Genomic DNA, 56,683 nt, shown 5'->3' with positions numbered 1-56,683 from the left:
CACCCAGGTAGCGGTGTCCGCTTCCACCGGCAATGTGGTACACATTCTGGATGTGGAAACCGGAGAGGAACTCGGCCGCTTCCCTTCCGGGGATTCTCCCCACGAGAATATCTATTCCGAGGACGGTGAGCGTATCTACCACGCCAGTATCGGCACTGTTTACACGCCGCTGGATAATCAACTGATCGGTGATCTCACCGATGGCCTGCTGGGGCAGAACCTGCTGGATGCCACCAAGGGCGAGCGGGTGTTCCAGGTGGTGGACGCCAACAGCCTGGAAATCATCAAGCAGCTGGATCTGGAAGCGGATCTGGCAGAGGCTGGTTACGACAACCTCAGTACGGCGGTGCGGCCCATGGCGCACACTGCCGACGAGCGCTATTTCTACTTTCAGCTGTCGTTCCTGCACGGGTTTATCGAGTACGACATGCAGGAAGAAAAAGTGCTGCGCCTGGCCGAGTTGCCGGATTTGACCAACGGGTTGCCACGGGAATTCTACGTCAATGATTCCGCTCATCACGGTATTGCCATGAGTGCGGACGATTCCACCTTGTGTGTGGCTGGCACCATGAGCGACTACGTGGCGCTGGTGGATCGCGAGGATTTCTCCCACCAGCTGAAAACCGGTATCGGCGAAAAGCCCTACTGGGTGACCACCAGTGCCGACGGCAACCATTGTTATGTGTCCTGGAGCGGTACCGATCAGATGTCCGTGTTCAACTACCAGACCGGCCAGGAAGTGGCCCGTGTGGACGTGGGCGATCACCCCCAGCGCATCCGCGAGGGCAGTGTGCCGGAGGCGTGGGTAGAGGCACAGGGCAGCCTGTTCCTGCCCTGAGTCACGATGCAAAAGGCGCTGCCCGTAGGAGCGTCGCTGGGGGCGCGATACCAAGCCTCGGGCAAAAGCATTTTCACCACAGAGGGCACAGAGCACACAGAGAAAACCTGTTTTCCCTCAGTGATCTCTGTGTCCTCTGTGGTGATACATATTTTCTGAGCTTGGGTTTATGCACTTCGTGCACCCTTGGGCCGCCCTCGCGGGCGTTACCTGCACTTCGTTCCGGTTCGCGCCGCCAGCGACGCTCCTGCGGCGGGTTATGGAAAGGGGGATGCCCCTGAATGTCCGTAATGAGCGGCGATTACCGGAATGTTTTACAGCCTTCACCGTCGCAAACCCCACTTTTTCATTGTCAATCCTGTCCTCTGCCACCACTATTCGCCCTGTAACAAGTCAGGGCTCCCGTGCCCGCTGAAATTGCTGATATCAGGAGCGAATGACGCATGCGAATCCTGCATACCATGCTGCGCGTGGGTAATCTGGATCGATCCGTGGCCTTTTATACCGAAGTGCTCGGCATGAAGGAGCTGCGCCGCAAGGATTACCCGGAAGGCCGCTTTACCAATGCTTTTGTCGGCTACCAGCCGGAATCGGAAGGAGCGGTACTGGAGCTGACCTGGAACTGGGATCAGACCCGCTATGACCTGGGGGATGGCTACGGCCATGTGGCCCTGGCGGTGGACGACGTGTACGCTGCTTGTGAGCGTATTCGCGACCGGGGCGGGCGCATTAGCCGCGAACCTGGCCCCATGAAACACGGCAGTACCATCCTGGCATTTGCAGAAGATCCGGATGGCTACAAGATCGAATTGCTGGAAAGGGACTGAGGGGTTCTCGATTGGTAAATAAGGTCACCGTCGGTTGGCGGGAATGGGTAGCGTTACCCGAACTGGACATTGAAGCGATCAAGGCCAAGGTGGATACCGGGGCCCGTACTTCTGCGTTGCATGCCTTCCAGGTAGAAAGTTTTCAGCGCGATAACCAGGAATGGGTCCGTTTTTCCATCCACCCGATCCAGGGCCAGGACCAGGTCAGCCATTGCGAGGCCGTGGTGCTGGACCGCCGGGTCGTCACTGATTCCGGTGGCCACAAGGAAGAGCGCCCGGTGATCCTCACCCATATCGAGTTAGGGGGGCGCCGTTGGCCCATCGAAATCACCCTGACTGATCGTGAAAACATGAAATTCCGTATGCTGTTGGGACGAACCGCCATGGGCGAGATTGCTGTCGATCCCACGGCATCTTTTCTTCTAGGTGGAAATAAAGACCAACCATGAAAATTGCCATTCTTTCGAGAAACAAGCGACTGTACTCCACCCGCCGACTGGTGGAGGCGGGCGAGGCGGCCGGCCACGAAATGCATGTGATTGATACCTTGCGTTGCTATATGAGCATGGTGTCTCACAAGCCGGAAATTCACTTCAAGGGTGAAGTGCTGGAAGGCTTTGATGCGGTGATTCCGCGGATTGGTGCCTCCATCACTCATTACGGTACGGCAGTCCTGCGCCAGTTCGAGATGATGGGTGTGTTTCCCGTCAATGAATCGGTCGCCATCTCCCGCTCGCGAGACAAGTTGCGTTCGTCGCAGCTGTTGTCGCGCAAGGGGGTTGGCTTGCCGATTACCGGTTTTGCCCACTCCCCGGATGATATTCCCGACCTGATCAACATGGTTCGCGGTGCCCCCCTGGTGATCAAGATGCTGGAAGGTACCCAGGGCATCGGCGTGGTGCTGGCGGAAACCCGCAAGGCGGCGGAATCGGTGATCGAGGCCTTTATGGGCCTGAACGTATCGGTGATGGTGCAGGAATACATCAAGGAAGCTGGCGGTGCTGATATTCGCTGTTTCGTGGTGGGTGGCAAGGTGATCGCCGCCATGAAGCGCCAGGCTCTGCCCGGCGAGTTTCGTTCCAACCTGCACCGCGGCGGCAGCGCCAGCCTGATCCGTATTACCCCGGAAGAGCGCGCCACCGCTGTACGTGCCGCCCGAATCATGGGGCTGAATGTGGCGGGTGTAGACATCCTGCGTTCCAACCATGGTCCGCTAGTCATGGAGGTGAATTCCTCCCCGGGGCTGGAGGGTATCGAAACCTCCACCAACAAGGACGTGGCGAGCATGGTCATCAATTTCATCGAAAAGGATGCGCGTCCCTACCGGACTCAGACAAAAGGCTCCAAGGGCTGATCCTCGCTCCCGTAGGAGCGCCGCTTGAGGCGCGAAGGTTTTGCATCGTAGAGTTCGCCTCTCAAGCGAGGCTCCTACAGTGGATGTAATGTAGTGGCTGTTTCGGGTGAAAAATGAAAAATACCAAAGAACCGAAAGTATTGCCGTTTGAACTGGATGGCGTCAGCGTCAAGCCTGGGACCCGGGCCAAGGTGGAGCTGCCGTTGGCGCAGCTCTATACCCAGACGCCCCTGAATGTCCCCATTCATGTGATCCACGGGCGCAAGCCCGGGCCGGTGCTGATGGTCAGTGCGGCAATCCACGGTGACGAACTCAACGGGGTGGAAATCATCCGCCGCCTGTTGCGCCATTCCGCCCTGAAAAGCCTCAGCGGTACGCTGCTGGCGGTGCCGGTGGTCAACGTATTCGGGTTCATTCACAAGACCCGCTACCTGCCGGACCGCCGTGACCTGAATCGCTGCTTCCCTGGCTCCGAAACCGGCAGCCTGGGCGCGCGTATGGCCTGGCAGTTCAAAAGCCAGGTGCTGGATCGGGCTACCCATGCCGTGGACCTGCATACCGGTGCCGTGCACCGTGCCAACCTGCCGCAGATCCGCGCTGACCTGTCCAACGAGGGCACTGCCGCCATGGCCAACGCCTTTGGCGTACCGGTGGTGATCAACTCGGTACTGGGCGAGGGTACGCTGCGGGAAGTGGCTGAAGCCCAGGGCATCCCGGTGATTACCTATGAGGCGGGCGAGGCCCTGCGTTTCGACGAGTCCTGCATCCGCGCTGGGGTTAAAGGCGTTCTCAACATTCTTCAGCACCTGGGCATGACTGGCGCTCGTCGCGCCAAGGTGCCCAGCGAACCCTATATCGCCCGCTCTTCGAGCTGGGTGCGTGCCGAGCGCGATGGCGTTTTTCTGCCACTGGTGGCACTGGGGGCCTGGATCAAGAAAGACGACCTGATCGGCCGTATCTCCAGCCCCTTCGGTGGCGATGACGTCAACATCCACTCTCCGGCCGCCGGCATCCTGGTGGGGCGCAACAACATGCCGCTGGTGAACGAAGGCGAAGCCCTCTACCACATTGCCCGCTTCGAGGAAGTCAGTGAAGTGGCGCAGTCGCTGGAAGTGTTCACCAACGATATCGAAGAGGGGCCGACCCTTTCCGGTGAGCCGCCGATTGTATAACCCGGTATTGTTTGGCTGAATCCGGGGCCATTCTGCTCATAGGCTGTTGGCTAGGAGTTGTGATTTGGCGGAAAGAGGGTAATACAAAAGGTTGAGTTGACAGTGGCCATGCTTGCTATGCCGATAAATGAGTGAAAAAAGTGGGCCGCTGAATCTCGCTAGTGTTATTTTAACCATTTGATTTTATTGGTTTTGTTCTTGCTTTTCCGCTTTTCCCGCTGTTGTCACTCTCTCCGGGCCGACCTGTTGCCTATCCTTTGCTATACTGCGCCGCGATATGGATACCCCGTTGATTGAGCATTTGGAGTAAATAGATGGTCGCTTTGGTCAAGCCGCATGGTGCGGACGCATTGAATCCCTTGTACGTCGCCGATGAAGCTGCGCGCGTTGCCTTGCAGCATGAAGCGGAATCACTGCCTTCAGTAGTGATCAGCTCGGCAGCTGCCGCCAATGCGGTGATGATGGGGGCCGGTTATTTCACCCCGTTGTCTGGCTATATGAACAAGGCCGACATGCTGTCAGTGGCGGAAAACCTGACCACCGCCGATGGCCTGTTCTGGCCCGTGCCGATCGTCAATATGTTGCAGGATGTCAGCGCCATTGAAGGCGCCAAGCGCATCGCCCTGCGCGATCCCAATGTGGACGGCCAGCCGGTGATTGCGGTGATGGATGTAGCCGCCATCGAAGAAGCGTCTGACGCCGAACTGGAAGCCGTGGCCGAGCAGGTTTTTGCCACCAACGACAAGCAGCACCCGGGTGTGGCCAATTTCCTGGCCGCAGGCAACTTTATCGTTTCCGGCGATATCCAGGTGTTGAACTACTCCTACTTTGCTGACGACTTCCCCGATACCTTCCGCACCGCGGTGTCCATCCGCAACGAGTTCGTGGAGCGTGGCTGGAATAATGTGGTCGCTTTCCAGACCCGTAACCCGATGCACCGCGCCCACGAAGAACTGTGCCGTATGGCCCAGGAAGCGCTGAACGCTGACGGTATCCTGATTCATATGCTGCTGGGCAAATTGAAAGCGGGTGATATTCCGGCCGACGTGCGTGATGCCTCCATTCGCAAAATGGTGGAAGTGTATTTCCCGCCCAACACCGTGATGATTACCGGTTACGGTTTTGACATGTTGTACGCCGGTCCCCGTGAAGCCGTTCTGCATGCGGTATTTCGCCAGAACTGCGGTTGCAGCCATTTGATTGTTGGCCGTGACCATGCCGGTGTCGGTGATTATTACGGCGCCTTCGACGCACAAACCATCTTCCAGGAGAAAGTGCCAGCGGGTGCTCTGGAAATTAAAATCTTCGAGGCCGATCACACCGCCTATTCGAAGAAACTCGGACGCGTGGTGATGATGCGCGACGTGCCTGATCACACCAAGGACGACTTTGTTCTGCTGTCAGGCACCAAGGTGCGTGAGATGCTGGGTCAGGGCATTGCCCCCCCGCAGGAGTTCTCCCGCCCGGAAGTAGCACAGATTCTGATGGATTATTACCAGACGCTGGACGCTGGCAAGTAATCTTTCCTGAGCGTTTCTGCGCTCAATTTGCATCGGGAAAAGCCTCTTTTTAGAGGCTTTTTTCGTCTCGGGCCTGTGCCTGTCCTCGATGTCTCTGGTCAAGGTGCGTCTGCAGGTGGGGTTGTCCCGGTTCGAGGAAGTGTTGCCTGATTCATAACTCCCTGACCCCCTCAAAACGGGCTGGTGGTGTCGAGCAGCGGCAGCAAATTACCGATGTGCCTCCGGTTTTACCGGCTGAATTGAGGTAAAATCCCGCCCATTCATTTTCCGGGTGGCCCGTTTCGGGCAGTTAAAGCCCCGTTGGCAGAATAAAGGTACAGGTTATGGCCGTTATTGTGGTCTGTGTGCTGCTCTATGTGGGCTGCATTGTGTTTATCCGGGTGCGCAATCGCAAGCCGCTCGGGCTCAAGCGGCAGCTGTCGGATTTTTCCACTTTCATGGTGCCGTTCAATATCCCGGCCTACCTGTTGTCGAAGGTGCCTACCACGCCGCGCATCGGTGTGAACCATTTTCCCGAGCTGCAGCTGATCGAGGACAACTGGGAAACCATTCGCGACGAGGCGCTGGCGCTTTATGAAGGAGGCAAGATCGCCGCCAAGGATGATTTGCCAGCCAGTAGTTTCTACAAGGATGGTCGTTGGACCAGTTTTTACCTGAAGGTGTACGACAACAAGTTGCCCTCTGCCTACGATCTGGCGCCGAAAACCATGGCCCTGCTGGATCAGCTGCCGTCTATGAACATTGCCCTGTTTGCGGTACTGATGCCGGGCAAGAAGCTCAATCGTCACCATGATCCGTTCGCCTACACCCTGCGTTATTCCATGGGGCTGAGCACGCCCAATGATGAAGGCTGTGGCCTGACGGTCAATGAGGATGACTACATCTGGCGTGATGGCGACAGCATCATTTTTGATGAAACCTACATCCACTCCGCCTGGAACCGCACCGAGACGCCGCGGATTATCCTGATGACTGACGTGGACCGACCGATGAAATGGAAGTGGGTGCAGAAGGTGTACTGGTACTTCGGCTGGTTCTTCAACCGCTTGTTTTTCATCGATAATCTGGATAGCAGCCACACCGGTGTGGGTAACAAGTTGGGCAAAGGGGTGATTGCCTACAAGGGCTTCCTGAAATCGGTAAAGCGGAAGAACAAGACCTTCTACGTGACAGCCAAGTGGGCCGTGGTGCTGGCGGTGCTGGGGAGTATCGGTTACCAGCTGTTGTAGCCTGGCGTTAAGGAGTTATTCAGAGGCTCCTTAAGAAAAACTGCCGAGCGGTCGTGGTTTTGCGTCCGGCTGGCTTGGGGCGTCTCTCTCCATCATGCCACCATGCCGGTGAACACATCGCTAGGGAATAACAATAATGATAAGGAACATCATTGCCGGGGCGGTTATGGCCTGGGCGTGTGCCGGGGTGGCCAGTGCAGACGTGACGGTGGCTCCGGCGGGGGCGTTTTCTGCCAGCGGTAAACTGGCCATGAAGAAAGGCGCTATCCCGGTCAGTTGCCATACCACTTTCAACGGCCAGGTCAGTGAGCAGGGCGCCATTCGGGTTACCGAGGTCATCTTCGGTGGCATGAATCCGTTGTGCAAAAGTATCAAGGCGCTGGCGCTGCCCTGGCAGGGGCAGGTGGATCATCCGGGGCGCCTCACGGTGGACGATATGCAGGTCAAGGTCAGGGTGCCACTGTTGGGGGGGGTCTGTGGTCCGGAGCCAGTATCACTGGTGTGGGGAAACACGGATGGCTCGGCCACGTTTGACGCGGTCACGCTGGGCCCGGACTGTGCCATGGACGGCACCATGGTTACCTCGCCCCAGGTGGATATCCGCGCAGCAGGCCGTTCTGCGGAAACGGTTCGCCACCCCGGTGCCAGCCAGGACGCCAGTTAACCCGGCAATTAAATACCAAAGACTGATTTACCACCGAGGGCACAGAGATCACTGAGGGAAAACCGGTTTTTCTCTGTGTGCTCTGTGCCCTCTGTGGTGAAAATGCTTTTGATTCAGGCTTGGTACGCGGCGCTACTGCGGCCTCTTTCATTGCCGGGTTCATGATCGCCATCGTATAGGCTTTGTTATTCCGGCCCGATCGGCGTTTCCCCTCGGGCCAACGCCCAGCTATCATGAGTTTTTTCAGTGACAGCAACTGTTTGCAAGGCAAGGATATAACAATGCAGAACGTGGTGGCGATTCCCGCTAACCCGGCGCTGGTAAACAGCACCGAAGATTTCCTTCATGCCGTCGAGCACGATCGTAAAGACAGTGCCGAGAAGTTCATTCACATGGTGGATCATCTTACCGACCGGATTCTCAGCCTGTTCCTGGTGGAGCCGGCCAACATGACCGAGCTGTCCGGGGGCCAGAAGAAGGTGATCGACTTTGCCGTGTCCACCGCCGGCAAGGCATCCAGCATGCTCACCCGCCAAATTTTCAAGAAGGTGTCTAACGCGGAATTCGCCCCGGTGGTGAAGAACGTGAAGGCCATGTACTGGCAGGCTGGCGACGACAACGATAATCACGCCAGTATCGCTTTCCCGGTGGAAGACAGCTTTGCCGCTGATTTCCGCAAGGCCACCGAGCTGTGTGCGGCAGGCAAGGGCACCGAAGACGTGGCCCTGGTTACCCGGGTGATGAGCGCCATGTCGGACAAAATTATCGATGAAGTCTTTGTCGCCAACACCAAGGAAGTCAAAATCGGCTTTGTGACCCAGAAAGCCCTGAATGTGGGGATTGATGGTAGCCGCAAGGCCGTGCATGCGGTGAACAACAAGGTGCTCAAGGATCTGAGCAATGACGAGCTGAAAGGGTATATGGCCCACTATCAGGGCCTGCTGCGGCAGCGATAAATCAATCAGCTGCGAGCTTTTAGCTAGAAGCTAAAGAAAAGGCGCCTATTGGCGCCTTTTCTTGTTCAGGACTGCTGGGTCTGTGGTCGGCGATTGCCTGAGGGGCGGCGTCGCCGTTGGCTGTTACCTGGACGATTGCTGTCGTTCCCCGGTCTTGCCTGACGTTGCTGGCCGCCGTTGTTGTTGCGGGCCTGGGCATTTCCGCCGCCAGCGTTTCCTCCACCCGGTTTGGGTTTCTTCGGACGTTTTCGCTTCGGCGGCTGCAGAGCACCGGCTGCTGGAAGTGATTCGCCAGGCTCAAAGCCGGCGACAATCTTGCGCTCCAGCTGCTGCTGGGTAAGCCGCTCAATATCTTTCAGCTGCTGGGCTTCATCGGCACTGACCAGGGAAATGGCCTGGCCGGTGGCGCCGGCACGCCCGGTGCGACCGATACGGTGTACGTAATCTTCGGGCACATTGGGCAGATCCACGTTGACGACCTGGGGCAGTTGTTCGATGTCCAGGCCGCGGGCGGCGATGTCGGTGGCGACCAGCGCGCGTATCTTGCCGTTCTTGAAGTCTGCCAGTGCGCGGGTGCGGGCATTCTGGCTCTTGTTACCGTGGATCGCGGCGGCTTCGATGCCGTTGCTTTCCAGCTGCTTGGCCAGCTTGTTGGCGCCGTGCTTGGTACGGCTGAAGACCAGCACCTGGAACCAGTTGTTGTCCTGGATCAGGTGGGTGAGCAGGGCAGCCTTACGCTGTTTGTCCACCGGCGCGATCCATTGGGTGACCAGCTCGGTGGTGGTATTGCGCGGGCTCACATCGATTTCCACGGGATCGTTCACCAGGCCCTTGGCCAGGGCGCGGATCTCCGGGGAGAAGGTGGCCGAAAACATCAGGTTCTGCCGTTTCGGTGGCAGCTTGGAGAGGATCTTGCGGATGTCATGGATGAAGCCCATGTCGAGCATGCGGTCCGCTTCATCCAGCACCAGTATTTCCAGGTGATCGAATTTCACCGCGTTCTGCTGATAGAGATCCAGCAAGCGCCCGGGGGTGGCTACCAGGATATCGGCGCCGCCGCGCAGGCGCTGCATCTGTGGGTTCACCTTCACACCACCGAATACCACGGTGGAGGTGAGCGGCAGATTCTTGCCGTAGGTGGCCACACTTTCGGCGACCTGGGCGGCCAGCTCCCGGGTGGGGGTCAGTACCAGGGCACGTACCTGGTTATTGCTGGCGGCCTTGCCGGCGCGCAGGCGCTCCAGCAGGGGCAGGGTAAACCCGGCAGTTTTGCCGGTGCCGGTCTGGGCAGCGGCCATCACATCACGGCCGCTGAGTACGGCGGGGATGGCCTGGGCCTGGATCGGTGACGGGGTGTGATAACCCTGATCGGCAACAGCGGCCAACAGGTCATCCCCCAGTCCAAGGGAAGTAAAAGGCATGAAATTGGGTCTAACTTAAGAAGGGGCGGCAAGCCTACCCGATCCGGGGCAGGAACACGAGCCCGGCGGTCTGGTTGCCGATAGCGTTGCTGAGTGGCGAAATAAAGGTGATCAGCCGAGTGGCGGTGTGTTGCTGAGCACCTCATCAACCCCGGAGCGGAGCGCCTGGCGCTGCTGCTCTTGTCCCTCTGGCAGGAATGCCAGCACCCGGCCGCCAAGGTGGTGGTAGGCATCCACCAGGGAGCGACGGAACAGGGGGAGACCATGGAAGACCGGCGGCAGGGAATAGGTGCGCCCGTTGCGGATGGCTGCCAGCGGCCTGAGGCCCATCAACAGGGACAGGCCGGCCCGCCGGCATTCGTTCTGGGGGGCCATGGTAATGGCCGCGGGGAAGAGCTCGCGTAACCGTCGTGTGTGATCGGGATGCCAGAGCAGAAAGCGTGCCTGGCGGCAGAGCCAATCGCCTTTTTGTTGTTGATCCGCCCAGTTGCGCAGGGCGCCCAGAGTGCGTTCAGCGCTCTCGGGTTTGATATCAAGCACCCAGCGTTGCTCGGTAAAAGTGCGGGCAAAGTCATCGAAGGTCAGTAGTGGCTGGCCGTCGTTGAGGCGGTGGCTCATACAACGATCCGAATCCATCTCTTCGATGATGGCATCACTGCTGGCGGTGCGAATCAAAGCGGGATCGTGATGCAGGACGATAAGCCCGTCACGAGTAGTGCGCAGGTCGGTTTCCAGGGTGTGAAAGCCGGCTTCGGCGGCGGCCTCGAACGCGTGCAGGCTGTTTTCCACATGGCGCTGGTGCAGGCCGCGATGGCTGATCCAGATTACGTCCATGGGGGTATTGTCTCCCGGAAACTGGCCAGGTTAAAGCGCCATAAGTCGGGAACGTGGTCGGAGGTGACGCTCAGGCGGCGTGGGCGCTGGCCATGTCGGCGTCAAAAGATTCCCACTGGCCGGGATGATCCGCATGGGCATCTTCGAAAATACCCTCTACGGCCTCGGGTACCCATTCCAGATCCAGCTGCTCTTCGTATTCCATGAATCACCCCGTTGCTTGTTTTTTAAACAAGGTCAAGATTAGCTTGCCGGGCCGGAATGCTCTGTTGTTGCGCTGTAAGCTTTTGCTTACAGGGTGTGACAAAAAGGATTGCAATGATTGGCGTAGCCAGGGTCACAATGGCAATACTGACTGAGAGGGAGGAGGCTTGATGCAAGAGCTGGACTGGAATCAAGTCGTTACCCACCTGTACCAACTGGGCATCGCCTTTTTGTTGGCACTGCCGGTGGCCTGGAACCGGGAGCAGCGAGCCCGTGGTGCGGGTCTGCGCACTTTTCCGCTGGTCTCTGTGGCGGCCTGTGGCTATATGCTGGTGGGTATGCAGGTATACACGGGCTCGGATGCGGAAGCCCGGGTCATGTACGGCATCATCACCGGTATGGGCTTTATCGGTGGCGGTGCGATTTTAAAGGATGGTGCCAATGTGAGTGGTACTGCCACGGCGGCTAGTCTGTGGAATACCGGCGCCATCGGCATCTCGGTGGCTTACAGCCGGTATGAGATTGCCCTGGTGCTGTCGTTGATCAATTTCCTGATCCTGCAGTTTTCCCGTTCTTTAAAGCGGTTGCCGGTGGATGACTGACCTCCGGCTTATGGGTACATGAAGGCTTATACAGTGGCGAGAATGGCCTGCCGCACGCAATGCAGCACCCCGGTGGGCCAGTCGTCGGCCAGTTGCTCTTTCAATTGCCGGTAGCTGAAGGTGTCTTCGGCCAGATTGGACTGGCTGAGCAGGGCGTCCTGGATAATGCCGATTTCCGTTTCGCTGATGCCCAGAGCCTGTTCCAGGCTGAGTTGATTCGCGGTGACCAGTTTCGCTAGTTCCCGGTACACGGTTTGTTCATTCAGGTTCTGCTGGCGGGCAATGGCGGCCGGGCTCATGTTGGCCAGGGCCAGGGCAAGGATCTCGTTGCCATCAGGGCCGGCGGGCTCGGCGACACCGGTGGCATCATCGTTACCGTTGAGAATGGCCAGAAACTCATCCCCGTAGCGTTCCAGCTTGCGGTCGCCGACACCGCTGACGGCGGCCATTTCCATGCGATTGCGCGGGCGGATGGCGAGCATGTCCATCAGGGTGGCGTCGTGGAAGACCACGTAGGGGGGCACGCCTTCTTCGTCCGCCAACCGTTTACGGCAGGCGCGCAGGGTTTCCCATAGCTCCCGGTCGGCGTCGGCGATGCTGGAGTGGGTGCGTCGTGTGGTGGCTTTTTTGGCCTTGGCCAGTTCCTTGCGCAGGTGCAGGGGCTGCTCGCCGCGCAGGTAGGGACGGCACAGGTCGGTGAGCTGCAAGGCGCCGAAGCCGTTCATGTCCACGGTCAGCAAGCCGCGGGCCACCAGTTGCCGGTAGATGCTTTTCCACTGGTTGGCGCTGAATTCATTGCCGATGTTCCAGGTGGACACATGGTCGTGACCGGCACTGGCCACTTTGTCGGAACGGTTGCCGGTGAGCACATCGATCAGGTGATTGGCGCCGAAGCGCTGGCCGGTGCGGTAGACACAACTCAGGGCTTTCTGCGCCGCTTCGGTGGCATCGAAGGTCTGTGGCGGGTTCAGGCAGGTGTCGCAGTTGCCGCAGGGCTTTTCCAGCGTTTCAGCGAAATAGTGCAACAGCGCCTGACGACGGCACTGGGTGATTTCGCACAGCCCGAGCATGGATTCCAGTCGCTGGTTTTCGTTGCGCTTGTGCTGCTCGTTGCCGCTGCTTTGGGCCAGCATCTGCTTGAGTTTGATGGCGTCTTCCAGACCATAGGCCATCCAGGCAGTAGCGGGCTCGCCATCGCGCCCGGCGCGGCCGGTTTCCTGATAGTAGGACTCGATGCTTTTCGGTAGGTCCAGGTGAGCCACGAAGCGCACATCCGGTTTGTCGATGCCCATGCCGAAGGCAATGGTGGCCACCATCACCAGGCCATCTTCACGCAGGAAACGCTGCTGATGGGTTTCCCGGGTTTGTGCGGGCAGGCCGGCGTGGTAGGGCAGGGCTTTGACGCCCTGCTGGCACAGCCATTCTGCAACCCGCTCCACCTTGTTGCGCGACAGGCAGTAAACGATGCCGGCGTCGCCGTCGTGCTCGGCACGAATCAGGCGCAGTAATTGGTTGCGGGCACCGTCCTTGCGTTCGATACGGTACTGGATATTGGGGCGGTCGAAGCTGGAGACAAAATGGCGAGCCCGGGTCAGGTCCAGCCGCTCGGCGATTTCCGTGCGGGTGCGTTGATCCGCCGTGGCGGTCAGGGCAATGCGCGGCACATTGGGGAATTCCCGGTGCAGCAGGGACAGTTGCAGGTAATCGTTGCGGAAGTCATGGCCCCATTGGGAGACGCAGTGAGCTTCGTCGATGGCAAACAGGGCAATCTGTGCCTGGTGCAGCAGCGACAGGGTACGCGGCTGTATCAGCCGTTCCGGGGCGATGTACAGCATGTCCAGCTCGCCCTTGAGCAGGGCGTCTTCCAGGGCCCGCTGCTGCTCCATGTTCAGGGTGGAATTGAGAAAGCCGGCTTTGACGCCCAGTGCCTTGAGCGCATCCACTTGGTCCTGCATCAGCGCGATCAACGGGCTGATCACCACCCCGATGCCGGGGCGCACCAGTGCCGGAATCTGGTAGCACAGGGATTTGCCGCCGCCAGTGGGCATCAACACCAGAGCATCGTCGCCCTGGATTAGGCTATCGATAATGGTCTGCTGCTCACCGCGGAACTGGTGATAGCCAAAGACGTGCTGGAGAACGGAGTGGGCATCGGATTGCATCGGGCGAGTATACCTGGCGGCGCCGGGCACTGACATCCGCCTGCCGGCAAACTGTGCTAGGTTCTGGTGAAATTTCAATGGGAATTCTCGTACGTGATAACCGATATCTTTCGTCAGTTTCTGGTGCTGGGGCTGATCAGCTTTGGCGGGCCTGCCGCCCATGTGGGCTACTTTCATCGTCGCTTCGTGGAGGAATTGCAGTGGCTGGATGAGGCGGAGTTTGCTCGCCTGCTGGCACTGACCCAGTTTCTGCCCGGGCCGGCGTCCAGTCAGTTGGGCTTTGCCATCGGCCGGGTGCGCGGCGGCGTAACTGGGGCTTTCGCGGCGTTCGTTGCCTTTACCCTGCCGTCTTTTTTGTTGATGGCCCTGTTGGGCATCTACGCCACCTCTCTGCCGGACTGGCTGCAGGGTGGGGCGATCACCGGGCTGAAGTGGCTGGCGGTTATCGTGGTGGCCGATGCGGTGTGGAATATGGGGCAGCGTTTCTGTGCCGGGGGGCTGACCCGCACCATCGCCGCGCTGGTGGCCATGCAGCTGGTGCTGTGGCCGGCGCTGGCCGGGCAGATGCTGGCCTTGTTGGTGGCCGCCGCCATTGGCTGGCGGTGGTTGCGTCCGGATCAGGCGACACCGTTCACGGGTAAACTGGTGTGGCGCCGCTGGCCGCTGATGGCGTTTGCGCTGCTCGCCATTGTTGCCCTGTTGCCGTCCGGACGGGTGTTGGGTCTGTGGAACGATTTCTTCGCCGCTGGCTCCCTGGTATTTGGTGGCGGCCATGTGGTGTTACCCCTGCTACAGGAACTGGTAGGGCCGCAGATGTCGCCGGATCAGTTCCTTACCGGCTATGCCGCTGCCCAGGCGGTGCCCGGCCCCATGTTCTCGCTGGCCTCCTACCTGGGGGCGGTGCTGCTGCCGGCCAGTCCCTGGTGGGGCGCGCTGCTTGCCACCCTGGCGATTTTCCTGCCCGGTTTCCTGCTGGTGTTGGGCCTGATGGAGGGCTGGCAATGGCTCTCTTCCCGACCGGCCCTGGCCGGCGCGGTAGCGGGGATCAATGCGGCGGTGGTGGGGCTGTTGCTGGCGGCGCTGTATCAGCCGGTGTTTGTCTCTGCCGTGCATGATCTGTGGGATTTGTTGATCGTGGTGGCGGGGTTTGCGGTGCTGCGCAGCAAGGCGGTGCCGCTGTGGGGAATGGTGTTGGGCATGGCGGCGTTGGGGGTGGTGACGGGGTTTCTGTAGGAGCGGCGCTTGAGCCGCGAACCGCGCCTAAGCGCGGGATCGTTCAAAGGGGGCAGGTATCGTATTGCAACAGGCTTTCTTTTTGCGTTCTGGTGAAAGCTGACACGCTATTTCCTCGCCAAGGCTCGGATTCGCGGCTCAAGCGCCGCTCCTACAACGGCTTCGTAGACGGTGAGGGAGGGTTTTTACGCTATGGCGAACGCCTAACCGCACGACCGGCGGCTCTTGCCTGAAGATCGGAATCATGGTTCACTTTTTAATAAGAAGTGAATATGGATTCCGACTATGGCTTACCGGGAAACCGACAACGTCAAGGCCCGCAAGGCGGCCCAGCGTGACCATCTGCTGCACAGCGCTGAGCAACTGGTGCGTGAGGGGGGCTTTGCCAATCTCACCATGCAGACCCTGGCTGTGGCAGCCGGGGTGGGGGTGGGCACCCTGTACCGCTATTTCGACAACAAGGCGGTGCTGGCGGCGGAAGTCTTTCGCGTGGCCACCGAGCGGGAGGTCGCGGCAGTGGCACAGGCCATGGAGCACGCCGGCAGTTTTCCCGAACGGCTCAGCCATGTGTTGCAGGTGTTCGTGCAGCGGGCCCAGGCGGCCCCCCGGCTGGCCTGGTCGCTAATCGCCGAGCCGGTGGATCCGGCCGTGGATGCCGAGCGTCTCACCTATCGCCAGCGCTACGCGGCACTTTATCAGCAGTTGCTGAGTGACGGTGTTAGCCAAGGGGAGTTACCGATTCAGGATACTGCGATCAGCGCGGCGGCCCTGGTGGGTGCCATTGCCGAAGCCCTGGTGGGTCCATTATCCGACCCTCTGCCAAAAGCCAATCTGGCGGAATCCCTGACCCAATTCTGTCTGCGTGCCGTGGGTGCTTCACCGGCGCAGGCCGACGTTATTGAGCAGCCACAGACTGCGTAATTTTTTCGGGAGAGCTCACATGAATGCCAAGCACGACACCCTGAAAGCGGACCCGCTGGCCCAGACCCATGAGGTCTTCAACCAGGCCCGGACGTTGGAGGATTACAACGCCTATGACAATGACACCGCCCTGCGCGAGGCAGTGTGCCGCCATGGGGCCGGCTGGGCGGAGGACGCGCTGTCCGCCCATGGCGCCAAAACCGGCAGTGCCGAGGTCATTGAGTGGGGCTTTCTGGCCAATGAGCACAAGCCGCAGTTTTTCTCCCACGACCGCCAGGGTTATCGGGTGGACTACGTGAAATACCACGAGGCCTACCACCGTCTGATGATGCTGGGGCTGGAGTCCGGCATTCACTCGGCCCCCTGGGCGAACCCCAAGCCGGGCGCCCATGTGGCCCGGGCGGCGCAGAGCTATCTGCAGGGCCAGGTGGAAGCCGGGCATGGCTGCCCGCTGACCATGACCTTTGCCTCGGTGCCTTCCATCAAGCTGACTCCCTCGCTGGCAAATGAGTGGCTGCCGAAGATCCTCAACAATGCCTACGATCCACGTAATGTGCCCCACACGGAAAAGCAGGCACTGACCATCGGTATGGGCATGACCGAAAAGCAGGGTGGCTCCGATGTGCGCGCCAACACCACCCGCGCGTATCCGATTGCTGCCGAAGGCTCCGGTGAAGCCTATGAACTGGTGGGCCACAAGTGGTTCACCTCTGCGCCCATGTGCGATGCCTTTCTGGTGCTGGCCCAGACAGACAATGGTCTGAGCTGTTTCCTGGTGCCGCGCTGGCGCCCGGACGGCAGCAAGAACCCGATCCAGGTCCAGCGCCTGAAAAACAAGATGGGCAACGTCTCCAATGCCTCCTCCGAGATTGAACTGCGCGGCGCTCTGGGCTGGATGGTCGGTGACGAGGGCCGCGGGGTGCCGGCCATTATCGAGATGGTGGCCATGACCCGCTTCGACTGCATGGTGGGCTCCACCTCCGGCCAGCGCCAGGCGGTGGCGCAGGCGGTGAACCATGCCATGGGCCGTGCCGCTTTCGGCAAGACCCTGATCGATCAGCCGTTGATGCGTAACGTGCTGGCGGACCTGCAATTGGAGGTGGAGGGCTCCCTGGCCATTACCATGCGTATGGGCGAGGCGCTGGATAACACGACCCTGGATCCGACCAACGAGCACGAGAAACTGCTGCTGCGACTGGGCTTGCCGGCGGGCAAGTACTGGATTTGCAAGCGCACCCCCTTCCATGCCTACGAGGCCATGGAATGCCTGGGTGGCAATGGCGTCACCGAAGATTTCATCATGGCCCGCCTGTACCGCGAGGCGCCCATCAATGCCATCTGGGAAGGCTCCGGTAATGTGCAGGCCCTGGACATGCTGCGGGCCCTGGCCAAGACCCCGGCGGTGCTGGAGGTGTGGTTCGCCGAGCTGGCGAAAACCGCCGGCAGTGATCCCCGCCTGGACAAGGCGGTGACTTCGCTCAAGCGGGAATTTGCTGATATGGATGAAGCCGAATACCGGGCCCGGGACATCGTCGACCGGTTGTCCCTGACCCTGCAGGCCAGCCAGCTGGTTGCCGCCGGTAACGGGTCGGTCGCCGAGGCCTTTATTGCCTCCCGCCTGGGTGAGCACGGTGACCGTAACTACGGGACCCTGCCGCGGGGACTGGATCTGGATACGATTTTACGGCGGGCGAACCCGTGGGAAGGCAATTGATAGTTGAGAATGGATAATTGATAACGGCGCGAATGGGCCGTTGACGATTCTCAAAGCAAATAGGCCGCGTCCATACGAAGGACGCGGCCTCTTGCGTTTCAGGGCATGACTCGCTGTCTCGCAACAGTTATCAATTATCCATTCTCAATTACAGTTTGAGTTTACCTGCGATCTCGAACCACATGGCCCGGAAGGCCTGGGCGGAGGGGGTGTAGGGGGCGAATTCGCCGACCGGGGCGCGGTGATCGCCCATCTGCTCCACATGGGTGGAGTAGGGAATCCAGGTCTTCAGGCCGCCTTTCATGCTCTTGGGGCGTTTGACCAGCATTTCCACATGCAGGTCCCGGTGGCGGTCCACCATGTTGAAAAAGGGCACCACGGTCAGGTTCTTGTAATTCTTGCTCTCCAGCCACTCCAGCACTTGCTCGTAGGCACGTAATGACAGGTGAGTAGGGATCACCGGCACAAACAGGTAGTCCACCGCCGCAAAGATGCTTTCCGCTACCGGGCTCAGGGTGGGCGGGCAATCCAGAATCACCAGCTCGTAGCTTTCCCCCAGCGGGGCAATAAGCTGTTTCAGGCGGTTCTTGGCGCCGCCGTTTTCCAGCAGTTTGATGTCCGCATTTCGCATGGAGATGTCGGCAGGGATGGCATCCAGATTGGCCCAGCGGGTTTCCCGCTTGAGTCGACCGATGGGCTGTTTGCCCTTGATCAGGTTGCCGGCCTTGTAGCCGTCGCCGTCATCCACCCCCAGATAGAAACTGGCGGCTCCCTGGGGATCCAGATCCCAGAGCAGGGTACGGTGCTTCCAGCGTGCGGCATGCCAGGCCACATTCACGGCCGAGGCGGTTTTACCCACGCCACCTTTCAGGTTGTAAAAGGCTATGGTTTGCATGACGTCCCATTCCTGTAAGCTTGCAAAAAGCGCTACGATATTGGTTATTGGCTCTGGCGCCGCCGGGTAACCGGCACAAAGGCTGAACTCAGGCTAGCATGAACAGGATCGATGTCCCACGGCCGGACTGCCTTCAGCGGCCCCCGGGTTGTGATGAGGGCCAACAGACTGTTTAATAGCCAGCCAAAAACGTGCCCGCGAGGGCCAAAACTTGATCCTGAGTCCGTAAATTTATCGCGGCGCCTGACGCAAGCCTTTGCCGCCACAGAAAATTTTCTTCAGTCGACCGCATTCCCGATGCGACGCTTCTTCAGAAAATCTCCTGTGACAACAAATTCTTGCGCCATGCATCCACGCTGAAGTTACGGACTCAGGCTGACGCTACAGGTATCCAGGGTGACAGCGACGAAACGCTACCAGGTCTTTATCAGTGCCACCTTTCCCGATATGCAGGGCGCGCGCCAGGCATTGATGTTGCCGATGATTGAGCACGGCATGATACCCACCGGCCTGGACAGTTCCGCTGCAGATGGCAATACCCTGCTGCCGGTGATCCAGAAGCTGATCGAAACCAGCGATTATTTTGTCCTGATCGTGGGGGGGCGCTACGGCACCCTGTCTCCCATGGGGCTCAGCGAGCTGCACCGCGAATACATTTTTGCTGCCACCAAGCGCAAACCCATTGTTGCCTTTATTCATGATAATCCGGCCATGTTGCCTTCCGATCAGCAGGAGCCGACCCGTGATGGTCAGGTACGCCGCGATGATTTTGTCCGCCTGCTGGAAGAAAAGGTGGCGTGTTTCCGCTGGACCACGGAAAACGGCCTGGCGGAACTGGCAAACAAGGTGATTCCCAACCTGATGCGTGAGCATCGTGCCGCGGGCTGGGTGCGGGCGGACCAGGCCGGTCTTAGCGGTGGAGGGGCCGAAGTGGAAGCGCTCAAGGCCCGCATCGAGCTGCTGGAGAAAGAGCGGGAAGAGAGCATGAGCCAGGCTCGACCGCCGTTGAAAACCCTGTCCCGGGGTGGCGATCTGGTGGCGCTGGATTACTCCTGTAACGTCTACGAAGGCGGCGACTGTAAACTGGCCATGGTCACCACCCGGATCAGCTGGGATCAGGCCTTTTCCTGCATGGCCCCATTGATGCTGAATCCGGCGTCGGAGCCGGTGATGCAAAAGACCCTGGAAGATTTCATCGGCCGCAAAGCCCTGGGGGATGTACAACAGGATTTCCCCCGCGCCCACGCGGTACGCAACGTGGTGCTGGCGGCTCATTCCTTCAATCAGATCAAGATTCACCTGCGTGCCCTGGGGCTGATCACAAGGTCCCCGGAGAAGGATAACCGCGGCCTGCCGTTGTGGCAGTTGACCGCCCATGGGGACAACACCATGAGTCAGGTGATGGCGGTGAAGCGGAGCGTGAAACTTTGATTCTGTCTACGAAGCCTCTGTAGGAGCGCCGCTTGAGGCGCGAACAGGCCTTTCCGATTGGTAAGACCTGTCGAGAATGCAGCAATGACTGATCGCCCCGGATCGAGCTCGGGGCAGGCTCTGCGAGCGGTTTCCTCGCTTCGCGAGGTTCGCGCCTCAAGCGGCGCTCCTACAGGTAGGTTTAGGAAAGTTTTTCCGTCAGGAAGGCCACAACGTCATCCATGGCCACCTCGGTATTCTCCGCATCCCCACGCCCTTTATATTCAAGCACCCCATTGTCCATGCCGCGTTCGGCGATGACGATGCGGTGGGGGATGCCGAGCAGTTCGCTGTCGGCCAGCTTCACGCCCAGGCGTTCCTTTTCCCGGTCGTCGAACAGTACTTCAATGCCGGCTTCGGTCAGTTCTGCGTACAGTTTTTCGGCCAGCTCCCGTTCGCGGGGGCTTTTCTTGATGTTCACCGGGACCAGGGCCACCTGGAAGGGAGCGATGGATTCCGGCCAGATAATGCCGCGGTCGTCATAGTTCTGTTCGATGGCGGCGGCCACTACCCGGGTGACGCCGATACCGTAGCAGCCCATGGGCATGACCACGGATTTGCCGTTCTCATCCAGGACTTTGGCACCCAGTGCTTCAGAGTACTTTGTGCCCAGCTGGAAGATGTGGCCCACTTCGATGCCGCGCTTGATGGTCAGGGTGCCCTTGCCGTCTGGGCTGGGGTCACCTTCCACCACATTGCGCAGATCAGCCACCTCTGGCAGCGCCATGTCGCGCTCCCAATTGATGTTGAAGTAGTGCTTGCCGTCTTCGTTGGCGCCGGCGCCAAAGTCACTCATCACTGCCACACTGCGGTCGATGACAACGGGGATCGGCAGACCCACCGGGCCCAGCGAGCCAGGCCCCGCGCCGATGGCCTGGCGGATTTCCTCTTCGCTGGCGAACTCCATGGGCGTGGCCACGGATTCCAGTTTTTCTGCCTTGATATCGTTCAGCTCGTGATCACCGCGTACCAGCAGGGCGATCAGCTGACCCTCCTCAGCGCCTTTCACCACCAGGGTCTTGACCGTTTTCTCGATGGCCAGATCGAACTGCGCGACCAGCTCTTCGATGGTTTTGGCGTTGGGGGTATCCACCTTTTCCATGGCCGCAACCGGTGCCGGGCGCTCGATAGTGGGGGCCAGGGCTTCGGCCAGCTCCACGTTGGCGGCGTAATCGGAGCTGTCCGAGAAGGCGATGTCGTCTTCACCGGAATCGGCCAGCACATGGAATTCATGGCTGGCGGCGCCGCCGATGGCGCCGGTATCCGCTTCCACCGGGCGGTAGTCCAGACCCAGGCGATCAAAGATGGCGCAGTAGGCCTGGTGCATGATCTGGTAGGTGGCAGCCAGTGATGCCATGTCGGTGTGGAAGGAGTAGGCATCCTTCATGATGAATTCCCGCGAGCGCATGATGCCGAAGCGCGGGCGGATCTCGTCACGGAACTTGGTCTGGATCTGGTAGAAGTTGGCCGGCAACTGCTTGTAGCTATGCAGCTCGTTACGAACCAGATCGGTAATCACTTCCTCATGGGTGGGGCCCAGGCAGAAAGCATTGTTGTGGCGATCAGTGATGCGCAGCAGCTCCGGGCCATAAGCTGGGGCCCGGCCGGACTCTTCCCACAGCTCCATGGGCTGTACCACCGGCATCAACACTTCCTGGGCGCCGGCCCGGTCCATCTCCTCACGGACAATGTTCTCCACCTTGCGCAGCACGCGCAGGCCGGTGGGCAGCCAGTTATACAGGCCGGAGGCCAGCTTGCGGACCATGCCGGCCCGCAGCATGAGCTGATGGCTGATGACAACGGCATCCGCTGGGGTTTCTTTCACGGTGGCAAGCAGGTACTGGGAAGTGCGCATAGGAGACAGTCTTTGACCGGTTATTGCTGAAGCCGGTCATTTTAGGGGCAAAGGCGCTTCGTCACCAGCCATCATGATTGCAGCTGGGATTGTTGCGTCGGCTTTCGTATCCTGCGTGCTATCCAGAATCAGATGGCGAGCCATATGTTGAATGCACAAGAAGTACAGGACGTGATCTATCAGGGGCTGCCGGCGGCATCCGAGGAAGGGTTGCGGGTCGAAGCGGTGGGTGAGCGGCGTGCCCGGGTGCGTAGTCCGTTCCGGCCGTCCACCCTTCGTCCGGGGGGCACCTTGTCCGGGCCCACCATGATGGGGTTGGCAGATGCAGCCATGTATGCGGCGATTCTCGGCGAGCTGGGTCGTGTGGAAATGGCGGTGACGCAGAATCTCAATATCAATTTCCTGTCGCGCCCAGCCCAGAAGGATCTGATAGCCGAGGCGATCATTTTGCGACTGGGCCGACGCTCAGCGGTGCTGGAAGTGCAGCTGTTCAGCGAGGGTAGTGACGAGATGGTGGCCCATGTGACCGGAACCTATGCGCTGCCGATTTCTTCGTAGCCGCGTAGGAGCGTCGCTGGCGGCGCGATAACCCAAAACCTGAAAAGACGGATTTACCACAGAGGGCACAGAGATCGCTGAGGAAAAGACTGTTTTTTCTCTGTGCCCTCTGTGGTGAAACGCTTTTGATCCTGGTTTGGGTTTATGCACTTCGTTCCAGTTCGCGCCGCCAGCGACGCTCTTGCAATAACGGGCCCCTCATCACTGCAACTCCCTCTCCCAGATCAGATCCAGGCTGTTGGCGCGGGTGCTGGAGCGGGCTTCCAGGTGGAGTTGCCGGGTCAGCGTATAGCGGAGCATGACGGTGGAGACCGCATCGAACAGGCCTACTGCGTAGGTCAGGTACAGCCGGTCGGAAAGCTGTTTGCCCAGCATCAGGGCGGCATCGTCGGTTTCCCAGTCGCTGCCCACGGTGATTTCATCCACACCCAGTTTGTCGCCGAGTTTTTCGGTGACGCCGCTGCCTTTTTCCAGTCCGTATAAGGCCAGCGCCTGAGCAATCCGGTTGTTGTCGCCTTTCGATCCCCGTTCCAGTGGCCGACCGGTTAGCAGATAGGACATGGCCTGGCTCTGCTCCATGCTGGGCTCGGAGAACAGGCTGGCTTCCGGTTCCTGCAGGGTGCCGCTAAGCTGCACCCCGACCACAATGTTTTCACTGGGAATCTTGCGGATGGCACGGATATCCAGCCCGGGATTGTCCGGCGGTCCCTGGAAAATCAGCTGGCCATCACGGATTGCCAGGTTCTGGCCGTAGGCTCGATAGCGGCCTTCTCGGATGACCAGTTCGCCGTTGAGTTGCGGGGGGCGTTGCGGTTGTTGTTCTACCTGCAAGGTGCCGCCGAGCATGGCGTCCAGGCCAAAGCCCTGGAAATGCACCTTGTCTCCCAGGTTGACGGCGACATCGATATCCAGTGGTAGCCCACTGCTTTGTTCGCCCTCCTGGTGCACCAGTACCTGATCCTGGCTGACAGTGACGGCGCCCTCGGGAAGTTGCGTCGGGCGGATTTCCGCTTCCGGGATGGACAGTCTGCCGCCCAGTTGCAGGTCACTCAGGTCCCCCTTGAGGCTAAGGGCGGGGTTCAGCAGAACGCGGGCATCGGGCCGGTCTGCCACCAGTAACCGTTCACCCTGCAAAGACAGATTTATTCTGGCCGGCCAATCACTGGGGTCCAGTATGCCGGTCAGGGCGACGGTGCCCTCGCCCAGGGTGGCTGATCCGTTGACATCCAGCTGTCCGCGGGGCGAACCCTGTACGCTCATCTGCAGATCGGTAACGGCTACCCCCAGAATGGGGATCAGGGCGCGACCGTTATCCAGCCGGATGCTGCCGTTCATCAGAGGTTGGCGAAGGGTGCCGTCCAGCGCAAAGTCGCCACGAATCTCGCCGCTGATCTCGCGCAGATCGGTAGTGAACAGCGCTAATGGAGCGAGACTGGATATCCGCAATGCCACCTCACCCGCCAGTGAAGTGTCAGCGTCCATGCCATGCTCCAGGGTAGCGTCGACGGTGGCCAGGTCGGACATCAGTGTCAGCGTGCTGGTCAGACGCCGGTTTTGTAGTGTCCCCTCTACGGATAGCTGCTCAATCACAAGCTCTTGGGGGGCATCGGGGGTGCGCACGGCGATCTGTGCTTCCCGGGTTTGCAATCGGTATTGGCCATCGGGGTTGTCCAGCGAGCCTTGCAGAGTGGCCTCGCCGTCCAGTCGGCCCTGCACTGCAAGCTCTGGCCCCAACAGGGCGCCTGCCAACGCCAGCGGCAGGGCGTTGAGTGAGGCGCTGGCGTCGACCTGATCGTTGCTGTCGCGGTTACCCGCCAGACAAATCCGACTTGGTGTCTGTTCAAGACAGAAAGGGCTAATGGACTGGGCCGTGGCGGAGAGCTGCACCGCCGTGTCCTCGGCCTGTTGCCAACGGCCCAGTTGCTGATGAATCAGGCCGGTATCGGACAGGCTGCCCTGCCACTGGGGCGAGCTGTTGAGCGCTTTAAACGAGCCTTGCAGGCTTGTCTCCATGCTGAGTTCGTCGCGCCGGAAACTTGCCGTGGCCGTATGGCTGTTAAGGGTGCCCTTGGCGCTGATGCGTGCGGCGGCGAGCTGTTCGGCGTTGCCTTGCTGTAATGCCTCGCTGTTGAGTTCAAAGGACATGGTCTGCTCGCCCAGACCGAGTGCTTGGAAACGGGTTTGCAGGGAGGTAAGCGACCAGTCCTGCCAGCCGAGCTGCTGCCCGTTCAGGTTGCCGCTCAGAGTGGGCGTGGCCAGGGAACCGCGTACTTGCAGCTGGCCGCTGATCTGGCCCTGCAGATCCGGATAAAGCTGGTCCAGCTGTTTCAGATCCACGCTGGCATCCAGCGACCAGTCGGGCAGGATAGCCCCGCGTGCGCTGAGCCGGTTGTCACCCCAGCGGATGTTACTGTCTAGTTGCAGGCGTTGCTGGTGGCTTTCCACCGTTGTGGTGGCGGTCAGGGGCTGTTGGCGAACCCGGCCTTCCAGCCGCAACTGGCTGGGGGACAGGGACCATTGTTCACCCTGGTAGCTGCCGCGGCTGTTGCCTTGCACGCCGAGCAGGCCCGGGAACAACGGATGTAGCAAGCCGGTGTCCAGTTTGCCCGCTACGGTCAGATCCCATGTCAGGGGGCTGAACAGTAGCTCACCATGACCCTCCAGCTGCTGCTCGCCATCATCAAGTTGCAGTTGCTGCAGTGCCAAGCCGCCGTCGATCAACTGGCTATCCAGGGACAGGTTTACGGTTCTGTCGCCGCTGGTCAGGCTGCTTTGCCCGGCTATTTTCAGCGTTGCCAGTGGGCCTCGTGTTGTCAGCTTGCCGTGGCCCAGCGATAGCGGCTGTGGCAACGCCAGCGGTAATGGCTGGGCCGGCCACAGGTGTTCCAGGGCCAGTGGTTGTTCGGGGTCGCCTAGTCGCCATTGACCCTGGCTGTGAATTTCCAGGGGGCTCTGCAGTTGGTGGCGCAGTTGCAGGGCTGCGAGGGAGCCGCTGATATCAAGCTGGCCAGCCAGCTGATCGGCGTTGACGGTATCGCTCTGCGGTAACTGCATGTGCCAGCGGGCCTGCCCCTGAATCTCCATGGGGGCGGCCAGGCTGCCCTGGGCGGTGGCGTCCACACTGATATCAGCCACCGTACGGGTGGTCAGGCTGGCCAGTTGGAAACGGCGCCAGGCTGCCAGTTGCCGGGCTTCCAGTTCGCTGACCAGCAGGGTGTCGTTGAGATGCAGGGAAGCCAAGCTCAGGGTGTCGATGCGTACCCCCAGGGGGAGTGCCAGGCTGTCTGGCAGACTGCTCGCCGGTAAATCATCGGACTCCTGGCTGGGCGGCAGAGACAGTTTCAGGTTACCCAACGACAGGGAGGTGAACTCCAGCCAGCCGCGGGCGAGGGAAGCGGGCACCAGCTCTGCTTCCAGACGATCCACACTGACGGACAGATCGTCCAACTGATAGCGCACCCCGGTGACGGTAACCCGGTCCAGCAGACTCCCCTGCCAGTCATCCAACTGCAGTTCACCGGGGATCAGCCCACTGACCTGATCAAACAGCCAGCGGTTGCCGGTGGCGGTGCCGAGCAGCAGCCAGGAGGCGACAGCCACAATCAGTATCACGCTGAATAGCAACCCGAGCAGGCCGATGCTGAAACGCTTGAGGGCTCGCTTGATCACAGGTCCGGCCCCATGCTCAGGTGCAAACGCCATTCTCGTTGCTCATCCACGGCCCGTGCCAGATCCAGCCGGATTGGCCCCAGCGGGGAGCGCCAGCGGATGCCGAAACCGGCGCTGCGGCGGATTTCGAAATCATCGAAGTCATTGAACGCATTGCCTCCATCGGTGAATACCGCCAGGTGCCATTTCTCGGTGATCGGGTGGTCGTATTCCAGGCTACCAGTGGCCAGATGCCGGCCACCAATCACTTCTCCATTGTCTGCCCGTGGGCCCAGGGATTCATAGGCGAAACCGCGCACGCTGGAGTCACCGCCGGCAAAGAAGCGGATAGAGGCGGGCAGTTCGCGCACATCGGTCACTTCTGTATAGCCCAGATCGCCGCGCACCAGCACTCGTCCGCCGAGTAACGGGAAAAGAATCTTGCCGTTGCCGGTGAGCTGCACAAAGGATGCAGTGGAAGACAAGTTGCGGTTGGCGAAACGGATCTTGCTGCTCAAGCGCCAGCCGAACGACGGGTAGATGGGGTCGTTGGCCTTGACGCGGCTGAGCTGGAAACCGGGGATGATCAGCTCCGCCTGATCCACTTCCTCGGCGATCTCATAGGTTTCGCGCAAGTAGGTCAGGGAGGTGGTGGTGACCCATCGATTTTGCAGCTCGACAATATAATCGGCACCGGTGGTCCAGCGTTCGTTGTCCTTGCTGTCGGTCACCTCATTTACATAACTGGTGTGAAAATCCAGCCTCTCGCGCTGGGGATCTTTCAGTGGGATCTGGTAGCTGGCACCGGCACCTTGCTGCACCTGGGATACCTCTGTTTCCGCCCGGAAGCGATGACCGGCCCGGTTAACCCGGCGATTTTCCACCCCCAGGCGTACCCGTGGCCCGGTATCGGTACTGGCGCCGACACCGGCGAGCAGTGACCAGCGATTGTTGTCTGTGAGAGTGATGCTGACGGGAATGGTGCGGGTGCTGTCATCCGGTGTGCCTTTCTGTACCCGCACGGCGCTGAAATAGCCGGCGCCAAGAAAGGCCTGCTGGGTTTCCAGCAGCTGCTTGCTGTTGAAGGGCTCACCTTGAGTAAAGCCGAGATAGGCATTGACCAGCTTGTCTTTCAATTCGCTGCCGGTAATGGTGATAGCGCCGAAGTCGTAGCGGGGGCCGCTGTCCACATGCAATGTCATGGTGGCCAGGCGTTTGCGGGTGTCTACGCTGAGCCGGTGTCGGGTCAACCTCCCCTGTACATAGCCACGGCTGATCAGATGCTGCTGCAGATTTTTTTTCAGGGCCGTGTACTGGTCGTGTTGCAGGCGCTGGCCGATGGCCAGTTGTGCATTGGCGACCAGCTGGTTGAAGACGGGGTCGTTGGCGGCATCGCCGCCGATGCGAATGTCCGCCCGCTGCAGGATCACCGCAGGCCCGGTATCCACATCCAGCGTTACCCTTACACAGCCGTCTTCCCGGTCGGTACTCAGGGACAGGGTGCTTTCGTAGTAGCCCATGGCCTGCAACGCTTGCTGGCTGTTGGCGAGAATCTGTCGGCGGATCAGGCCATATTGGGCTGTGGGCGGCTCGCAGGGGTATCGAGAAAGGTCCACCAGGGCGCGGATATTATCGCTGACCGCATCGCTGGCATTGCCGGTGATACGCAGTTGCGGGGCGTCATCAGCAAAAGCCGGCATGGCGAGCAGCATCAGCAGTAGGGTGGCTAACCAGGTTGTCTGCTGCGGTGCCCTCAAGTCCTGCATCCCTGTGCGCTGTTTCCCGGCAGCGGGTCAATTCGTTGCTGCCGTAGTGGGGAAGGTAAGTTGTCACTTGTACAACAGTGTAAGGCAAGTTGCGACAGTCAGTCTTCGCGAAAGTGCTTGTCGCGTTGGTAGTCACTGGCGCTGGGACGTTTTTTCAGCCGTCGTTGCAAGGTGCGGCGGTGAATGCCCAGCGCGTCGGCGGCACGGGAGATGTTGCCATCATGGGCATCCAGGGTGCGCTGGATATGCTCCCACTCCAGCCGTTGCAAGGAAGGCGGCGTGGCGGGTAGAGGCAGGGTCGGATTGGTCGGATCTGCATCCAGCGCCAGCAAGATGTCAGCGGGGCTGGCGGGTTTGGTGAGATAGTTGCGGGCACCACGGTGTGTGGCTGCCACTGCTGCAGTAATACTGCCATAGCCGGTGAGCAGTATGACCCGGCAAGCCGGGAAATGTTCAAGGACAGGTTCGATCAGGTCCAGGCCGTTGTCGTTGCCCAGGTTCTGGTCAAGGATGGCGCCATCAAGATGTTGCAGGCCGGCCAGCTGCGCCAGCGCCTGTTCGGCATTATGGGCCACGGTTACCCGGTTGCCCCGGAGTTCCAGGGCGCGGGCGGTCTGTTTGGCCAAAGGTTCGTCGTCCTCCACCAGCAGCAGTTGGCGCTCGCTCATGCCGTTGGCTCCGTTAGCTTTGGCCAGTCCATGCGTGCCTGGGTCCAGCGCGGGCCGAATTCCATCTCCAGGCTGGCGCCCAACTGTTGCAGCGTGGTGCTGACCAGGGTCAGGCCGATCCCCATGCCTTCCCGTTCCGATGCGGCATGGCCGGGACCGTCATCGCTGACCTGTAGCCGGTAATGCTGCCCCTGAGCCTGCAGGGTGATGGCCAGCCGGGTGGCGCCAGCGTCCATGGCGTTGTAACCGAGATTACACAGCACCCGAAACCAGCCCTCCGTATCGGCGACGCAGGGGTCGCTATCCAATTGCTGGCTGAACGACAGGGTGGGCGCCAGATGACGAAGGTGCTGTTGTAGCTTTTCCAGCAACTCACTGATGGGCAGGTATTCCGGCAGCTGAGCTTCATTGCCCTGTTTCAGTCGCTGGGCCACATTACGGGCCAGTTGTTCCATCTGGGAGACGTCATCGCGGAGGGCGTCTGGCAGCTGTGGTGCATGCAGCAGGTTGTCGGCCAGCATCACCAGGGTGCCCAGTGGCGTATTCAGTTCGTGGGCCTGGTCGGCCAGGGTGGCGGCAATCTGATACATGTGCTCACGGCGACCGGCCAGATCAATGGCCTGTTCCTGCTGGCGCTGCTGTTGGCGCATCAGGCGCTGAATCACCTGGCCCAGCAGGGTCAGCATGACCAGAAGGGCAATGAAAACGGCAGCCATGCCGATGCCATGCAAGCCGCTGAGCTGGTGGCTGAGAGCATGGAGAGGACTATCCATGGCCGGCATCTGATACCAGCTCATGGAGATCATGTAGCCGCCCAGCGCCAGTGCCGCCACCAGCATGCCGTTTTTCAGTGGCAGGGTCAGTGAAGCCAGCAGGGCAGGCACCAGCAGATAGAACGACAACGGGTTGCCGGCACCGCCGAAGCCTTGGATCAGGCCGGTGAACAGGATCGTGTCCAGGGCCAGTTCCAGCGTCAGTAGTGGTGCGTGGCGCTGATGGTTCACGCGGTGAGACAACAGCGTGAGAAGGCTGGGCAATAAGAGCGCCGCCAGCCAGCCCAGTTCATTGAGACGATAGCCGCTATGCCCCTGGCTTTGCAGCACCATTAGGGCAAGGGTAATGATTAGCACCAGCAGGCTGCGTAGCCAGATTAGCCGCAGGCGCCAGTTCAGTAAGGGGGGGCGGGTATCCATGGGGGTATTGTAAAGGGAAAGCGGCGCGGGTGGGTGTGGCAGTTTGTCCCAGTTGGGTAGCTACAAGCTACAAGCTACAACGCGAGATGGCAGAGAGCACATAGGTAAACGTTTGCCTTCGCGCTCCACCCATCGCAAAAGCAACATATGCAAGAGTGCCGTCCGGCGCGGCGCAGACACACTTCAGTTTTCACTGCCCTGATTCGTTTTGTAGCTTGAGGCTTGCCGTTGATTTTTTTAAGGTCGTAATAAGGCCCCATCCAGCAATTCTCCGGCAAAGGCTGGCAGCTTGGAGTGGCGGCGGTGTGAGGCCTTGTTTAAGCGAAAGCCTGCCTCGCGGAAGATGCTGGCGGTGTCGCGGGTGAGTTGGCAGCCACAGGCCAGGTGTTTCCAGACCGGGTTCATGCCCTTTTGCACGCGCTGTACCCAGCGTCGGTCGCTGAGGACATGCTCAAGCGCCAACAGGGTGCCTCCGGGTTTAAGTACCCTAAAGGCTTCTGCTGCGGCTTGTCGGGGATCAGGAATGGTGCAGAACACCAAGCAGGCTACCACCGTATCAAAATGGTGGTCGGGGTAGGGCAGTTGCTGGGCATCGCCGGTGCGCAGGACAAAACGGTCCGGGTGAGGGCACTGGTCGGCGGCTTCCCGAGCAATATCCAGCATTGCTTCGACCGGTTCGATACCGTGGATTTCGGTGGCGGAATCGCCATAAAAGGCAAAGTTGCTGCCGGTACCCACACCCAGCTCCAGAATGCGTCCCTGCGCCTGGCCGACTATCCGGGCGCGGTCCCGGTAAACCGGACGGGTTGCCCAATCCAGTAATACCGGGAACAGCTTATCCTCATAGAGTGACATCAGCCGCGCTCAGGGAGGACATATTTTTCCGGGTTATTCAGCATGTCCATGCTCAGCGGGTCGCTGATGATGCTGGTCAGGTTGCGGTCAGTCTGCTTGCTGAACTTGCGGCGCAGCTTTTCAAACTTGCGGAAGCTGCGGAAGTTGAGGGCATAAAGTCGTACTTCCTGCAGGCGTTTGTAGGAATACATCACGTCCAGGGCATCCATGGAGAACTCGGGACGGATCTTCATGGCCTTTTCCAGGTAGCTGATTGCCTCGTTGAGGTCGCGCTTGCGGTTCATGTAGATCAACGCATTGGCGTACTCATAGTTAACAATCGGAATGTCGCCGGCCATTTCCAGTGCTTCGGCGAAGGAGTCTTCCACCGTGGTGGTGCGGGCACCGTAGGTCATGCGGCCGGTGAATTTCCCGACTCGACGCATGATGCCGGCATCGACGCCAGCGCGGAAGGCGTGTGCCAGAGGCTGTTCCGGCATCACTTCAACCACTTCTTCGGCGCTGTTCTTGATCTTGCCGATATAGCGGCGAGCCACTACGACTGGCACCGGGGATTCTTCGGCGATACGGGCGATGGCGTAGGCGTAACCCAGTTTTACAGTAGCCACTATCGGGGCCACTTCTGCATCACCCTCGGCTGCTTTCATCTCATCGAAGTATTCCTCCGCCTGGTTAGCCACGTCCTGCAACATCATGTATTTGGTGCTTTGACGGTCCGCCAGATAGATCGCATACATCAGCTGGGAGAACAGGGAAGGAATCTTGCCGATTGCTCCCAGTTTCAGCCCTTCTTCGCGAGCTTGCTGGAAATCACCGGAAAAGAACATCCTGTATACGGCCAGGTAGCGGCGCTCAAGTTCTTCATAGTCCTTGCCATCCCAGTTCTGGATGTCTTCAGACATGAACGGGTATTTCTTGAACTGGGCACGCATGTAGTCTGCGGAGGGGTAGGGCACCTTGAGTCCACGCATCAGGTAGTCCCATTTCTCGCGGATCTGCGCGTCAGTGTAGGTGAAGTAGCTCTTCTTGTAGGGAACCTCGTTCCATTTTTCCTGGAAGATGCGTTCGTCCACCGGAATCTCCTGCATTTGCAGTTCTTCCGCGGTGACTTCATCCATTTCATCGTCATAGTCGTCATCGCGTGCCGCATGAAGTTGCAAGCTCATTGCGCAAAGCGCGACCAGACACAGGGAATGCCAGAATCGTTGAGGATATGCTGTCATGATGGTTTACAGCTCTTGTTGTTGTTGTGTGTTTTATCAGGGTCTGGAATACAACCTGTGATCGTCTTTGTCGCGATATGCCAGTGGAGGCAGTTGCCACAAAACCAAACAGGAAAGCCGTCTCCGGCTCTCTCAATACCCTGTTATTAGAGGCGACATGGTCGCCGGGCCCCGATAGCCCTTGTAATGGCTTAACAATGCCATGGGCTTGGGCGGTGAACAAGTTCCTGAGGGTATGTATTTTTCCTGGAAAATGTATCTGGCTGGTTGCCGCCCGACAGAAGGTCAGGCGGCGGGGTAGAGGCTCTTAATCCGGACCTGTGCCGCCGGCATCACGCAGCAACTGAGCATAGTCACTGCACTTCGGGTGATCGTCGATATGGGTCAGCAGGGTACGGCCCTGGGGATCGCGGGCATTGATATCCCGGCCCTGTGTCTGGAAGAACCCGATGAAACGCCCGAAATCTTCGGCCCGCAAGGCCCGGTAGGCCTTCTCAAGGACGTGAAAGTCGGCGTCCACACCCTCCTCGCTGGAGAAATCCAGGAAAACCTTGATCTGTTCGTCGGTCATCGGCTCGCCGATTACCTTCTTCTTGTCTTTACGCTCTGCCATGGGCGCGCTCCTTGAATTCCGGTACAGAAGAACGGGGCTGATGCTGGCGCCTAGGGTGGCTGCGGTTGGCCAGAAAACAACCAGGGTCAGTCAGCGAGATATCAATGGGCGCGGATTATAGAGGCTGGGGTGGCCAGGGGCCAGAGGAGGAGAGAGAAGGTCAACCGCCGGGCAGGAGCCCGGCGGTGGCAAGCGGCATCAGGATGCCATGTCCTTGAGCTTCTTCAGCGGACGCACTTTTACCATGGTGCGGGCCGGCTTGGCGGCGAAAGTGGTCTCTTCGCCGGTGAATGGATTGATGCCCTTGCGTGCCTTGGTGGCGGGTTTCTTCTGGGTCACGATTTTCATCAGGCCCGGCAGGGTGAACTGACCAGCACCGCGTTTCTTCAGATGACCTTCCATGATGTCTGCCAGCTCATCGAATACGGCGTTGACGTCTTTCTTGGTCAGGCCGGTGGTATCGCTGATCTGGTTGACGATCTGGGTTTTGTTCATCGGTTCGGTGATGGTTTTAACCTTGCGAGCCGCAGTAGCGCTGGTGGCTTTGGCAGCTGTCTTTTTCTTTGCAGCCATGGATTACTTACCCCTTTTTGGTGTCTTCCTGAGAATGTGTGTCTCCGCCGAAAGGCGGGGAACCGGTCTTGCTTCCCTGATCAGGTACGCCCCTGGACTGCGCAAACTCAGGGGGCCACTGATTTGGTTCGCATCTGTTATATGCCATGAATTTTCACTGCACAAGCCGTCAAACCACTATTTTTTACGGAGTTTCAACAAAAAAGAGGCGGATGTGGCCTGTTTGGCAGGGAATCGCCCCCCGGCATGGCTCGCGGGCGGTGGAATCGCTATACTGTGGCGCCTTTTTCAGCGGTCCGGGGCAGGAGCTGCCGACAGATGCGGTCGGCCCCGGGCGGCGCCCTCAGAAATACAAGCGGATGTTAAGCATGCGAAGCCATTATTGCGGTGATTTGCGAGCCTCCCACGACGGAGAAACAGTTGAGCTTTGCGGTTGGGTCAGTCGCCGCCGTGACCACGGCGGGGTGATTTTCCTCGACTTGCGAGACCGTAATGGTCTGGTGCAGGTGGTGTTCGATCCGGATACCGTGGAAGCCTTCGCGCTGGCCGACAAGGTTCGCAGCGAGTACGTGGTGCGCCTGACCGGCCGGGTGCGCATGCGCGATGAAGCGGTGCGTAACAGCAAGATGTCCACTGGCGATATCGAAGTGCTGGGCAAGGAACTGACCATCCTCAACGAGGCAGAAACGCCGCCGTTCGAGCTCGATGCCCACTCCGCTGCCGGTGAAGAGGTGCGCCTCAAGTACCGCTACATGGACCTGCGTCGCCCGGAAGTGCTGCGCAACTTCCAGTTCCGTTCGCGTCTGACCCATGTGGTTCGCGCCTTCCTGGAAGGCGAAGGTTTCATGGATGTGGAAACCCCGATCCTCACTCGTGCTACCCCCGAAGGCGCCCGTGATTACCTGGTGCCGAGCCGCACCCATCCCGGCAGCTTCTTCGCGTTGCCGCAGTCCCCGCAGTTGTTCAAACAGCTGCTGATGGTGGCGGGCTTCGACCGTTACTACCAGATCGCCAAGTGCTTCCGCGATGAGGACCTGCGGGCTGATCGTCAGCCGGAATTCACCCAGATCGATCTGGAAGCCTCCTTTGTGGAGGAAGAAGACATCATGGGCATCACCGAACGAATGGTGCGCTCGGTGTTCAAGGAGCTGCTCAATGTGGAGCTGCCGGACTTCCCGCGCATGCCGTTCTCGGAAGCCATGCAGCGTTTTGGTTCCGACAAGCCGGATCTGCGTATCCCGCTGGAACTGATCGACATCGCCGACCTGCTGGCCGGTGTGGATTTCAAGGTGTTCTCCGGCCCGGCCAACGATCCGAAAGGGCGTGTGGCGGCCATGAGAGTCCCTGGCGGGTGCAGCCTGTCGCGCAAGGATATCGACGGCTATACCAAGTTCGTCAGCATCTACGGCGCCAAGGGGCTGGCCTATATCAAGGTCAACGACCTGGCTGCGGGGGCGGAAGGCCTGCAGTCGCCGATCCTCAAATTCCTGACCGAAGAGGCAATCCAGGGCATTCTCGAGCGCACCGGTGCCGAGACCGGCGACTTGATCTTCTTTGGCGCCGACAAGGCCAAGATTGTCAACGAAGCCCTGGGGGCGCTGCGCGTCAAGGTCGGCCACGACCTGAACCTGGTACAGGGTGACTGGGCGCCGTTGTGGGTGGTGGACTTCCCCATGTTTGAAGAGGATGACGGCCAGTACTACGCGCTGCATCACCCCTTCACCATGCCCAGCTGCAGCCCGGAAGAGCTGAAAAGCAACCCGGAAGGGGCGCTGTCCCGTGCCTATGACATGGTGCTGAACGGCACCGAGCTGGGTGGCGGTTCCATCCGTATCCACAACCCGGCCATGCAGCGTACCGTGTTCGAAGCGCTGGGCATTTCCGATGAAGAGGCGGACGAAAAATTCGGCTTCCTGCTCGACGGCCTGAAATACGGCGCGCCGCCACATGGTGGCCTGGCCTTCGGCCTGGATCGCATGGTCATGCTGATGACCGGCAGCGAGTCTATCCGCGATGTGATTGCCTTCCCGAAAACCCAGACCGCAGCCTGCACCATGACCAATGCGCCGTCCTCGGTGGACAACAAGCAGCTGCGTGAAGTGGGTGTGCAGGTTCGCAAAGACGATAACTGATTCGATAGCAACCGGCGGCGCGATCTGCTCGCGCCGGTCTGTTCGTAGCAATTACGGGAGACACCATGGCAGGACACAGTAAATGGGCCAACATCAAGCACCGCAAGGCGGCCCAGGATGCTAAGCGCGGCAAGATCTTTACCAAGCTGATTCGCGAAATCACCGTGGCGGCCAGAATGGGCGGCGGCGAGCCGGCCGATAACCCACGCCTGCGTGCAGCGGTGGACAAGGCGCTGGGTCAGAACATGACCCGTGACACCATCGACCGGGCGATCAAGCGCGGTGCCGGTGGTGATGATGATGCCAACATGGAAGAGATCACCTACGAAGGCTATGGCAAGGGTGGCGTGGCGGTACTGGTGGAAACCATGACCGACAACGTGAACCGTACTGTGGCCGAGGTGCGCCATGCGTTCTCCAAGTTTGCCGGTAATCTGGGCACCAGTGGTTCTGTGGCTTTCCTGTTCACCAAGCGCGGCGAGATCTTTTTTGAGCCCGGCGGCGTGGACGAAGACAAGCTGATGGAAGTGGCCCTGGAAGCCGGTGCCGAGGACGTGGAAGAAAACGACGACGGCAGCTTCCTGGTGATCACCACCCCGGACAGGCAGTTCGGTGACGTGATTGATGCCCTGCGCGAAGCCGGGCTGGAGTTCGCCGATGCGGAAGTGACCATGCACCCCTCCACGGAAGCGGAGATGGATGCGGACACCGCCGAAACCGTTCAGAAGATGATCGACATGCTGGAAGACCTGGACGACGTGCAGAATGTCTACACCAACGCCAGCTGGCCGGCAGAAGAAGAGGAGTAGCTACTAGCTACGAGCTGCTAGCTAACAGAAAAACAAAAAACCCCGCAGCGTCGGGGTTTTTTGTTATCTGGCTTGTGCATCTTTCGGTCCGGGCCACAATTCTGCTAGAAGCTAGAAGCTAGAAGCTAGAAGCGAGAAGCGAGAAGCTGCTTCAACTGGACATATGGACAGCTGTCAGGTAAAACTGGGCCAGCTTTTATTATCGGGTCAGCGGCTTATGGCATTACTACTGGGGATCGACCCGGGCTCCCGGCGCACCGGTTACGGTCTGGTGGAGCAGGTGGGTAACCGCAGTCGGGCGGTGGCCTTCGGGACCATCGCCACGACCCACAAGGAGATTCCTCCTCGCCTGGGCGAGATCTTCACCGGCATCCATCAGGTGGTGATGGAATACGGCCCGGCGGAAGTGAGTATTGAAAAGGTGTTCATGGCCCGCAACGCGGATTCTGCCCTGAAGCTGGGGCAGGCCCGGGGAGCTGCCATTGCGGCAGTGATGCAGGCCTCACTACCAGTGTTTGAATATTCTGCCCGTCAGGTGAAGCAGGCGGTGGTAGGGCGCGGTGGCGCGGAAAAAGGGCAGGTGGCGGAAATGGTCAAATACCTGCTCGGCCTGGAAAAACGCCCCCAGGAAGATGCTGCCGACGCGCTGGCCATTGCCCTTTGTCATGCCCACATGCGCGTGTCACTGGCGCGTATGGGCGGCGCTACCGCGGTAAGAAACGGACGAATACGGTGAAAAGTACGGTGATGATTCAGCCATGATAGGACAATTGCGCGGAACCCTGCTCGAGAAACGCCCGCCAGTGCTGCTGCTGGATGTGAACGGGGTGGGCTACGAAGTGGAAGCCCCCATGACCGTCTTCTACGGTCTGCCGGACACCGGTGAGTCTTTGACCCTGCATACCCATTTCGTGGTGCGCGAAGATGCACAGTTACTCTATGGCTTTGCTGATCGCTATGAGCGGGAACTGTTTCGGGCGCTGATCAAGGTCAACGGCGTGGGGCCGAAAATGGCCCTGGCGATTCTCTCCGGCATCGAGGCGGATCGCCTGGCACAGTGCATCCACGATCAGGACACCACCTCACTGGTGAAGGTGCCGGGTATCGGCAAGAAAACCGCTGAACGACTGGTTATCGAAATGCGTGACCGCCTCGACAAGATTGATGGTGGTCCCACCTCCCTGCCGGGCCAGGTGTCGCTGGCACAGCCAGACGATGCCCGTTCCGACGCCATTGCCGCCCTGGAGGCGCTGGGTTATCGCAACAAGGATGCCGCAGCTGCTGTTGGCAAGGTGGCGGAAGAGGGCGCCAGCAGTGAGCAACTGATCCGGCAGGCGCTGAAAAGCCTGGCGCGGTGAAGGCAAGTTGAAAGTTCAAAGTTTAAAGGCGCGGGACGACACTTGAGATGCTGCTATGTCGTGCCCGCGCACCAAACCGGGTTAAACGCGAAGGGGCCTGATTCGTGAGGCATCAGCTTCGAGCGCGTTTGAACTTTGAACTTTCAACTGTTCGCATCCACCGGGTGACTGCCGGGAACAATCCGTCTACGCTAGCTCAAAATCATTCTCATAACGCTGGGTCTCTCTACTGCACGCATGGAAAACGACCGTCTGATTTCAGCTGCCGCTGTCGGCACCGGTGAAGAACAGCAGGACCGGGCTATCCGCCCGGCCAGCCTGGCTGACTACAAAGGCCAGCCAAAAGTCCGCGAGCGCATGGAAATCTTCATTGATGCCGCCCGTGGCCGTAATGAAGCCCTGGACCATACCCTGATTTTTGGCCCCCCCGGCCTGGGCAAGACTACCCTGGCGCACATCATCGCCCGTGAAATGGGCTGCGAACTCAAGTCTACTTCCGGCCCTGTGCTGGAAAAAGCCGGTGATCTGGCCGCCATCCTCACCAACCTGGAAGAAGGTGATGTGCTGTTCGTGGATGAAATCCACCGCCTGTCACCGGTGGTGGAGGAAATCCTCTATCCGGCCATGGAGGACTACCAGCTCGATATCATGATCGGCGAGGGGCCGGCGGCCCGTTCCATCAAACTGGATTTGCCGCCCTTCACTCTGGTGGGTGCCACCACCCGGGCCGGCCTGCTTACCGCGCCCTTGCGCGATCGCTTCGGCATTGTTCAGCGGCTGGAATTCTATTCGGTGGAGGATCTCTCCGGGATTGTGATTCGTGCCTGCGACATTCTCTCCATTCCCATTGATGATGCCGGCGCTCTGGAAGTGGCGCGCCGCGCCCGGGGCACTCCCCGTATCGCCAACCGGCTGTTGCGACGGGTGCGTGATTACGCGGAAGTAAAAGGCGACGGACGTATCACCGAAGCCATGGCCCAGCGGGCGCTGGATATGCTGGAGGTGGATAGTTGTGGCCTGGACGGCACCGACCGGCGTCTGCTCGACATGATCATGCACAAATTTGATGGTGGTCCGGTGGGCCTGGAGTCTCTGGCGGCCGCTCTTAATGAAGATGCCGGCACCCTGGAAGAGGTGGTGGAGCCCTATTTGATCCAGCAGGGCTTTATTCAACGTACCCCTCGTGGACGCGCCACCACCAACCATGCCTGGCGTCATTTCGGCTTACAGCGTCCTCGAAAAGACGGTGATTTGTTTAATGATTGAAAAAAAGCCGCGAAATGGGGAATTTACCCTGCCGGTACGCGTCTACATCGAAGACACTGATGCCGGTGGCATCGTTTATTACGTGAATTACCTGAAATTCATGGAAAGGGCGCGCACTGAGTTTTTGCGCACTCTGGGCTATCAGCACTATGTGCTGGCCGATGAAAATTTCCAGTTCGTGGTCCATTCGGCCAATGTGGAATACCGTCAGCCGGCCCGCATCGATGATGCACTGGCAGTGACCGCCCGGCTCAAGCAGCTGGGCAAGGCAACGTTGTTTTTCGATCAGCAGGTATGCCGAGGCGATACGCTGCTGTGTCAGGCTGAGATCAAGGTGGCCTGCGTCAGTGCTGATACTCTCAGGCCCACCGGGATACCGGCGGGTCTGTACAACAAGTTCAAAGCCGCCAGCGAAGGAGAAGGGCTCAATGGTTGAGGCATCGAGTATGTCTGTCGTCAGTCTGATCAGTAATGCCACCATTGTGGTGCAGCTGGTCATGGTGCTGTTGATACTGGCGTCGTTGACGTCCTGGTACATGATTGTCAGCCGTTTCCGGGTAATGGGGCGGGCTCATAAGGCAGGACGTGCTTTCGAAGAGAAATTCTGGTCCAGCGACGATTTGGCTTCACTCTACAACCAGAGTCGAAAGGATCCGGACGTGGATGCGGGCCCGGAGTCTATCTTTCGCGCCGGCTTCCAGGAGTTTGTGCGGCTGTCCAAGAGCACCCGTGGCGCCGAAGCCGTGATGGATGGCAGTCAGCGTGCCATGCGGGTGGCTCTGCAGCGTGAGCAGACCCGCTTGACCAAGCATCTTCCTTTTCTGGCGACGGTGGGTTCCACCAGTCCTTATGTGGGGCTGTTCGGCACGGTGTGGGGCATCATGAATTCCTTCATGGCCCTGGCCAACGTCAAGCAGGCGACTCTCAGCGTGGTGGCGCCGGGCATTGCGGAGGCCTTGATTGCCACGGCCATCGGCTTGTTTGCGGCGATTCCGGCTGTGATGGCCTACAACCGTTTCTCTGCCCAGAGCGATGCCCTGCTCACCGAAAACGAAATGTTCGCCGAAGAGTTCTCCTCGGTGCTGCATCGTCAGGTTCACGGACGCGAGGGATAAGCCATGAGCGGCGTGAAGATCAGGGTGCCGCGCAAGCTCGTTGCCGAGATGAACGTGGTGCCCTACATCGATGTGATGCTGGTGTTGCTGGTGATTTTCATGGCCACGGCGCCGATGATGACCCAGGGCATCAATGTGGATCTGCCTGACAGCAACAGCGAGCCCATTGATACCAACAAGGATGAGCCGGTGATCATTTCGGTGACCGCCGACGGCAGCTATTACATTGATGTGGGTAGCGACAGCCGCAAGTCTGCCAGCCTGGAAACCGTGCAAGGTCATGCGCTGCGCATCCACAAGCAGAAACCGTCCACTCTGTTTCTGGTGGAAGGGGATAGCCAGGTGGCCTACGCCAAGGTGGTCCAGTTGATGGGGGCCTTGCAGGAAGCCGGCATTACTCAGCTGGGTCTGGTGACTGAACCGCAGGGCAGCAATGAGTGATCGTGGCGCCGCGCTGCTTTTTACCCTGCTCATTCACCTGCTGGTGTTTGGGCTATTGGTGTTCAGCTGGAGCACGGACCCGTCGCTGCACAAGGCACCGGTGATTCCTCCTCATGTGAAAGCTACCATGGTGGAGACTTCGAAACAGAAGACGGCGCCGGTGAGCAAACCGAAACCGGAGCAAAAACCAGCGCCGAAACCGGAACCAAAACCCAAGCCAAAGCCGAAACCCAAACCGGAGCCCAAGCCCGACCCTAAAAAGCCTGAGCCCAAACCCAAGCCGAAACCGGAGCCGACCAACAAGCCGGCGCCTAAGCCAAAACCGAAACCGGAACCCAAATCCGATCCCAAGCCGACTATCCCCGATATTGAGGAGCCGAGTCTGGAGGAAATGCTGGCCGAGGAAGAGCTGGAGATGGCAAAGCCGACGAGGCCGTCACCGCAGGAGTCGCAGGAAGCGGCCAGCAACGCGGATCAGTCGGATGTGGAAGTGGCTAGTCACAGTGATGCCATCCGTGCGGCAGTGAAGCAGCGCTGGCGAATTCCCGGCACATACCGGGGGCGCAATGATCTCAAGACAACTGTGCGGATTCGGACGATCCCCGGTGGCGAGGTACTCAATGTGTCGGTGGTCAGCTCCAGTGGTTATCCACAATTTGATGATTCGGTCATCAAGGCGGTGGAGCTGGCTAGTCCTCTGCCGGTGCCGGCTGGGGCGTTGTTTGATAAAGAATTTCGCTCATTCTTAATGGAATTTGAGCCAACAGGAGTGTCGCAGTGAGTCGTATTGCGTTGTTAGTGGTAATTTTGCTGAGTTTCTCCACCGCCAGAGCTGAGCTTCTCATTCGGGTCACCGAAGGTCGGGTGGATGCGGTGCCGATTGCCATTGTGCCCTTCGAGGGGGCACAGAATGCGCCCGAGGACGTGTCACAGATTGTGCAGGCGGATCTGCATCGCAGTGGCCAGTTCAAGCCGTTACCGGCAGAAGATATGCTCAGCCGGCCGCGCAATGAAAGCGAAGTCATCTACCGGGATTTCCGCGTGCTGGGGGTGGAATACATCATCACTGGCAGCATGAAAGCCCAGGAAACCGGTGGCTATGAAGTCAGCTATGCCCTCTTCGACGTAAACCGGCAGGTGAAGCTGATGTCGGAAACCTATCGGCCCCCGGTGTCGCAGCTGCGGGATGTGGCCCATGCCATCAGTGACCGGATCTATGAACAGCTCACCGGTATCCCTGGTGCGTTTTCCACCAAGATTCTCTATGTCACGCATAATCGTAATGACAAAAACCCTTATCAGTTGCAATATGCGGACGCTGACGGGCACCGTGTAACGACTATCCTGCGCAGTAAAGAGCCCATCATGAGCCCGACCTGGTCGCCGGATGGCAGGAAAGTTGCTTATGTCTCTTTCGAGGATGACGGTCTGCCGGGGATCTATACCCATGATCTGGCGACCACCAACCGTGAAAAGGTGTCCAGTTTCAGAGGTATCAATGGTGCCCCGGACTGGTCACCGGACGGCCAGAAGCTGGCCCTGACCCTGTCACGGGACGGTAACCCGGAGATTTACATGCTGGATATGGCCACCAAACAGTTAACACGGCTGACCCAGCATTATGGTATCGATACGGAGCCACGCTGGCTGCCGGATGGGGAGCACCTGGTGTTCACCTCCAGCCGTTCCGGCGGGCCACAGATTTACAAACTGAACATAAATGATAAGTCGGTTCGGCGAGTGTCGTTCCAGGGTGCGTATAATGCGCGCCCGGATGTCACACCCGACGGCCGTTATCTTGTTTATGTACACCGACGAAACGGAAATTTTAACGTCGGGGTGCAGGACCTCCAGCGGGGCACATTCAATATTGTGACCCGTACAGACATGGATGAATCACCCAGTGTTGCGCCCAATGGAAGTATGGTAATTTACGGGACGCAAGATCGGGGAACGGGGGTTCTGGAAGCCGTATCCATCGATGGCAGAGTCAAAGTGAAGCTGCCGTCGAAGGAAGGGGAAGTCAGAGAACCGGCCTGGTCGCCGTTCCTCTGAGTCATTCTCGGAGTCCAATACTAGGAAATTATAGGAGCTTTACGCATGCGTTCATTTCTTAACCCGCTGTTTGCCCTGATGCTGGCAGCTGCCCTGGCAGCCTGTTCCAGCACCCCGACTGAAGACGACAGCTCTGCCACTGACGATATGTCCCAGCAGACTGATACCTCTCCGGTAACTCCGGTTGAGCCGTCTACTCCGTCCAAGCCGGACACCAGCAGCATCCCGCTGACAGCTGACAACTTCTACAACCATCCGTCCAACTACGATGGCACCACCGACAGCCGGGTGATCTACTTTGCATTCGACAGCAACACCGTTCCGGCGGCTGCTTTCGAAACTCTGCGTGCCCACGCTACTTACCTGAAGAACAACTCCAACGCCAAACTGCGTCTGGAAGGTCACGCTGACGAGCGCGGTACCCGTGAGTACAACGTGGCTCTGTCCGAGCGTCGTTCCAAGGCGGTAGAGAAGTTCCTGCGAGTTCAGGGTGTGTCTTCTTCCCAGCTGGAAATCGTTTCCTACGGTGAAGAGAAGCCGGCGGCATTCGGTCACAGCGAAATGGACTGGGCCAAGAACCGTCGCGTAGAAATCAACTACACTGCTGGCCGTCCGTAAGGCATGAAAGTAGTGAAGCGAACGCGCCTGCTTGCAGGCGTAGTGCTCGGCTCCCTGGTGTTCTGTGCGCAAGCACAGAACACCGGGCCGCTGGCCGTTGAAGAAAGAAGTCTGTCCCAGGCCCGATCCGGTGGTAGCAGCAGTGCAGCAGCCCCGATGAGCCAGGATGGTTTGTTGCTACTGATGCAGCAGCAACAACAGTTTGAAGAGCAGATCCAGGATTTACAGGGTCAGCTTGAAGAGTTACGCCATGAACTACAGGTCATGAAGGACGCCGAACGTGAGCGTTACCTGGACCTGGATACCCGAATCAATACGCTGGCTGAGCAAGGCAAGACCGAGCAGCCGGATGATAGCGCCGACAGTGCGGCGCCCAATGACCCCGAAGCAGACCGTGACGCCTATAGTGCCGCCAAGGACAAGCTGATCAAGCGAGACTTTGATGCGGCGGCAGAAGCCTTCGAGGGTTACCTGAATGATTTCCCCAATGGGCAGTTCCGTGCCCATGCCCACTTCTGGCTGGGCAAGGTCTACAGCAACCTGAAAACCCCTAAGCCGGACAAGGCACAAGCCCAGTTCCAATCAGTAGTGGATGACTATCCGGAGCACAGCAAGGCACCCACCAGCCTCTACACCCTGGCGGTGATGCAGGCCCGTGATGAGCAGGTGTCCCAGGCCAAGGTCAACCTGCACAAGCTGATCAAGCAGTATCCGGACAGCTCTGAAGCCAGCCAGGCGAAGACACTGTTGGAACAGCTGGATAAGTAATACCTCTCTATCCGTCTTTTGCCGGCGGCACAGACGCCGGCAAAAGTGATAGAATCCGCCGCATTTCCCCCTCCCGGGTACTCAGGAGATGCTGTGGACCTCCGTCTGACCGAAATTTTTTATTCTCTCCAGGGCGAAGCACGAACTGTGGGTCGACCCACGGTATTCGTTCGCCTGACTGGCTGCCCGCAGCGTTGCGTGTGGTGTGATACCGAGTACGCCTTTTCCGGTGGGGAGAAATGGTCTCTTGAGGCGGTTCTGGAAAAGGTAGCCAGCTACGGGGCTCACTACGTGACGGTTACGGGTGGCGAACCGCTGGCTCAGCCCAATTGCTTGCCGCTGCTGACTGCCCTGTGTGATCGAGGCCTTGATGTGAGCCTGGAAACCGGTGGCGCCATGGATATAGCGGGTGTCGATCCGAGAGTCTCCGTGGTCATGGACCTGAAAGCCCCGGGCTCCGGGGAACAGCACAACAACCGGCTGGAGAATATTCCTCTGCTTCAGCCTCATCACCAGGTCAAATTTGTGCTGGCGGACCGCAAGGATTACGACTGGGCCCGTTTTATGCTGGATCAGCACCAATTGCACCAGCGGGTCAGCGATGTGTTGTTTTCCCCGGTGCAGGGGGAGCTGCCACCGGGTGAGCTGGCTGACTGGATCGTGGCAGACCGCCTGCCGGTTCGGTTCCAGCTACAGCTGCACAAACTACTCTGGAATGACGCCCGCGGGCGCTAGTTGACCGGTTGAAGGAGAGCCATCAATGAAAAAAGCCGTGGTATTGCTGTCCGGCGGCCTGGACTCGGCCACCTGCCTGGCTATCGCCCGGGATCAGGGCTACGAGTGCCACACCATTGCCTTTGACTACGGTCAGCGGACTCGGTCCGAGCTGGATGCCGCCGAGCGGGTCTCCGCTGCCCTGGGGGCGCTCAGCCATCGGGTGATCGAGCTGGGCATGGGCAATATCGGTGGCTCAGCGCTCACAGACCACTCCATTGACGTGCCGGAAGAGGGCGGTGACGGGATTCCGGTGACTTACGTGCCGGCCCGTAACACCGTCTTTCTTTCCCTGGCTCTGGGGCTGGCGGAAGTAGTGGAAGCCGAAGCGATCTACATCGGCGTTAATGCGGTGGACTATTCCGGGTATCCGGACTGCCGCCCAGCCTTCATTGAAGCCTTCCAGGCCATGGCCAGCCTGGCCACCAAGGCTGGCGTGGAAGGGTCTCCGATCAGCGTGGAGACCCCGCTGATGCATTTGAGCAAGGCACAGATAATCCAGCAGGGCACGGCCCTGGGGCTGGATTATGGGCTCACGGTGTCCTGCTACCAGGCTGACGAGAATGGCAATGCCTGTGGCAAATGCGACAGTTGCCGCCTTCGCAAGCAAGGCTTTGATGAGGCATTGGTCAAAGATCCAACAAACTATCAGTAAAGGGGAAAAAAAATCGGTTTTCCCCTTGTCTCCCGGAAATAAATCCGTATTATTTGCGCCTCCTTCGGGAGCGGGTCGTTAGCTCAGTTGGTAGAGCAGTTGGCTTTTAACCAATTGGTCGCTGGTTCGAATCCAGCACGACCCACCAAATTTAAAAGGGCTCGCCTATGGCGGGCCCTTTTTCGTTTCAGCCCTGTCCCGACTCCCTTCTTTTGTTCTCCCGTCGACACATCTTGGTCTCGGCAAAACCCGATTTTCACCACAGAGGCCACAGAGAACACAGAGGTCATGCACTTTCCTCAGTGAACTCCGTGCCCTCTGTGGTGAAACCGGTTTTCTTCAGCGTGCCACCAGCCACTGGGGCGTGGGCAGGCCATCCTCGCCGTCCAGGGCCGGCTGCCAGACCGGCAGGCCGGCGTCTTCGGCCAGTTGAATCATATTGGCGGTGCCACGGCCGCCGGGAAAAGCCACTATCGCCTGGGGGCGGCCATGGTGGAGCATGCGCCGGTTACGCATGGGGCCGGCGGCGCGACCATGGGCTACCCAGTTGGCCGGGTAGCTGACCTGGTCTACACCGCTGTCATGGGCCCACTGGCTGGCCAGTCGATCCGCGCCAGAGGCGTTGCCGTGGATCAGCAGACTGAAGGTGTTGTCACGTAGCAGCCGGGCCAGGCTGCGGGCCAGTAATGCCTGATCGGAAAAATCCCGCCCGCCGCACACAAGAATACGCATTGCACTGTCCATATGGTCAGTTTTTTGAGAAGTATAAGGATAGCTGCCCGAGATTGCACCTTCAGGATCCGATGCAGGAAAATGGCGACAATGGGAGTTTCACGGGTTGTTGACTGTACATCGGCCTAAACTTGTACAAACATCATTTCTTGTACAGGTATGGGGTGGCACATGAACAGCTCCGCAACAATCCCGGTCGGTATCAGCGCCTGTTTGCTGGGCTTGGAAGTGCGTCACGACAAGGGGCACAAGCATTCCCGCTATTGCACTGGCGTTTTGTCCCGCTATTTCCAGTTTCGTTCCCTGTGCCCGGAAATGGGGGCGGGCCTCAGTGCGCCGCGCAAGGCCATGCATCTTGCCGAGCAAGGCGGAGAGCTGCGGATGATCACCACCGATGGGCGTCGCGACTATACCGACCTGATGCAGGATTTCATCACCCGCACCATGCCCTCTCTGGCGCCGTTGCGGGGCTATATCCTGATGGCCAAATCCCCCAGTTGCGGCATGGAGCGCATTCGCGTCTATAACGACGATGGCAATGTGCAGCACCGTGATGCCAGTGGCCTGTTTGCCGCAGCCCTGCAGACCCACTATCCGCTCATGCCCCTGGAAGAAGAGGGCAGGCTCAACGACGACACCCTGCGGGAAAACTTTATCGAGCGGGTGTTCCTCTACGACGACTGGTGCCAGCTCCGCGAGCAGGGGCTCACCGCCCAGCGTTTGATCGACTTCCACAGTCGGCACAAATTCCAGCTGTTAGCCCACTGCCAGAAAACGTACCGCCAGCTTGGGCCTCTGCTCAGCGACCTGAAAAGTCGTCCGCTGGAGGATATCGCCGAGGAATACATCCACGCCCTGATGGTCGCCATGAAGAAGCGGGTATCGCGAGGTGCACATGTGAATACCTTGCAACACCTGGCGGGTTTTTTGCGTGAGGGTCTCAGCGATACTGACAGGGCGTTGATCAACGAACAGATTGAGGCCTACCTGCGCGAGGAAGTGCCGCTGATTGTGCCCATGACCTTGCTGCGTGGCGGCATGCGCAAGGTGCCGCAGCCGTATCTGGAAAAGCAGGGTTATCTGTCGCCTTATCCGGATGACCTGGGGCTGAGAAACCGGGTATGAGCGACGTGCTGACCATCCAGCAGGCCAGTGAGCAGTGTGGCGTCAACCCGGTCACCCTGCGTGCCTGGGAACGTCGCTATGGCCTGCTGAAGCCGGAGCGCACCGCCAAGGGTCATCGCCGTTACCGATCCGCCGAAGTGGACCAGATCCGGCGCATTGTTCATTGGGTGGAAAAGGGCGTGCCCATCAGCCAGGTGGCGTCCTTGCTGTCAGGGGAGCAGGAGCCGCTGCTGTCAGCGGATAACGGTGTGCCCTGGGCCCAGGCAAGCCAGGATGCGTTACTGGCGCTGGAGACCATGAATGGGCGGCGTCTGGAGCAACTGCTCAACAGCCTCCTGGCCGATTACAGCCATGCTCAGGTCATTCGCGAACTCAGCGACCCCCTGCGCGAGCAGCTCGCCGGCAGTCCCTCCCTGTCTGCTCATCTGGCTTTGCTGGAAGCGGTTCTGACCCAGAAGTGGGCCGCCCGTTCCCTGTCTCTGTCACCCAAGCGCCGGGAATTTGGCTGGCTACTGGTGCCAGTGGGGGATGTATTGCCGGCTCTGGAGCTGGCCATGGTGCTGCAGCGACCGTTGTGGTGCTTGCAGCGGGATGTGGACGTGGATGCCTTGAGTGCGCTTCTGGCCGACCGTCAGCCCTGCGGAGTGCTCTGGGTGATTGATCGCTGGCCTACTGCCGGCCAGCGCCAGCGGCTCTGGCCGCAACAGAACCAGCCCTGGCCCGTGGCCTGCTGGGGCAGATTGCTGGAAGCGCCGCCGGCCTCTGTGACCCGGCTCACCGGGGATCGTCAGGCGGTGGCGGAACAATTGTTGGCCCTGGAAGGGGATAGAGACGTTTTATGAATCTGCTCTGGTATCGCAACGATCTACGTATCCACTCACACCGTGCCTTGCAGCAGGCGCTGGAGCGGGATGAACCGGTTATTGCCGTCTATTTTCTCTGTGAGCAGCAATGGGACAATCACGATGTGGCGCCCCTGCGTCGCTGGTATGTGCTGCAAAGCCTGCTCGAATTGGGCGATGCCCTGGCAGAGCGGGGTGTGGATCTGCATGTGCTGGACGCCGGCGACTTTGCCGCCGTGCCCGGGCTCCTGGCGGACTTTGTGGGGGAGCACGGCATTGAACGTCTCTTCTGCAGCCGCGAGTACCCGCTTAACGAACTGAACCGGGACCGAGCGGTGGCCCAGGCGCTAGAGCCGCTGGGGGTACAGATAACCGGCTTTGATGACAGCGTGCTGGTGCCCCCGCGGACCCTGAACACCGGTAAGGGGACGCCATACACGGTTTTCAGCGCCTTTAAAAAACGCTGGGATGTGTGGCTCGACAGCCACTTCGAGCCTGTGGCCGCATTGCCTGCAGCTGGCGCCGGTAACGGCCGCTTTGTGGGCAAAGGGGGTGTGGAAAGTGCTCTCAAGAAGATGACAGTGCCTGACTCCCTGACCCGTCACTGGCAACCGGGCGAGGCTGCGGCACTGAAACAACTGGATGATTTTGCCGAGCATCATCTGGCCGGTTATCGCAAGCATCGCGATTTCCCTTCGCAACCGGCCACCAGTGCCCTGTCAGCAGCGCTGTCTGCGGGCACGCTGTCGCCGGCCAGTTGCTACCGGGCGGCCACCCTGGCCATGGCCGATGCGGGCGCCCGGGACGGGGCCGCTTGCTGGATCGGCGAGCTGGCCTGGCGGGACTTTTATCGCCAGATCATGGCCCGTTTCCCCCGGGTCAGTCGCGGTGGTGCGTTTCGGCCGGAAACCGAGTTGCTGCAGTGGTCCCAAGACCCTGACCTGTTCCAGGCCTGGTGCGAGGGTCGCACCGGCTACCCGCTGGTGGACGCGGCCATGCGGCAATTGGTGGCCACTGGCTGGATGCATAATCGCCTGCGCATGGTGACGGCCATGTTCCTCAGCAAACATCTGTGGCTGGACTGGCGGCTGGGGGAGCGTTTTTTCATGCAGCATCTGATTGACGGAGACTTTGCCGCCAACAATGGTGGCTGGCAGTGGAGTGCGTCCTCCGGTACTGATGCGGTGCCATATTTTCGCGTCTTTAACCCCGTCCGCCAGAGCCAGCGTTTCGATGCGCAGGGCGAGTTTATTGCCCGCTGGGTGCCGGCATTGCGCGAGCTGGATAACAAGACCGTCCACGAACCCTGGAAACAGCCTTTACTGGCGCCTGACTATCCGCCGCCGGTGGTGCCCCATGCCGGTGTGCGCGAGCGGGTTACCGAGGCTTTCAAGGCCGCCAAGGCCCAGTACGACGACAGTAATCACAGTCCCACTAGCAGAAAGGAACAGGCATGAGTCAGCGTATTGCCATCGTCGGTGCCGGTATCAGCGGCCTCACCGCCGCCTGGTATCTGTCCAGAGATCATCAGGTGGACGTCTTCGAGGCCAACGACTACCTCGGTGGCCACACCTGTACCGTGCCGGTGAGCCGGGAGCACGGTGACTACGCCATTGATGTGGGCTTCATTGTGTTCAATGACCGCACCTACCCCAACTATCTGCGCCTGCTGGATGAGCTGGGTTTGCAGGGCCAGCCCACGGCGATGGGGTTTGCCGTCAGTGATAAGCGCAACGGACTGGAATATTCCGGCGATGGCCTCGGCGGGATTTTTGCCCAGAAGCGCAATCTGCTGAGCCCATCCCACTGGCGCTTTATCGGCGACATCCTGCGTTTTAATCGCAATGCGCCCGGGTTGCTGGACACTGAGGCGGGGGAAATGCCGCTGGGTGAATACCTGCGCCGGCATGGTTACGGGGAGCGTTTCTGTCGGGATTATATTCTCGCCATGGGGGGTGCCATCTGGTCCTGCTCCCTGGAGCAGATGGAAGTGTTCCCGGCAAAGTTTTTTATCCGCTTTTTCCAGAATCACGGCCTGCTTTCTCTCACCAACCGGCCCCAGTGGTATGTGGTGCCGGGGGGCTCCAATCAGTATGTGAAACCCTTGGTGGAGCAATGTTCAGCCCGTTTTCACACCCGTTCAGCGGTGAGTGCGGTACGCCGCCATGAGCAGGGTGTCACTCTCACGGTGAATGGTGAACAGCGAGAGTTTGATCAGCTGATTCTTGCCTGCCACAGCGATCAGACCATGGCGCTGCTCGACGACCCGGATAGCCGCGAGAAAGAGTGCTTGTCACGGCTCGGTTATCAGGATAATGAGGTGGTGTTGCACACGGATATTCGCTTGCTGCCACGGCGTCAGCGGGTCTGGTCAAGCTGGAATGCCCTGCTTTTCGATGACGATCAAGAGCGTGTACAGGTTACCTATGACATGAATATTCTGCAGGGCATCCAGGCACCGGAAACTTTCTGCGTGACGCTGAATGCGACGGACAAAATTGATCCGGAAAAAATCATTGCCCGCTATCATTTTGCCCATCCCCTGTTTACACCGGATACAGTGGTAGCCTGCGAAACGCTACTGGCGGGCAATGGCGAAAGGCGCACCTGGTATGCCGGCGCCTGGTGCCGTAATGGTTTCCATGAAGACGGCGTGGTGTCGGCCTTGAACGTGGTGCGGGCATTGTCCCCGGAGTCTGCCCCGTGATTACCCAGGCGATAGCAAGGGGCAAGGTATGGCACCAGCGCCTGGTGCCGTTCCGTCATGGGTTTCATTACCCCCTGTGGATGGTCTGGTGTGATCTGGCGGAAGTAGACGCCATGCTGGCCCGGCATCCGGCCTGGGGCCGGCGCTGGCGGCCGGTGGTGTTTCGCGATAGCGACTTTGTGGATGCGCGCCCGGATAGCCTGAATGACAAGGTGCGTGAAAAAGCCGTCGAGCTGGGCCTGGATTGGCAGGCGGGCAGGGTAGTGATGTTGGGCCAGTGGCGCACCCTGGGCACGCTGTTCAATCCTCTGGTGCTTTACCTGCATTTCTCCGGGGACAGCGAACAGCCGGACAGTATGCTGGCGGAAGTGCAGAACACCCCCTGGCGGGAGCGGCATTTCTATCCGCTGAACCTGCAAAAAAACGAACAGGGTGGTTGGGTGGTGAGCCACCCCAAGGCCTTTCATGTGTCGCCCTTTCTGCCTATGGCACTGGATTACCACTGGGATCTTCACGTGGCCTTACCCGGTTTGCGCCTAATGTTGGAAGACAGAAAGGAAGATCAGGTCGTGTTTGTGGCTGGGCTGCAGCTGGACCTTAAGGACCCTGGTAAAGGCAACATGGGGTCGGTGATCTTCCGCTTCGGTGCCCAGGGCGTGGCGACAATGCGTGCCATTTACTGGCAGGCATTCCGGCTCTGGCGCAAGGGGGCGAGATTTCATTCTCACCCCGGCAATAACAGTAACAATCGGTACGGAGATTGACCGCATGCTGTCTGGCGAAAAAGCCACAACAAACTCATTACAACACAGTGTGACAATCAGCTGGGCACAGTCCGTGGCTCGCAAATTGGTGCTGGCTCGGCTCAACGCTCTGCCGCATGGCGCTCTTCGTATTCACGAACCCGATGGCAATCAGGTCATGCTCGGCAGCCATTCCCACGGCGAAGCGGCCATTATCCGCCTGCGTGATTGGCGCACCTATACCATGATGATGAGTGGCGGTGCCCTGGGCGCGGCAGAAGCTTACATGGAAAAAGGCTGGGATAGCCCGGACCTGGTGGCAGTCATTCGTTACTTTGCTGCCAACGTAGATGCCATGAAAGCCCTGGAAGGTGGCATGGCATTGTTGTCCAGGCCGGCCCTGAAAATGCTGCACCGCTATAACCGTAATTCCTTGCAGGGCTCACGCCGCAATATCTCTGCGCACTATGACTTGGGCAACGATTTCTTCAGCCTGTTTCTCGATCGCAGCATGATGTACTCCAGCGCGGTGTTTCCCCGTCCGGATGCCCCGCTGGAAGAAGCTTCCGACTACAAGCTGGAAAAAATCTGCCAGTACCTGTCACTGGCACCAGGTATGACCTTGCTGGAAATCGGCACTGGCTGGGGCGGTCTCGCCATTCATGCGGCCAAGCATCATGGTGTTCAGGTCACCACCACCACCATCTCCCGGGAGCAGGCTCGCCATGCCCGTGAAAGGGTTCAGGCTGAGGGGCTTGAGGGCAGAGTGACGGTGCTGGAAGAGGATTATCGGGAGCTCACCGGTCAGTATGATCGGGTGGTCTCCGTGGAAATGATCGAAGCGGTGGGGGCGGAGTTTCTGCCGAGCTATTTTCAGGTGCTCGGAGAAAGGCTAAAACCGGATGGCAAACTGGTATTGCAGGCCATCACGGTGCCGGATCAGCGCTACGAGCATGCCCGCAATCAGGTCGATTTCATCAAACGCTATATCTTCCCTGGCGGTTTCCTGCCCAGCGTGTCGGTGATGTGCCAGCATCTGACTGAGCATACCCGCATGGTCGCCACGGAGCTTCATGATATCGGCCATGACTACGCCCTGACCCTGAATCACTGGCGTCAGCGTTTTCTGGCGAACTTGCCGAAAGTCCGTGAGTTGGGTTTTGACGAGCGCTTTATCCGTATGTGGGATTACTACCTGTGTTACTGCGAGGGCGCGTTCCTGGAGCGAGCCATCAGTACTGTGCATCTGGTGGCTGCCGGCCCGGACTATCGTCCGGCATCTTGAAAAGCCGCCCGTCCGGGCGCATTTTAACGCTTAAGGGTATCTACGCGGCGCCGCCCCGGCGCCACGTTGTGGTATTATGCCCGCCCTGATTTTCTGGTTATTACCTAAGCTATTGATATCAGGGGGAAACCCCAGGCGGTGAAGCCAATGACTGCAGAGGCACAAGCACTGGTACAGGCCCACCTGGCCAAGGTGGTACACGAGGACTCGCTCAGCGAGGAACAGCGTGCATCCTACCGCCAGCGCATTAAGGAATTGCTACACCAGCGCGATGCGGTACTGGTGGCCCACTACTATACGGATCCTGAAATCCAGTCCCTGGCGGAAGAGACCGGTGGCTGTGTGTCCGACTCCCTGGAAATGGCCCGCTTCGGCAAGGAGCATCCGGCGTCCACCCTGATCGTGGCCGGGGTCAAGTTCATGGGCGAGACCGCCAAGATTCTCAGCCCGGAAAAACGCGTTTTCATGCCGACCCTGGAAGCCACCTGCTCGCTGGATATCGGTTGTCCCGAGGACGAATTTGCCGATTTCTGTGATCAGCATCCGGATCGCACCGTGGTGGTGTACGCCAATACCTCGGCGGCCGTGAAAGCCCGGGCCGATTGGGTAGTCACATCCTCCATTGCGGTAGAGCTGATTGAGCATCTGGACCGCAACGGCGAAAAAATCCTCTGGGCCCCGGATAAGCACCTGGGCAGCTATGTGCGCGACAAGTCCGGTGCCGATGTACTGTGCTGGGATGGCGCCTGCATCGTGCACGAGGAATTCAAGGCCAAGGGGCTACAGGATCTGAAAGCGGCCTACCCGGAAGCTGCCATTCTGGTACACCCGGAGTCACCGGCCCCGGTGGTGGAAATGGCGGATGTGGTGGGCTCTACCTCGCAGCTGATCAAGGCTGCCTGCGAGATGGATAACGACACCTTCATTGTCGCCACGGATAAAGGCATCTTCTACAAGATGCAGCAGCTTGCTCCTGGCAAAACCTTCCTGGAAGCGCCCACTGCCGGCTCTGGTGCCACTTGCCGCAGCTGTGCCCATTGCCCGTGGATGGCCATGAACGGCCTGCAGAACATGTTGGCGGTGCTGGAAGACGACAATGGCATGGGCCAGGAAATTTTCGTGGATCCTGCCTTGGCGGAAAAGGCCATGGTGCCACTCAACCGCATGCTGGATTTCGGCAAGTCGCTGAAGTCGTAAGGACACGACAATTGAAAAAGGCGGCACACGGTGCCGCCTTTTTCATAGGACCTGCCCTGTGCTTGTCTCGTTGGAGCTTTGCTTGCAAAGCGAAGATTCCAGAGGGCACCGGGGCTGATAAAACCCTTCGCCTTGCAAGCAAGGCTCCAACGGGTCGGCCTAATGCCCCAAAGTCTCAGAACCTCTCTTCCGATAATCTCTTCATGGTTTGCAGCCGGCCATTGAGTTTGCTGTACAGCGCAAAGTCATTTTCCGCATCCCGCAAGGCGTATTCCATCTGTTGCATCGCCTGTTGGTCCCTGCCACGCAGGAACTGGCTTTCAGCCCGTGCGTGAAGGGCTCGAATCTTGTCACCGCTGTTGCCATAGGCATCGGCGGCCAGATCCCAGATATACGGGTTGTTGGGGCGGTCTCCCAATAGCGGCTTGAGTAGCGGCAATGCCCTGGCCGGTTGCTCACTGCGCAGTAGTGCCTTGCTCAGTAAAATGGATGCCGGGTAATTGTTTGGTGACAGATCCAGTACCCGCTCCGCCTGGCTGATGGCCACGTCATAGTTGCCTTCGTCCATCGCTACTTCTACCAGACCCAGCCGGAACCACAGCTGGTCCGGGTGTTCTTCGGCGAGTGCCTGCATGATTTCCCTGGCCTGGTCATAGTGGTCAGCACGCAGATAACTCAGCGCCAGTCCATAGCGGGCGGCCTGCAGGCCCAGAGCATTGCGTTCGTTGCTGTATTGGCGGAAATGGTCGATGGCATGGTCTTCGCCTTGAATGAAGGCCGCCTGTAGTCGTGCCTGTACCAGCAGGAAATGGACGGATGGAGCGAGCCTTGGGGTAGGTAGGGAGCGCGCCCTGGATCGGCTGTCGGCAATACGGCTTTCGGTGACCGGGTGGGTGAGCAGAAACTCGGGCGGATCCCCGGAAAAACGCTGGCTGTTGTGCATGCGTTCGAAGAAGCGGGGCATGGCATCCGGGTCCATGCCGGCGGCGACCAGAGTCTGCATGCCCACCCGGTCCGCTTCCCGTTCGTTCTGGCGGGAGTAGGCCAACTGCGCCTGGATAGCGCCGGCTTGGGTGGCAGCGATACCTGCCATGCCGGCTTCACCATCACCGGCAATGGCGACTGCCAGACTGGCCAGCATGGCGGCCAGCACGGCGGTGTTCATCTTTTTCGAGTCCAGATAGCGGCGGGCAAAATGCCGCTGGCTGACGTGGGCAATTTCGTGGGCCACCACGCCGCCAACTTCTCCTTCGTCGCGGGCATTGAGGAATAGCCCGGCGTTGAGCCCGATGACCCCGCCGGGTACCGCAAAGGCGTTGATCTGGCGGCTGTTGATGACCACGATGTCGAGATTGGGTTCTTTCAGGTCGCTGTAGGACGCGAGCCGGTAGACAAGGCTTTCCACATACTCCTGCACTAGGGGGTCGGACATGATCGAGGTCTGCCCGCGCAGGCCGCGCAGCCAGCCGCGACCCAGCCGGTACTCTTGGTCGGCGGACATCAGTGCGGCGGTGGGATCACCCAGAACCGGAAGATCGTCATTGGCGCTGGTCGCTGCCAGCGTGCAGCAAGTCAACAACAAGACGGTGCGTAACAAAAACTTCAAGTAAGATGCTCCCGTAAGTATTCGTGCAAGTCGGCACAACCCCACCCTTATTCCGTTGCCGGGTTGTGACTATAATGCAGCTAGAGCCGCAACGAATGAAGCCGCCTGTATGAGCGACCAGCCTATCGACCTGCAGATTGATGCCTCCAGCCTGCAATGTCCCATGCCGCTGTTGAAGACCCGGCAGGCGCTGAGACATCTCAAACCGGGGCAGCTGCTGGAGGTGATCGCCACCGATGCGGCTTCCGCCGATGACATTCCTGCCTATTTGAGACAATCCTGCCACGAGCTGGTTCGCATGGGCGAAAATAAGGGCCACTATGCCTTTGTGATTCGCCGTGGCGAACAGGAGAGCTGATGTTACGTATTCTCAAAAACTGGTCCGAACGGTACTTCTCCGACGAGGAGGCAGTATATCTTCTTGTGGTATTGCTGACCGCCGGGCTGGTGATTCTGTTTTTCGGTGGCATGTTGGCGCCGGTGCTAGCCTCGATCGTGATCGCCTACCTGATGCAGGGGCTGGTTTCCGGGCTGGAGCGTCACGGCATGCGTCGCTTGCTGGCGGTGAATCTGGTTTTTACCCTGTTCCTGGGCCTGCTGATCGCTACCCTGGTGGTGCTGTTGCCCATGGTCTGGCGACAGACCTTGCTGTTGGTGCAGGACCAGTTGCCGCATCTGCTCAAGAATGGGGAAACCTGGCTCAGGCAGTTGCCGGAACATTATCCGGAAGTGATCTCCATGGAGCAGGTCAATTCCATTGTGGCGGTAATTCAGCGCCAGGTGGCGGAAGCAGGGCAGGGGGTATTGACCCTGTCGCTGGCGTCCATTCCCAACCTGGTGGAGGTGATGGTCTTCCTGGTGTTGCTGCCCTTGCTGGTGTTCTTTTTCCTCAAGGATCGGCAAACCATCATCAACTGGCTGATGCGTTTCCTACCCCGCCGGCGCCGGATTCTGGACCATGTCTGGCATGAGATGGATGATCAGATTGCCAACTATGTGCGCGGCAAGGCCATCGAGATCCTGCTGGTAGGCAGTGCCACCTTTATCGCTTTCCTGCTGCTGGGCATGCATTACACCGTGTTGCTGGCGGTGCTGGTAGGGTTGTCTGTGGTAGTGCCCTATATTGGCGCCACTGTGGTAACACTGCCGGTGGCAGCAGCAGCCTATGTGCAGTTTGGCTGGAGCGGGGATTTTGCCTTGGTGATGGTGATTTACGGCGTCATCCAGTTTATCGATGGCAATATTCTGGTGCCGTTGCTGTTCTCGGAAGCGGTAAATCTTCACCCCGTGGCGATCATTACCGCTATCCTGCTTTTCGGCGGGATGTGGGGACTATGGGGTGTGTTCTTTGCCATCCCCCTGGCCACGTTGATCAAGGCGGTGATCAATGCCTGGCCCAGTCAGGCTGACTATCCGGACACCGCAGAGCAGAAGGGGCAGGCGGACTGATAGCGGTCAAGGGGTGATCTTCACCCGATAAAACGGAC

At 59.3% G+C, this 56,683-nt stretch carries 54 protein-coding genes and 1 tRNA gene (1 of these 55 cut by a window edge); 39 read left to right on the top strand and 16 right to left on the bottom strand.

Features of this window, described 5'->3' with window-relative positions; translation table 11 throughout:
• From T9A_RS12425 to T9A_RS12385, 9 genes are all read left to right on the top strand, one after another.
• Positions 1-838, top strand: the 3' portion of a protein-coding gene (locus tag T9A_RS12425; protein ID WP_035248909.1) for a YncE family protein. The gene continues 566 nt to the left of window position 1, outside the view; 838 of the gene's 1,404 nt are visible here — the last part of the coding sequence; its start codon lies beyond the left edge, outside the window; its stop codon occupies positions 836-838.
• Positions 839-1,281: 443 nt separating this feature from the next.
• The gene (gene gloA / locus T9A_RS12420) at positions 1,282-1,665 is read left to right on the top strand and encodes a lactoylglutathione lyase (protein WP_035248906.1); all 384 of its coding nucleotides are present in this window, start codon (positions 1,282-1,284) and stop codon (positions 1,663-1,665) included.
• An 11-nt stretch (positions 1,666-1,676) separates the two neighbouring features.
• The gene (locus T9A_RS12415) at positions 1,677-2,114 is read left to right on the top strand and encodes an ATP-dependent zinc protease family protein (protein ID WP_035248904.1); all 438 of its coding nucleotides are present in this window, start codon (positions 1,677-1,679) and stop codon (positions 2,112-2,114) included.
• A complete protein-coding gene (gene rimK / locus T9A_RS12410; RefSeq protein WP_035248902.1) occupies positions 2,111-3,019 on the top strand; it encodes a 30S ribosomal protein S6--L-glutamate ligase in 909 nt (302 codons plus the stop codon). Before T9A_RS12415 ends, rimK begins: the two co-directional genes overlap by 4 nt.
• 113 nt (positions 3,020-3,132) lie before the next feature.
• Positions 3,133-4,191, top strand: a complete 1,059-nt coding sequence (locus T9A_RS12405) for a succinylglutamate desuccinylase/aspartoacylase family protein (protein ID WP_035248900.1) — start codon at positions 3,133-3,135, stop codon at positions 4,189-4,191.
• Between the two features lie 314 nt (positions 4,192-4,505).
• Positions 4,506-5,711: a sulfate adenylyltransferase gene (sat, locus tag T9A_RS12400; protein ID WP_035248899.1), complete on the top strand. Its 1,206-nt coding sequence runs from the start codon at positions 4,506-4,508 to the stop codon at positions 5,709-5,711.
• A gap of 323 nt (positions 5,712-6,034) precedes the next feature.
• Positions 6,035-6,940 (top strand): aspartyl/asparaginyl beta-hydroxylase domain-containing protein, encoded by a 906-nt coding sequence (locus tag T9A_RS12395; protein ID WP_035248897.1) that lies wholly within the window; start codon positions 6,035-6,037, stop codon positions 6,938-6,940.
• 136 nt (positions 6,941-7,076) lie between these two features.
• Positions 7,077-7,604 carry a PraA/PraB family alkane oxidation protein activator gene (locus tag T9A_RS12390; RefSeq protein WP_052042960.1) on the top strand — a complete coding sequence of 176 codons (528 nt, stop codon included), beginning with the start codon at positions 7,077-7,079 and terminating at the stop codon, positions 7,602-7,604.
• Between the two features lie 281 nt (positions 7,605-7,885).
• Complete coding sequence (locus tag T9A_RS12385) at positions 7,886-8,560, top strand: hypothetical protein (protein WP_035248893.1); 675 nt, start codon at positions 7,886-7,888, stop codon at positions 8,558-8,560.
• A 65-nt stretch (positions 8,561-8,625) separates the two neighbouring features.
• On the opposite strand, the gene T9A_RS12380 is transcribed toward T9A_RS12385, so the two are convergent.
• The 3 genes from T9A_RS12380 to T9A_RS17375 form a co-directional block, all read right to left on the bottom strand.
• A complete protein-coding gene (locus T9A_RS12380; RefSeq protein ID WP_035248890.1) occupies positions 8,626-9,981 on the bottom strand; it encodes a DEAD/DEAH box helicase in 1,356 nt (451 codons plus the stop codon).
• 111 nt (positions 9,982-10,092) lie between these two features.
• Entirely contained in the window at positions 10,093-10,815 is a 723-nt protein-coding gene (locus T9A_RS12375; RefSeq protein ID WP_035248888.1) for a glycerophosphodiester phosphodiesterase, read from the bottom strand.
• Between the two features lie 70 nt (positions 10,816-10,885).
• Complete coding sequence (locus T9A_RS17375; protein WP_269530077.1) at positions 10,886-11,020, bottom strand: hypothetical protein; 135 nt, start codon at positions 11,018-11,020, stop codon at positions 10,886-10,888.
• 169 nt (positions 11,021-11,189) lie between these two features.
• On the opposite strand from T9A_RS17375, the gene T9A_RS12370 reads away from it, so the two are divergent.
• Positions 11,190-11,621 (top strand): MgtC/SapB family protein, encoded by a 432-nt coding sequence (locus tag T9A_RS12370; protein ID WP_035248885.1) that lies wholly within the window; start codon positions 11,190-11,192, stop codon positions 11,619-11,621.
• A 26-nt stretch (positions 11,622-11,647) separates the two neighbouring features.
• On the opposite strand, the gene recQ is transcribed toward T9A_RS12370, so the two are convergent.
• Positions 11,648-13,783 carry a DNA helicase RecQ gene (recQ, locus tag T9A_RS12365; protein WP_035248882.1) on the bottom strand — a complete coding sequence of 712 codons (2,136 nt, stop codon included), beginning with the start codon at positions 13,781-13,783 and terminating at the stop codon, positions 11,648-11,650.
• Positions 13,784-13,876: 93 nt separating this feature from the next.
• On the opposite strand from recQ, the gene chrA reads away from it, so the two are divergent.
• The 3 genes from chrA to T9A_RS12350 all read left to right on the top strand — a co-directional run bounded on the left by chrA (position 13,877) and on the right by T9A_RS12350 (position 17,651).
• Positions 13,877-15,016 carry a chromate efflux transporter gene (chrA, locus tag T9A_RS12360; protein ID WP_456297570.1) on the top strand — a complete coding sequence of 380 codons (1,140 nt, stop codon included), beginning with the start codon at positions 13,877-13,879 and terminating at the stop codon, positions 15,014-15,016.
• A 285-nt stretch (positions 15,017-15,301) separates the two neighbouring features.
• On the top strand, positions 15,302-15,937 hold the full coding sequence (locus T9A_RS12355; protein WP_035248879.1) for a TetR/AcrR family transcriptional regulator: 636 nt from the start codon (positions 15,302-15,304) through the stop codon (positions 15,935-15,937).
• Between the two features lie 19 nt (positions 15,938-15,956).
• The gene (locus tag T9A_RS12350; protein ID WP_035248876.1) at positions 15,957-17,651 is read left to right on the top strand and encodes an acyl-CoA dehydrogenase family protein; all 1,695 of its coding nucleotides are present in this window, start codon (positions 15,957-15,959) and stop codon (positions 17,649-17,651) included.
• 148 nt (positions 17,652-17,799) lie between these two features.
• On the opposite strand, the gene T9A_RS12345 is transcribed toward T9A_RS12350, so the two are convergent.
• The gene (locus T9A_RS12345) at positions 17,800-18,546 is read right to left on the bottom strand and encodes a ParA family protein (protein ID WP_035248875.1); all 747 of its coding nucleotides are present in this window, start codon (positions 18,544-18,546) and stop codon (positions 17,800-17,802) included.
• A gap of 396 nt (positions 18,547-18,942) precedes the next feature.
• Here T9A_RS12345 and T9A_RS12340 point away from each other — a divergent pair, with 396 nt between their 5' ends.
• A complete protein-coding gene (locus T9A_RS12340) occupies positions 18,943-19,977 on the top strand; it encodes a DUF4062 domain-containing protein (RefSeq protein WP_232222105.1) in 1,035 nt (344 codons plus the stop codon).
• Positions 19,978-20,158: 181 nt separating this feature from the next.
• Here the strand turns inward: T9A_RS12340 and T9A_RS12335 are convergent, their stop codons facing one another.
• Positions 20,159-21,871, bottom strand: a complete 1,713-nt coding sequence (locus T9A_RS12335; protein WP_035248870.1) for a proline--tRNA ligase — start codon at positions 21,869-21,871, stop codon at positions 20,159-20,161.
• Positions 21,872-22,015: 144 nt separating this feature from the next.
• Here T9A_RS12335 and T9A_RS12330 point away from each other — a divergent pair, with 144 nt between their 5' ends.
• The gene (locus T9A_RS12330) at positions 22,016-22,429 is read left to right on the top strand and encodes a PaaI family thioesterase (protein ID WP_035248868.1); all 414 of its coding nucleotides are present in this window, start codon (positions 22,016-22,018) and stop codon (positions 22,427-22,429) included.
• Positions 22,430-22,630: 201 nt separating this feature from the next.
• Here the strand turns inward: T9A_RS12330 and T9A_RS12325 are convergent, their stop codons facing one another.
• The 8 genes from T9A_RS12325 to T9A_RS12290 form a co-directional block, all read right to left on the bottom strand.
• The gene (locus tag T9A_RS12325; RefSeq protein WP_052042957.1) at positions 22,631-26,131 is read right to left on the bottom strand and encodes a translocation/assembly module TamB domain-containing protein; all 3,501 of its coding nucleotides are present in this window, start codon (positions 26,129-26,131) and stop codon (positions 22,631-22,633) included.
• Complete coding sequence (locus T9A_RS12320; protein ID WP_052042976.1) at positions 26,095-27,843, bottom strand: autotransporter assembly complex protein TamA; 1,749 nt, start codon at positions 27,841-27,843, stop codon at positions 26,095-26,097. Before T9A_RS12320 ends, T9A_RS12325 begins: the two co-directional genes overlap by 37 nt.
• 98 nt (positions 27,844-27,941) lie before the next feature.
• Positions 27,942-28,511: a response regulator transcription factor gene (locus T9A_RS12315; protein WP_035248863.1), complete on the bottom strand. Its 570-nt coding sequence runs from the start codon at positions 28,509-28,511 to the stop codon at positions 27,942-27,944.
• Positions 28,508-29,704, bottom strand: coding sequence for an ATP-binding protein (locus T9A_RS12310; protein WP_035248860.1), 1,197 nt, complete (start codon positions 29,702-29,704; stop codon positions 28,508-28,510). Before T9A_RS12310 ends, T9A_RS12315 begins: the two co-directional genes overlap by 4 nt.
• 237 nt (positions 29,705-29,941) lie before the next feature.
• Positions 29,942-30,559 carry a class I SAM-dependent methyltransferase gene (locus tag T9A_RS12305; RefSeq protein ID WP_035248857.1) on the bottom strand — a complete coding sequence of 206 codons (618 nt, stop codon included), beginning with the start codon at positions 30,557-30,559 and terminating at the stop codon, positions 29,942-29,944.
• Positions 30,559-31,782, bottom strand: coding sequence for a hypothetical protein (locus T9A_RS12300; protein ID WP_035248855.1), 1,224 nt, complete (start codon positions 31,780-31,782; stop codon positions 30,559-30,561). Before T9A_RS12300 ends, T9A_RS12305 begins: the two co-directional genes overlap by 1 nt.
• A gap of 307 nt (positions 31,783-32,089) precedes the next feature.
• Positions 32,090-32,395, bottom strand: coding sequence for a PA4642 family protein (locus tag T9A_RS12295; RefSeq protein WP_035248853.1), 306 nt, complete (start codon positions 32,393-32,395; stop codon positions 32,090-32,092).
• Positions 32,396-32,593: 198 nt separating this feature from the next.
• Positions 32,594-32,968 (bottom strand): HU family DNA-binding protein, encoded by a 375-nt coding sequence (locus T9A_RS12290; protein WP_035248851.1) that lies wholly within the window; start codon positions 32,966-32,968, stop codon positions 32,594-32,596.
• A gap of 368 nt (positions 32,969-33,336) precedes the next feature.
• Between T9A_RS12290 and aspS the strand changes: the two genes are divergently transcribed.
• From aspS to T9A_RS12215, 15 genes are all read left to right on the top strand, one after another.
• Positions 33,337-35,100, top strand: a complete 1,764-nt coding sequence (gene aspS, locus T9A_RS12285; RefSeq protein WP_035248849.1) for an aspartate--tRNA ligase — start codon at positions 33,337-33,339, stop codon at positions 35,098-35,100.
• Positions 35,101-35,165: 65 nt separating this feature from the next.
• The gene (locus T9A_RS12280; RefSeq protein ID WP_035248847.1) at positions 35,166-35,909 is read left to right on the top strand and encodes a YebC/PmpR family DNA-binding transcriptional regulator; all 744 of its coding nucleotides are present in this window, start codon (positions 35,166-35,168) and stop codon (positions 35,907-35,909) included.
• Positions 35,910-36,126: 217 nt separating this feature from the next.
• Positions 36,127-36,645, top strand: a complete 519-nt coding sequence (gene ruvC, locus T9A_RS12275) for a crossover junction endodeoxyribonuclease RuvC (protein ID WP_035249006.1) — start codon at positions 36,127-36,129, stop codon at positions 36,643-36,645.
• Positions 36,646-36,667: 22 nt separating this feature from the next.
• A complete protein-coding gene (gene ruvA / locus T9A_RS12270) occupies positions 36,668-37,267 on the top strand; it encodes a Holliday junction branch migration protein RuvA (protein ID WP_035248845.1) in 600 nt (199 codons plus the stop codon).
• Between the two features lie 237 nt (positions 37,268-37,504).
• A complete protein-coding gene (gene ruvB / locus T9A_RS12265; RefSeq protein ID WP_035248843.1) occupies positions 37,505-38,533 on the top strand; it encodes a Holliday junction branch migration DNA helicase RuvB in 1,029 nt (342 codons plus the stop codon).
• Positions 38,526-38,969, top strand: a complete 444-nt coding sequence (gene ybgC, locus T9A_RS12260) for a tol-pal system-associated acyl-CoA thioesterase (protein ID WP_035248841.1) — start codon at positions 38,526-38,528, stop codon at positions 38,967-38,969. The genes ruvB and ybgC overlap by 8 nt, the downstream gene beginning before the upstream one ends.
• Complete coding sequence (tolQ, locus tag T9A_RS12255; RefSeq protein WP_035248839.1) at positions 38,962-39,648, top strand: protein TolQ; 687 nt, start codon at positions 38,962-38,964, stop codon at positions 39,646-39,648. The genes ybgC and tolQ overlap by 8 nt, the downstream gene beginning before the upstream one ends.
• A 3-nt stretch (positions 39,649-39,651) precedes the next feature.
• A complete protein-coding gene (gene tolR / locus T9A_RS12250; protein WP_035248838.1) occupies positions 39,652-40,089 on the top strand; it encodes a protein TolR in 438 nt (145 codons plus the stop codon).
• Positions 40,082-40,870, top strand: a complete 789-nt coding sequence (gene tolA / locus T9A_RS12245; RefSeq protein WP_035248835.1) for a cell envelope integrity protein TolA — start codon at positions 40,082-40,084, stop codon at positions 40,868-40,870. Before tolR ends, tolA begins: the two co-directional genes overlap by 8 nt.
• Positions 40,867-42,144: a Tol-Pal system beta propeller repeat protein TolB gene (tolB, locus tag T9A_RS12240; RefSeq protein WP_035248833.1), complete on the top strand. Its 1,278-nt coding sequence runs from the start codon at positions 40,867-40,869 to the stop codon at positions 42,142-42,144. The genes tolA and tolB overlap by 4 nt, the downstream gene beginning before the upstream one ends.
• Before the next feature lie 45 nt (positions 42,145-42,189).
• Entirely contained in the window at positions 42,190-42,762 is a 573-nt protein-coding gene (gene pal / locus T9A_RS12235; RefSeq protein ID WP_035248831.1) for a peptidoglycan-associated lipoprotein Pal, read from the top strand.
• A gap of 3 nt (positions 42,763-42,765) precedes the next feature.
• Positions 42,766-43,530 (top strand): tol-pal system protein YbgF, encoded by a 765-nt coding sequence (ybgF, locus tag T9A_RS12230; protein ID WP_035248829.1) that lies wholly within the window; start codon positions 42,766-42,768, stop codon positions 43,528-43,530.
• 93 nt (positions 43,531-43,623) lie between these two features.
• On the top strand, positions 43,624-44,265 hold the full coding sequence (gene queE / locus T9A_RS12225) for a 7-carboxy-7-deazaguanine synthase QueE (protein ID WP_035248827.1): 642 nt from the start codon (positions 43,624-43,626) through the stop codon (positions 44,263-44,265).
• Positions 44,266-44,290: 25 nt separating this feature from the next.
• Positions 44,291-44,959, top strand: coding sequence for a 7-cyano-7-deazaguanine synthase QueC (queC, locus tag T9A_RS12220; protein WP_035248824.1), 669 nt, complete (start codon positions 44,291-44,293; stop codon positions 44,957-44,959).
• Positions 44,960-45,031: 72 nt separating this feature from the next.
• Positions 45,032-45,107, top strand: a tRNA-Lys gene (locus T9A_RS12215).
• A gap of 191 nt (positions 45,108-45,298) precedes the next feature.
• On the opposite strand, the gene T9A_RS12210 is transcribed toward T9A_RS12215, so the two are convergent.
• Positions 45,299-45,691 carry a DUF2493 domain-containing protein gene (locus T9A_RS12210; protein WP_035248822.1) on the bottom strand — a complete coding sequence of 131 codons (393 nt, stop codon included), beginning with the start codon at positions 45,689-45,691 and terminating at the stop codon, positions 45,299-45,301.
• A 171-nt stretch (positions 45,692-45,862) separates the two neighbouring features.
• On the opposite strand from T9A_RS12210, the gene T9A_RS12205 reads away from it, so the two are divergent.
• The 7 genes from T9A_RS12205 to nadA all read left to right on the top strand — a co-directional run bounded on the left by T9A_RS12205 (position 45,863) and on the right by nadA (position 53,590).
• Positions 45,863-46,816 carry a YbgA family protein gene (locus T9A_RS12205; RefSeq protein WP_035248820.1) on the top strand — a complete coding sequence of 318 codons (954 nt, stop codon included), beginning with the start codon at positions 45,863-45,865 and terminating at the stop codon, positions 46,814-46,816.
• On the top strand, positions 46,813-47,658 hold the full coding sequence (locus T9A_RS16670) for a MerR family transcriptional regulator (RefSeq protein WP_052042954.1): 846 nt from the start codon (positions 46,813-46,815) through the stop codon (positions 47,656-47,658). Before T9A_RS12205 ends, T9A_RS16670 begins: the two co-directional genes overlap by 4 nt.
• Positions 47,655-49,115 carry a cryptochrome/photolyase family protein gene (locus T9A_RS12195; protein WP_035248818.1) on the top strand — a complete coding sequence of 487 codons (1,461 nt, stop codon included), beginning with the start codon at positions 47,655-47,657 and terminating at the stop codon, positions 49,113-49,115. Before T9A_RS16670 ends, T9A_RS12195 begins: the two co-directional genes overlap by 4 nt.
• On the top strand, positions 49,112-50,365 hold the full coding sequence (locus T9A_RS12190; RefSeq protein ID WP_035248816.1) for an NAD(P)/FAD-dependent oxidoreductase: 1,254 nt from the start codon (positions 49,112-49,114) through the stop codon (positions 50,363-50,365). The genes T9A_RS12195 and T9A_RS12190 overlap by 4 nt, the downstream gene beginning before the upstream one ends.
• Positions 50,362-51,129: a DUF1365 domain-containing protein gene (locus T9A_RS12185; RefSeq protein WP_232222104.1), complete on the top strand. Its 768-nt coding sequence runs from the start codon at positions 50,362-50,364 to the stop codon at positions 51,127-51,129. Before T9A_RS12190 ends, T9A_RS12185 begins: the two co-directional genes overlap by 4 nt.
• 4 nt (positions 51,130-51,133) lie before the next feature.
• Entirely contained in the window at positions 51,134-52,393 is a 1,260-nt protein-coding gene (locus tag T9A_RS12180; protein WP_084573493.1) for an SAM-dependent methyltransferase, read from the top strand.
• A gap of 147 nt (positions 52,394-52,540) precedes the next feature.
• Entirely contained in the window at positions 52,541-53,590 is a 1,050-nt protein-coding gene (gene nadA, locus T9A_RS12175) for a quinolinate synthase NadA (protein ID WP_035248811.1), read from the top strand.
• A gap of 175 nt (positions 53,591-53,765) precedes the next feature.
• Here nadA and T9A_RS12170 read toward each other — a convergent pair whose 3' ends face one another.
• Complete coding sequence (locus tag T9A_RS12170; RefSeq protein ID WP_035248809.1) at positions 53,766-55,196, bottom strand: M48 family metalloprotease; 1,431 nt, start codon at positions 55,194-55,196, stop codon at positions 53,766-53,768.
• A gap of 109 nt (positions 55,197-55,305) precedes the next feature.
• Between T9A_RS12170 and T9A_RS12165 the strand changes: the two genes are divergently transcribed.
• Positions 55,306-55,554, top strand: a complete 249-nt coding sequence (locus T9A_RS12165; protein ID WP_035248807.1) for a sulfurtransferase TusA family protein — start codon at positions 55,306-55,308, stop codon at positions 55,552-55,554.
• Entirely contained in the window at positions 55,554-56,645 is a 1,092-nt protein-coding gene (locus T9A_RS12160) for an AI-2E family transporter (protein ID WP_035248804.1), read from the top strand. The genes T9A_RS12165 and T9A_RS12160 overlap by 1 nt, the downstream gene beginning before the upstream one ends.
• The last annotated feature ends 38 nt before the right edge of the window (positions 56,646-56,683 follow it).

It is taken from the genome of Alcanivorax jadensis T9, assembly GCF_000756655.1.
Taxonomy (GTDB): Bacteria; Pseudomonadota; Gammaproteobacteria; order Pseudomonadales; family Alcanivoracaceae; genus Alcanivorax; species Alcanivorax jadensis.
The sequence above is the reverse complement of the archived record's forward strand: the minus strand, read 5'-3'. Positions and strand labels throughout refer to the sequence as shown.

Excerpts from the sequence above, each read along its gene's own strand:
- T9A_RS12405 (WP_035248900.1), top strand. The coding sequence starts at position 3,133 with ATGAAAAATACCAAAGAACCGAAAGTATTGCCGTTTGAACTGGATGGC.
- T9A_RS12210 (WP_035248822.1), bottom strand. The coding sequence starts at position 45,691 with ATGCGTATTCTTGTGTGCGGCGGGCGGGATTTTTCCGATCAGGCATTA.
- T9A_RS16670 (WP_052042954.1), top strand. The coding sequence starts at position 46,813 with ATGAGCGACGTGCTGACCATCCAGCAGGCCAGTGAGCAGTGTGGCGTC.
- T9A_RS12320 (WP_052042976.1), bottom strand. The coding sequence starts at position 27,843 with ATGCAGGACTTGAGGGCACCGCAGCAGACAACCTGGTTAGCCACCCTA.
- queC (WP_035248824.1), top strand. The coding sequence starts at position 44,291 with ATGAAAAAAGCCGTGGTATTGCTGTCCGGCGGCCTGGACTCGGCCACC.
- tolR (WP_035248838.1), top strand. The coding sequence starts at position 39,652 with ATGAGCGGCGTGAAGATCAGGGTGCCGCGCAAGCTCGTTGCCGAGATG.
- T9A_RS12375 (WP_035248888.1), bottom strand. The coding sequence starts at position 10,815 with ATGGACGTAATCTGGATCAGCCATCGCGGCCTGCACCAGCGCCATGTG.
- nadA (WP_035248811.1), top strand. The coding sequence starts at position 52,541 with ATGACTGCAGAGGCACAAGCACTGGTACAGGCCCACCTGGCCAAGGTG.
- ruvC (WP_035249006.1), top strand. The coding sequence starts at position 36,127 with ATGGCATTACTACTGGGGATCGACCCGGGCTCCCGGCGCACCGGTTAC.
- recQ (WP_035248882.1), bottom strand. The coding sequence starts at position 13,783 with ATGCAATCCGATGCCCACTCCGTTCTCCAGCACGTCTTTGGCTATCAC.
- pal (WP_035248831.1), top strand. The coding sequence starts at position 42,190 with ATGCGTTCATTTCTTAACCCGCTGTTTGCCCTGATGCTGGCAGCTGCC.
- T9A_RS12300 (WP_035248855.1), bottom strand. The coding sequence starts at position 31,782 with ATGACAGCATATCCTCAACGATTCTGGCATTCCCTGTGTCTGGTCGCG.
- T9A_RS12315 (WP_035248863.1), bottom strand. The coding sequence starts at position 28,511 with ATGAGCGAGCGCCAACTGCTGCTGGTGGAGGACGACGAACCTTTGGCC.
- T9A_RS12280 (WP_035248847.1), top strand. The coding sequence starts at position 35,166 with ATGGCAGGACACAGTAAATGGGCCAACATCAAGCACCGCAAGGCGGCC.
- T9A_RS12350 (WP_035248876.1), top strand. The coding sequence starts at position 15,957 with ATGAATGCCAAGCACGACACCCTGAAAGCGGACCCGCTGGCCCAGACC.
- T9A_RS12310 (WP_035248860.1), bottom strand. The coding sequence starts at position 29,704 with ATGGATACCCGCCCCCCCTTACTGAACTGGCGCCTGCGGCTAATCTGG.
- T9A_RS12395 (WP_035248897.1), top strand. The coding sequence starts at position 6,035 with ATGGCCGTTATTGTGGTCTGTGTGCTGCTCTATGTGGGCTGCATTGTG.
- T9A_RS12180 (WP_084573493.1), top strand. The coding sequence starts at position 51,134 with ATGCTGTCTGGCGAAAAAGCCACAACAAACTCATTACAACACAGTGTG.
- T9A_RS12305 (WP_035248857.1), bottom strand. The coding sequence starts at position 30,559 with ATGTCACTCTATGAGGATAAGCTGTTCCCGGTATTACTGGATTGGGCA.
- sat (WP_035248899.1), top strand. The coding sequence starts at position 4,506 with ATGGTCGCTTTGGTCAAGCCGCATGGTGCGGACGCATTGAATCCCTTG.
- T9A_RS12295 (WP_035248853.1), bottom strand. The coding sequence starts at position 32,395 with ATGGCAGAGCGTAAAGACAAGAAGAAGGTAATCGGCGAGCCGATGACC.
- T9A_RS12345 (WP_035248875.1), bottom strand. The coding sequence starts at position 18,546 with ATGCAAACCATAGCCTTTTACAACCTGAAAGGTGGCGTGGGTAAAACC.
- T9A_RS12330 (WP_035248868.1), top strand. The coding sequence starts at position 22,016 with ATGTTGAATGCACAAGAAGTACAGGACGTGATCTATCAGGGGCTGCCG.
- T9A_RS12380 (WP_035248890.1), bottom strand. The coding sequence starts at position 9,981 with ATGCCTTTTACTTCCCTTGGACTGGGGGATGACCTGTTGGCCGCTGTT.
- tolQ (WP_035248839.1), top strand. The coding sequence starts at position 38,962 with ATGGTTGAGGCATCGAGTATGTCTGTCGTCAGTCTGATCAGTAATGCC.
- aspS (WP_035248849.1), top strand. The coding sequence starts at position 33,337 with ATGCGAAGCCATTATTGCGGTGATTTGCGAGCCTCCCACGACGGAGAA.
- T9A_RS12190 (WP_035248816.1), top strand. The coding sequence starts at position 49,112 with ATGAGTCAGCGTATTGCCATCGTCGGTGCCGGTATCAGCGGCCTCACC.
- T9A_RS12355 (WP_035248879.1), top strand. The coding sequence starts at position 15,302 with ATGGCTTACCGGGAAACCGACAACGTCAAGGCCCGCAAGGCGGCCCAG.
- T9A_RS12335 (WP_035248870.1), bottom strand. The coding sequence starts at position 21,871 with ATGCGCACTTCCCAGTACCTGCTTGCCACCGTGAAAGAAACCCCAGCG.
- gloA (WP_035248906.1), top strand. The coding sequence starts at position 1,282 with ATGCGAATCCTGCATACCATGCTGCGCGTGGGTAATCTGGATCGATCC.
- T9A_RS12370 (WP_035248885.1), top strand. The coding sequence starts at position 11,190 with ATGCAAGAGCTGGACTGGAATCAAGTCGTTACCCACCTGTACCAACTG.
- tolA (WP_035248835.1), top strand. The coding sequence starts at position 40,082 with ATGAGTGATCGTGGCGCCGCGCTGCTTTTTACCCTGCTCATTCACCTG.
- rimK (WP_035248902.1), top strand. The coding sequence starts at position 2,111 with ATGAAAATTGCCATTCTTTCGAGAAACAAGCGACTGTACTCCACCCGC.
- T9A_RS12205 (WP_035248820.1), top strand. The coding sequence starts at position 45,863 with ATGAACAGCTCCGCAACAATCCCGGTCGGTATCAGCGCCTGTTTGCTG.
- ruvA (WP_035248845.1), top strand. The coding sequence starts at position 36,668 with ATGATAGGACAATTGCGCGGAACCCTGCTCGAGAAACGCCCGCCAGTG.
- T9A_RS12385 (WP_035248893.1), top strand. The coding sequence starts at position 7,886 with ATGCAGAACGTGGTGGCGATTCCCGCTAACCCGGCGCTGGTAAACAGC.
- T9A_RS12160 (WP_035248804.1), top strand. The coding sequence starts at position 55,554 with ATGTTACGTATTCTCAAAAACTGGTCCGAACGGTACTTCTCCGACGAG.
- T9A_RS12325 (WP_052042957.1), bottom strand. The coding sequence starts at position 26,131 with ATGGCGTTTGCACCTGAGCATGGGGCCGGACCTGTGATCAAGCGAGCC.
- ruvB (WP_035248843.1), top strand. The coding sequence starts at position 37,505 with ATGGAAAACGACCGTCTGATTTCAGCTGCCGCTGTCGGCACCGGTGAA.
- T9A_RS12290 (WP_035248851.1), bottom strand. The coding sequence starts at position 32,968 with ATGGCTGCAAAGAAAAAGACAGCTGCCAAAGCCACCAGCGCTACTGCG.
- T9A_RS12165 (WP_035248807.1), top strand. The coding sequence starts at position 55,306 with ATGAGCGACCAGCCTATCGACCTGCAGATTGATGCCTCCAGCCTGCAA.
- ybgC (WP_035248841.1), top strand. The coding sequence starts at position 38,526 with ATGATTGAAAAAAAGCCGCGAAATGGGGAATTTACCCTGCCGGTACGC.
- ybgF (WP_035248829.1), top strand. The coding sequence starts at position 42,766 with ATGAAAGTAGTGAAGCGAACGCGCCTGCTTGCAGGCGTAGTGCTCGGC.
- T9A_RS12195 (WP_035248818.1), top strand. The coding sequence starts at position 47,655 with ATGAATCTGCTCTGGTATCGCAACGATCTACGTATCCACTCACACCGT.
- T9A_RS17375 (WP_269530077.1), bottom strand. The coding sequence starts at position 11,020 with ATGGAATACGAAGAGCAGCTGGATCTGGAATGGGTACCCGAGGCCGTA.
- T9A_RS12390 (WP_052042960.1), top strand. The coding sequence starts at position 7,077 with ATGATAAGGAACATCATTGCCGGGGCGGTTATGGCCTGGGCGTGTGCC.